This is a genomic window from Streptomyces sp. GESEQ-4 (assembly GCF_017948455.1).
Lineage (GTDB): Bacteria > Actinomycetota > Actinomycetes > Streptomycetales > Streptomycetaceae > Streptomyces.
This window is the reverse complement of the sequence record NZ_JAFFSU010000021.1, coordinates 57,672-115,342: the sequence shown is the minus strand read 5'-3', so window position 1 is coordinate 115,342 and position 57,671 is coordinate 57,672. Positions and strand designations below refer to the sequence as shown.

46 protein-coding genes (2 of these 46 cut by a window edge) are annotated in these 57,671 nt (G+C 69.3%); 11 read left to right on the top strand and 35 right to left on the bottom strand.

The window, feature by feature from the left end; translation table 11 throughout:
- From KCH48_RS31805 to eccB, 13 genes are all read right to left on the bottom strand, one after another.
- Positions 1 to 4 carry the 5' end (the start) of a hypothetical protein gene (locus tag KCH48_RS31805; protein ID WP_210579092.1) on the bottom strand. Its footprint begins 299 nt before the window's first position, so only the first 4 of its 303 coding nucleotides appear in the window; its start codon is at positions 2 to 4; its stop codon lies off the left edge, out of view.
- Positions 5 to 245: 241 nt separating this feature from the next.
- Positions 246 to 629, bottom strand: coding sequence for a hypothetical protein (locus KCH48_RS31800; RefSeq protein WP_210579089.1), 384 nt, complete (start codon positions 627 to 629; stop codon positions 246 to 248).
- A 289-nt stretch (positions 630 to 918) separates the two neighbouring features.
- Positions 919 to 2,325: a hypothetical protein gene (locus tag KCH48_RS31795; RefSeq protein WP_210579075.1), complete on the bottom strand. Its 1,407-nt coding sequence runs from the start codon at positions 2,323 to 2,325 to the stop codon at positions 919 to 921.
- Positions 2,325 to 3,449, bottom strand: coding sequence for a WXG100 family type VII secretion target (locus KCH48_RS31790; protein ID WP_210579073.1), 1,125 nt, complete (start codon positions 3,447 to 3,449; stop codon positions 2,325 to 2,327). The genes KCH48_RS31795 and KCH48_RS31790 overlap by 1 nt, the downstream gene beginning before the upstream one ends.
- The gene (locus KCH48_RS31785; RefSeq protein WP_307841005.1) at positions 3,446 to 3,784 is read right to left on the bottom strand and encodes a hypothetical protein; all 339 of its coding nucleotides are present in this window, start codon (positions 3,782 to 3,784) and stop codon (positions 3,446 to 3,448) included. Before KCH48_RS31785 ends, KCH48_RS31790 begins: the two co-directional genes overlap by 4 nt.
- Before the next feature lie 515 nt (positions 3,785 to 4,299).
- Positions 4,300 to 5,667, bottom strand: a complete 1,368-nt coding sequence (gene mycP / locus KCH48_RS31780; RefSeq protein ID WP_246886179.1) for a type VII secretion-associated serine protease mycosin — start codon at positions 5,665 to 5,667, stop codon at positions 4,300 to 4,302.
- 187 nt (positions 5,668 to 5,854) lie between these two features.
- Positions 5,855 to 7,063 carry a type VII secretion-associated serine protease mycosin gene (gene mycP / locus KCH48_RS31775; RefSeq protein WP_246886178.1) on the bottom strand — a complete coding sequence of 403 codons (1,209 nt, stop codon included), beginning with the start codon at positions 7,061 to 7,063 and terminating at the stop codon, positions 5,855 to 5,857.
- Between the two features lie 203 nt (positions 7,064 to 7,266).
- Entirely contained in the window at positions 7,267 to 8,709 is a 1,443-nt protein-coding gene (locus KCH48_RS31770) for a hypothetical protein (RefSeq protein ID WP_210579069.1), read from the bottom strand.
- Positions 8,710 to 8,745: 36 nt separating this feature from the next.
- The gene (locus tag KCH48_RS31765) at positions 8,746 to 9,096 is read right to left on the bottom strand and encodes a hypothetical protein (protein ID WP_210579059.1); all 351 of its coding nucleotides are present in this window, start codon (positions 9,094 to 9,096) and stop codon (positions 8,746 to 8,748) included.
- A gap of 81 nt (positions 9,097 to 9,177) precedes the next feature.
- Positions 9,178 to 10,446: a type VII secretion-associated serine protease mycosin gene (mycP, locus tag KCH48_RS31760; RefSeq protein WP_210579056.1), complete on the bottom strand. Its 1,269-nt coding sequence runs from the start codon at positions 10,444 to 10,446 to the stop codon at positions 9,178 to 9,180.
- Between the two features lie 324 nt (positions 10,447 to 10,770).
- Complete coding sequence (locus KCH48_RS31755; RefSeq protein WP_210579052.1) at positions 10,771 to 11,061, bottom strand: WXG100 family type VII secretion target; 291 nt, start codon at positions 11,059 to 11,061, stop codon at positions 10,771 to 10,773.
- A 116-nt stretch (positions 11,062 to 11,177) separates the two neighbouring features.
- Positions 11,178 to 11,489 carry a WXG100 family type VII secretion target gene (locus KCH48_RS31750; protein ID WP_210579049.1) on the bottom strand — a complete coding sequence of 104 codons (312 nt, stop codon included), beginning with the start codon at positions 11,487 to 11,489 and terminating at the stop codon, positions 11,178 to 11,180.
- A gap of 240 nt (positions 11,490 to 11,729) precedes the next feature.
- Entirely contained in the window at positions 11,730 to 13,310 is a 1,581-nt protein-coding gene (eccB, locus tag KCH48_RS31745) for a type VII secretion protein EccB (RefSeq protein ID WP_210579047.1), read from the bottom strand.
- Between the two features lie 431 nt (positions 13,311 to 13,741).
- Between eccB and eccE the strand changes: the two genes are divergently transcribed.
- The 3 genes from eccE to KCH48_RS31730 all read left to right on the top strand — a co-directional run bounded on the left by eccE (position 13,742) and on the right by KCH48_RS31730 (position 19,177).
- Complete coding sequence (eccE, locus tag KCH48_RS31740; RefSeq protein ID WP_210579044.1) at positions 13,742 to 15,055, top strand: type VII secretion protein EccE; 1,314 nt, start codon at positions 13,742 to 13,744, stop codon at positions 15,053 to 15,055.
- Positions 15,055 to 15,903, top strand: a complete 849-nt coding sequence (locus KCH48_RS31735) for a hypothetical protein (RefSeq protein WP_210579026.1) — start codon at positions 15,055 to 15,057, stop codon at positions 15,901 to 15,903. The genes eccE and KCH48_RS31735 overlap by 1 nt, the downstream gene beginning before the upstream one ends.
- A gap of 184 nt (positions 15,904 to 16,087) precedes the next feature.
- Positions 16,088 to 19,177, top strand: coding sequence for an SCO5717 family growth-regulating ATPase (locus KCH48_RS31730; RefSeq protein ID WP_307841004.1), 3,090 nt, complete (start codon positions 16,088 to 16,090; stop codon positions 19,175 to 19,177).
- 72 nt (positions 19,178 to 19,249) lie between these two features.
- On the opposite strand, the gene KCH48_RS31725 is transcribed toward KCH48_RS31730, so the two are convergent.
- From KCH48_RS31725 to rimP, 9 genes are all read right to left on the bottom strand, one after another.
- Positions 19,250 to 20,212: a bifunctional riboflavin kinase/FAD synthetase gene (locus KCH48_RS31725; RefSeq protein ID WP_210579019.1), complete on the bottom strand. Its 963-nt coding sequence runs from the start codon at positions 20,210 to 20,212 to the stop codon at positions 19,250 to 19,252.
- Positions 20,213 to 20,343: 131 nt separating this feature from the next.
- The gene (locus tag KCH48_RS31720) at positions 20,344 to 23,823 is read right to left on the bottom strand and encodes a trypsin-like peptidase domain-containing protein (protein WP_210579017.1); all 3,480 of its coding nucleotides are present in this window, start codon (positions 23,821 to 23,823) and stop codon (positions 20,344 to 20,346) included.
- Between the two features lie 269 nt (positions 23,824 to 24,092).
- A complete protein-coding gene (gene truB, locus KCH48_RS31715) occupies positions 24,093 to 24,998 on the bottom strand; it encodes a tRNA pseudouridine(55) synthase TruB (RefSeq protein WP_210579014.1) in 906 nt (301 codons plus the stop codon).
- Entirely contained in the window at positions 24,995 to 25,441 is a 447-nt protein-coding gene (gene rbfA / locus KCH48_RS31710; protein ID WP_210579003.1) for a 30S ribosome-binding factor RbfA, read from the bottom strand. The genes truB and rbfA overlap by 4 nt, the downstream gene beginning before the upstream one ends.
- Positions 25,442 to 25,480: 39 nt before the next feature.
- Positions 25,481 to 25,774 carry a DUF503 domain-containing protein gene (locus tag KCH48_RS31705; protein ID WP_210579001.1) on the bottom strand — a complete coding sequence of 98 codons (294 nt, stop codon included), beginning with the start codon at positions 25,772 to 25,774 and terminating at the stop codon, positions 25,481 to 25,483.
- Positions 25,775 to 26,041: 267 nt separating this feature from the next.
- Entirely contained in the window at positions 26,042 to 29,167 is a 3,126-nt protein-coding gene (infB, locus tag KCH48_RS31700; RefSeq protein WP_210578999.1) for a translation initiation factor IF-2, read from the bottom strand.
- Positions 29,168 to 29,314: 147 nt separating this feature from the next.
- A complete protein-coding gene (locus KCH48_RS31695; protein WP_210578998.1) occupies positions 29,315 to 29,626 on the bottom strand; it encodes a YlxR family protein in 312 nt (103 codons plus the stop codon).
- 101 nt (positions 29,627 to 29,727) lie between these two features.
- Complete coding sequence (gene nusA, locus KCH48_RS31690) at positions 29,728 to 30,726, bottom strand: transcription termination factor NusA (protein WP_210578995.1); 999 nt, start codon at positions 30,724 to 30,726, stop codon at positions 29,728 to 29,730.
- 2 nt (positions 30,727 to 30,728) lie between these two features.
- Positions 30,729 to 31,241 (bottom strand): ribosome maturation factor RimP, encoded by a 513-nt coding sequence (gene rimP / locus KCH48_RS31685; RefSeq protein ID WP_210578992.1) that lies wholly within the window; start codon positions 31,239 to 31,241, stop codon positions 30,729 to 30,731.
- Between the two features lie 196 nt (positions 31,242 to 31,437).
- Here rimP and KCH48_RS31680 point away from each other — a divergent pair, with 196 nt between their 5' ends.
- From KCH48_RS31680 to KCH48_RS31670, 3 genes are read left to right on the top strand one after another with little or no spacing between them, the layout of a single operon-like run.
- Positions 31,438 to 31,947 (top strand): hypothetical protein, encoded by a 510-nt coding sequence (locus KCH48_RS31680; protein WP_210578979.1) that lies wholly within the window; start codon positions 31,438 to 31,440, stop codon positions 31,945 to 31,947.
- Positions 31,944 to 32,405, top strand: a complete 462-nt coding sequence (locus tag KCH48_RS31675; protein ID WP_210578978.1) for a ferritin-like domain-containing protein — start codon at positions 31,944 to 31,946, stop codon at positions 32,403 to 32,405. Before KCH48_RS31680 ends, KCH48_RS31675 begins: the two co-directional genes overlap by 4 nt.
- A 30-nt stretch (positions 32,406 to 32,435) precedes the next feature.
- The gene (locus tag KCH48_RS31670; RefSeq protein WP_210578975.1) at positions 32,436 to 33,326 is read left to right on the top strand and encodes an aminoglycoside phosphotransferase family protein; all 891 of its coding nucleotides are present in this window, start codon (positions 32,436 to 32,438) and stop codon (positions 33,324 to 33,326) included.
- A 148-nt stretch (positions 33,327 to 33,474) separates the two neighbouring features.
- On the opposite strand, the gene KCH48_RS31665 is transcribed toward KCH48_RS31670, so the two are convergent.
- From KCH48_RS31665 to KCH48_RS31650, 4 genes are all read right to left on the bottom strand, one after another.
- Entirely contained in the window at positions 33,475 to 35,178 is a 1,704-nt protein-coding gene (locus KCH48_RS31665) for a proline--tRNA ligase (RefSeq protein WP_210578972.1), read from the bottom strand.
- A gap of 72 nt (positions 35,179 to 35,250) precedes the next feature.
- A complete protein-coding gene (locus tag KCH48_RS31660; RefSeq protein ID WP_210578958.1) occupies positions 35,251 to 35,817 on the bottom strand; it encodes a GNAT family N-acetyltransferase in 567 nt (188 codons plus the stop codon).
- 36 nt (positions 35,818 to 35,853) lie between these two features.
- Positions 35,854 to 36,702: a GNAT family N-acetyltransferase gene (locus KCH48_RS31655; RefSeq protein ID WP_210578956.1), complete on the bottom strand. Its 849-nt coding sequence runs from the start codon at positions 36,700 to 36,702 to the stop codon at positions 35,854 to 35,856.
- A 264-nt stretch (positions 36,703 to 36,966) separates the two neighbouring features.
- The gene (locus KCH48_RS31650) at positions 36,967 to 39,168 is read right to left on the bottom strand and encodes a 2Fe-2S iron-sulfur cluster-binding protein (RefSeq protein ID WP_210578942.1); all 2,202 of its coding nucleotides are present in this window, start codon (positions 39,166 to 39,168) and stop codon (positions 36,967 to 36,969) included.
- A gap of 67 nt (positions 39,169 to 39,235) precedes the next feature.
- Here KCH48_RS31650 and KCH48_RS31645 point away from each other — a divergent pair, with 67 nt between their 5' ends.
- Complete coding sequence (locus KCH48_RS31645) at positions 39,236 to 39,856, top strand: TetR/AcrR family transcriptional regulator (protein ID WP_210578940.1); 621 nt, start codon at positions 39,236 to 39,238, stop codon at positions 39,854 to 39,856.
- 28 nt (positions 39,857 to 39,884) lie between these two features.
- Here the strand turns inward: KCH48_RS31645 and ispG are convergent, their stop codons facing one another.
- The 3 genes from ispG to dxr all read right to left on the bottom strand — a co-directional run bounded on the left by ispG (position 39,885) and on the right by dxr (position 43,768).
- On the bottom strand, positions 39,885 to 41,042 hold the full coding sequence (gene ispG, locus KCH48_RS31640) for a flavodoxin-dependent (E)-4-hydroxy-3-methylbut-2-enyl-diphosphate synthase (RefSeq protein WP_210578937.1): 1,158 nt from the start codon (positions 41,040 to 41,042) through the stop codon (positions 39,885 to 39,887).
- 168 nt (positions 41,043 to 41,210) lie between these two features.
- Entirely contained in the window at positions 41,211 to 42,503 is a 1,293-nt protein-coding gene (locus KCH48_RS31635; protein WP_210579168.1) for an RIP metalloprotease, read from the bottom strand.
- 8 nt (positions 42,504 to 42,511) lie between these two features.
- Entirely contained in the window at positions 42,512 to 43,768 is a 1,257-nt protein-coding gene (gene dxr / locus KCH48_RS31630; RefSeq protein ID WP_210578934.1) for a 1-deoxy-D-xylulose-5-phosphate reductoisomerase, read from the bottom strand.
- A gap of 138 nt (positions 43,769 to 43,906) precedes the next feature.
- On the opposite strand from dxr, the gene KCH48_RS31625 reads away from it, so the two are divergent.
- Positions 43,907 to 44,362 (top strand): lamin tail domain-containing protein, encoded by a 456-nt coding sequence (locus tag KCH48_RS31625; protein WP_210578931.1) that lies wholly within the window; start codon positions 43,907 to 43,909, stop codon positions 44,360 to 44,362.
- A 14-nt stretch (positions 44,363 to 44,376) separates the two neighbouring features.
- On the opposite strand, the gene KCH48_RS31620 is transcribed toward KCH48_RS31625, so the two are convergent.
- The gene (locus KCH48_RS31620; RefSeq protein WP_210578928.1) at positions 44,377 to 46,308 is read right to left on the bottom strand and encodes an acyl-CoA dehydrogenase family protein; all 1,932 of its coding nucleotides are present in this window, start codon (positions 46,306 to 46,308) and stop codon (positions 44,377 to 44,379) included.
- 353 nt (positions 46,309 to 46,661) lie between these two features.
- Between KCH48_RS31620 and KCH48_RS31615 the strand changes: the two genes are divergently transcribed.
- The 3 genes from KCH48_RS31615 to KCH48_RS31605 all read left to right on the top strand — a co-directional run bounded on the left by KCH48_RS31615 (position 46,662) and on the right by KCH48_RS31605 (position 51,121).
- On the top strand, positions 46,662 to 47,675 hold the full coding sequence (locus tag KCH48_RS31615; protein WP_210578920.1) for a LacI family DNA-binding transcriptional regulator: 1,014 nt from the start codon (positions 46,662 to 46,664) through the stop codon (positions 47,673 to 47,675).
- 62 nt (positions 47,676 to 47,737) lie between these two features.
- Positions 47,738 to 49,789: a TIM-barrel domain-containing protein gene (locus KCH48_RS31610; protein WP_210578918.1), complete on the top strand. Its 2,052-nt coding sequence runs from the start codon at positions 47,738 to 47,740 to the stop codon at positions 49,787 to 49,789.
- Positions 49,790 to 49,933: 144 nt separating this feature from the next.
- Positions 49,934 to 51,121, top strand: a complete 1,188-nt coding sequence (locus KCH48_RS31605; RefSeq protein WP_210578916.1) for a sulfotransferase — start codon at positions 49,934 to 49,936, stop codon at positions 51,119 to 51,121.
- A 30-nt stretch (positions 51,122 to 51,151) separates the two neighbouring features.
- Here the strand turns inward: KCH48_RS31605 and KCH48_RS31600 are convergent, their stop codons facing one another.
- The 5 genes from KCH48_RS31600 to KCH48_RS31580 all read right to left on the bottom strand — a co-directional run.
- Positions 51,152 to 51,871, bottom strand: coding sequence for a hypothetical protein (locus KCH48_RS31600; protein WP_210578914.1), 720 nt, complete (start codon positions 51,869 to 51,871; stop codon positions 51,152 to 51,154).
- 69 nt (positions 51,872 to 51,940) lie between these two features.
- Positions 51,941 to 54,220 carry a glycoside hydrolase N-terminal domain-containing protein gene (locus KCH48_RS31595; RefSeq protein ID WP_210578907.1) on the bottom strand — a complete coding sequence of 760 codons (2,280 nt, stop codon included), beginning with the start codon at positions 54,218 to 54,220 and terminating at the stop codon, positions 51,941 to 51,943.
- Positions 54,217 to 56,196: a beta-galactosidase gene (locus tag KCH48_RS31590; protein ID WP_210578898.1), complete on the bottom strand. Its 1,980-nt coding sequence runs from the start codon at positions 56,194 to 56,196 to the stop codon at positions 54,217 to 54,219. Before KCH48_RS31590 ends, KCH48_RS31595 begins: the two co-directional genes overlap by 4 nt.
- Before the next feature lie 128 nt (positions 56,197 to 56,324).
- Positions 56,325 to 57,260, bottom strand: a complete 936-nt coding sequence (locus tag KCH48_RS31585) for a carbohydrate ABC transporter permease (RefSeq protein ID WP_210578895.1) — start codon at positions 57,258 to 57,260, stop codon at positions 56,325 to 56,327.
- Positions 57,257 to 57,671, bottom strand: partial view of a sugar ABC transporter permease gene (locus KCH48_RS31580; protein WP_210578893.1) — the final stretch only. The gene runs 629 nt beyond the window's last position; only the last 415 of its 1,044 coding nucleotides appear in the window; the start codon falls outside the window, past its right edge — the gene reads right to left on this strand; the stop codon is at positions 57,257 to 57,259. The genes KCH48_RS31585 and KCH48_RS31580 overlap by 4 nt, the downstream gene beginning before the upstream one ends.

The window sequence follows — 57,671 nt, the reverse complement described above, 5'->3', positions numbered from 1 at the left end:
TCACCGCGAGGCCCCCCTTTAACTCCGCCTATACTCAGTCGCATTAGCAACCATCCCCGTACGCTATCACCAAGATCGCATTTCAGATGTACGCCCTCACCACCTCTTCACGCCACTTTCGACGTGACAAGGGAGCCTTTCGGCATGGCCATGCTTGAGCGACGGCGTCAGTGTTCGCAACCCACGCGATTCTCTCGCCCGTTGAGCTCGTCGTGGTGCTGGGACTGGACAGAATGAGAACGCGCTTAGTAGGCGTAGGTCATGTTCGGTTCCTTCTCCACGAGCTCGGTGAGCCCGGCCTGTTGCGCCTGCGCGACACGCGAGGGGTCGGCCTGCTCACGATCGCGGGCGAACTTCTCCCAGTCCGATGGCTGCATGAACAGCATGTCGTTGGTGCCAGGGACGATCACGACTCCGCCGAAGGGGAGATCGCCGGCGACCCACGCACCGCCGTCCTCCGCTCCCTTGGGCCAGCGACGGATCGTTGACGCGTTGATCGCGCGCATCAGCGGCGCACCGTGTTGTCCGCGAGTGGAGACCCTGACGGTGAACACGGTCCCGAGCAGCCTCCAATGCTCGCTCTTCTTGTCCACTCGCGTGCGGTATTCGAGGGGGTAGGTGCGCAGCACCCTCTCGCAGACGGTGAGGCGTCGTCCGTGCCGGGTCCGGAGGAGCAGAAATAGCAGGACGAAAATCCCGACAGGGACTGGGAGTACCGTCAAGAAGGAGTCCGGGACCCCCACGACATTCAGCACAAAAGACACTACGATCAAGGCCAGCCCGAGAGCGATTCGCCCTACAACGTGCCTCGCCCATGTGCGTTTGTTGTGCTTCAGCACCTGCTCGACATCAGGTGCCACCGTTGAACTCGTCATAGCCTTCTCCGTCAAGACGCATTCACGCTATCCACGAATACGTCTATGCTGCAACTTGCTTCGGGGGAGCATCCTCGGTCAAATATTCTCCAACGGCCGCGAATACTCCAAGAATACCGATGATTCCCGCCGCCCATCGCCACCCAGTTGCCACATCGAATGTCAACAACGCAGAACAACCGATGACCACCACGCCAGCCTGCAATACCAATGAACTGACAAAGAGAGGCCACTGAGAGCGAAAATCCACCAGCCGGAGCGATCGGTTCTCTCGCAGAGCAGGGCTGAGCTTCTCCACTGAGACACCGCTATCGTTCAACGACCGCGCCTCGTCAACACTCAACATGCCGTGCACCACGAACCCCGTGTCAAACACCAATGCCGCAGGCGTTCTACTCGGAGAGATCCGCGAACCGCGCACTCCTCGATGAGCGTCCCAACACAGCCAAAGATGCTGGCCTTCCACCGGCCCTGGTAGAGCGTGCTTGCCGGCGCCCGCGCGGAAATGCACCCACCCCGCGTCCGTCCGGATCTCCAGGTAGACGTCCTTCCCCTCCGCTCCGTGCCCAGCAGCACCAGGCCCACCAGCACGGGTGTACTGCCCCCGAATGACCTTGTCTTCTGGGCCCAGACGTGAATACCGGCGGAAACCATGCTTGGACGACACATGACTGATAGCGGCAACGCAGCCCAGAATCCATGCGGCGACGAAGAGCCAGCGCATGTACGCGGGCATCGTTTCCCCACGCAATTCCGAGCCGAGGCTACGCTCGTTCCCGGCCACCGCTCCTAGCTGCGGCTGTTCGGGCGCATACAACACCTCCACCGGGTCGCCCGGGCTCAACGGCTTCTTCGTCGTCGGCTTGACCGTCGCCGACACAGCCTCACTGCCAGCCTTGACAGGCAGCTGAACGATCACCGTTGCCGTGTAGGGGTCCTTGCCCCTTGAGGACTTCCGTCGGACATCACTGACCTTTTCCGCCCGCGCGACGCCGAATTCGGCTCCGGCTGAATGGATGCGCTCCACCAGATCCGACCTCTGGGGTGTGCCCACCGTCAGGGCGAAAACCGCCATAAGTACGGTGGAAATTCCGATCACCCAGGCAAGGCTTCGAAACTGCTGACCTCGCCTCGAAGGGAGCGTCTGTGGCACCGAGGCCACCTCCGCAGTCGGGCCATGCGTGTGTTCGGCAACTTGAGTTGCGGCAGCGGCGACCTCATTGAGCGGTCGTCGTCCCCCTGCCGACCGTTGATGCAGTGCGATCACCACAACGCAGATGAGCGCAGAGCCAAGCGAAACCAGAACCATCTGCCGCCGGAGCTCTGGGGCAGTGCCGAACAGCCACAGTCCGAGCACTGACGTCGCTGCTATCCAAACCAGCCCTGCACACCAGGCGCCGATCTTGGAGGACGCCTTGAAAGGCGTACGAATCACTTCCGTGCTCATCATCAACCGAAGTCCTCGCGAATCCGGTCCGTTGCCGTCTTGTGGTCGGCCTCAACGCCCCGCTCAGCGGCCTTCTGGGCGTCTTCCGTGCTCTCGTCTACGCCGTCGAACCCCTCCTTCGCTGTGTTCGCGGAAACGCCGCCCGCTATGGGCGTGGAGGCACCGAATGCAACGTCGACTCCGGTCTGCTGATGCTCCGGGCGCTCCCCGCTGTAGGCGAAGTCGTTCTCGTTTCTCAGACCCCGAGCCATGTCATCGAGCCCTCTGTCGACTGCCCTTGCCCCGCCGCCGAGTCCGCCAGCGGCGCCTCCGGCAATACCGGTGACAGCGCTCTGCCTGATGTCGAAGTCCTCCCCTTTGCGGCGGGAGTCCGCATAGTCCCCCGACATCCCTCCAGCCGCTCCCCCGGCCATCCCGCTAAGGATCTCCTTGCCGCCCGCTGCGGTCACGGCCTTGCTTGCGGCGGTCCCGACAGTCGCGCCCGCCAGGCCTCCGATCATGTTGGTCCCGAATTCCCAGCCCTTGCCGCTGAGTTGGCTGGTAACCATGCCGCCAGCGGTGCCACCAGCCCAGTTCAGCGCCCCTTCGGCAATGAGTCGCCCTGTCTTACCCATGTTGTGCAGGGTCCGGAAGGCGGTGGCGATGGCTCGCAGGATCTGCCCCAGTCGGCCTGCCGCGTCGAGCGCCCTTGTGACCAACATGGTGACTCGCGCCGTGCCGGCTGCCGCCGAGACACCCAGCGTCAGGAATGACATGCCCACAGAGACGCCGATCGAGATACCGATCTCTATGTAGATGTCGTGAATCTCGCTATTGACCTCCTCAATACTCTTGGCCGCGTCTTCAAGACCCTTAGCGGCCTCGTCGAAGTCATCCGTCGCGCTCAGCACGGCAGCGGCGAACTCGTCCCAATGGCTTTGGAAGGCATTGGCCGCGTCACCACGCCAGGTGTGCCCGACAGTGGCTCTGACGTCCTTGTCCAGGTCCTTGACCATGCCTTCGGCTTCAGACTTCAACTGTCGCCACGCCTTAGCCGCAGCTTTCAACTCATCAGGACGACCGCCGGGATTGATGACCTCAATGCCGAGTTCGATGATCTCTTCGGCTACGGACTCGTTCCCGCTCACCGGTCACCGTCCGAATTCTTCCCGAAGAGAACCGCGAGGTCGTCGTCAGTGACTTCGGTGTCCCTGTTCACCTTTCGCAAGGCGTCAGCGATCTTGTCCAAGTGCTGCTGCACGACTTTCATGGCGCTGGCAACGTCTGCGGAGTAAGAAATGTAAGCTGATGTAACCTCCTCCGACTCCGTCAGGACGCCGAAGCCATCGGTGATCGCTTCTTCTCCTGTCTCCTCCTCGAACTTCTTGAGGTACGCCCTCAGGTCGTACGCCTGCATCTCGAACTTCCGGGCCAAGTCTCTTCCCGCCCCGGGTTCGTAATACGAGGTTCCGTCGTCAGCCACTTCACTGTCCTAGTTCTGTTGATGCACGTACTGCGGCACTGAGCAAGCGAGATCATCGCGTGCAGGTCGGACCTCGGATTGCATCAATTCACGTAAGGGATGCAGGCGGCCCCTTTCAGCCCGCTGCTGAATGAGGCCCAACTCCGCTACTGGCCTTGGTACGGGGGCTGTTGGGGGTAAGGGTTGGGATTCTGCGGGGGCTGTGCCGGAGGAGTGGGGTATCCCTGATTGGGGGCTGCGGTGGGGTACGGCTGTTGTGCGGGCGGGTACATCGGCTGCTGAGGCGGGTGGCCCATGTTCGGCGGGTAAGTTCCGTTGGCGGGGCTGCCGTTGCCGGATGGTCGGCGGCTGCGGGTTACGGCGAAGACGATGACTGCGGCGATTACGGCTCCTACACCGATGATGCCGACGACAAGGACGATGGCGCCCATTGACGAAGATCCCTTCTGTTACTCGGACTTGTTCGCTCTGCTGCCCGATCGCCAGGGTTCGTGGAAAACCCCGGGGAGTTACTCCTACCGCTGCCCTTGATGCGGGGGTTGTTGGGCGTACGGGTTGGGGTACTGCGGGGGCTGACCTGGAGCAGGTGGGTACCCCTGGGGAGCTGAGTGGGGATACGACCCGTAGCCCGTTGAGGGCTGGGACGGGTAGCTGGTGCCATAAACCGTGGTGCCGCCGCCGGAGCCCGGGCCGCCGCTACCTCCATTGCGGCGGTTGCGGATCGCCACAAAGGCGATAGCACCGACGATCACAATGGCTGCGATGCCGGCAGCGAGGACGAGGACGCTGCTGGAGGAAGACTTCTTCGTGGCCTGAGTCGAGGCGTTCGCTTCCTCGGATGCCTTGCCGGACGTCGAGTCGGACGATTGGAGCTGGCCGAGAGGGTTCTCCTTGGGGCCAGCGGGAATGTCCATGGTCAGTGCCTGGCGGGGGCGGATAATCCCGTAGCCATACTCCTCGTCGGGTGCCTTTAGTCCCTTGTGGCCGAGGAACGAGGCCGATTTGATGAGGCGATTGATGACTTGGCCGGCCGTGAGGCCAGGGAACTTTGACCGGACCAAGGCGGCAGCAGCGGATACATAGGCTGTTGCACCCGATGTGCCATTTGACAAACTGTATTGCGGCGACAGAGTCGGATCCGCGGCGAGAATCTCGACACCGGGAGCCATTAGGACAAGCCCCTTTCCAGTGTTGGAGCCTTCCCAGCGGTTGGCGTTCTTATCCACAGCACCCACAGAAACAACCCCGGGCAGTGCTGCTGGCTCGTCGACAGCAATGGATCCATCATTACCTGCGCCCGCAACAACAACGACATCGTGGGCTTGCGCATACGCGATAGCTGCACGACCATCACTTAGAGTCTTGCCGCCATCGTTACCGAAAGAAAGATTGATTACCTTCGCGCCATGGTCCACTGCGTATCGAACCGCCGCGGCCCAGGTCTCATCATGATTAGGGTCTTTCTGTGTCTGCAGGACACGAAGGGGCAAAATCTTCGCCTTTGGCGCGAACCCAAACATGCCAGACGCATTTCCGGCGCCATTGCCGTGCGCGGCAATGAGGCTCGCCATGCTCGTCCCATGACCGTCCAAGTCCTCCTGGGGGTTACCTCCGCCAGTGAAGTCTTTACCCTCAAGGACCTGTCCAGCTAGATCCGGGTGACTGCCGTCCACGCCGGAATCTACTACTGCAACAGTCACCCCCTCCCCTTGTGCCTCAGCCCAGGTGTCTTCCATCGCGAATACATCCAATACCCATTGTTGATCCCTGACGTAGTCCGCTGAGGCGCCTGGGGCCGCTGTGAGGAGCACAGCCCCTGTCAATGCCGCGACTCCCGCCGCAGACCAGACTCGCTTGAAACGCACTTTCTGCTCCTCGCTCAACTACGACAGGCTCCGCCAGTCTTCATGCAGACGAGCCACACGGTTACTCCGTGCGGCTCGCGGGTTTGGCTACTCAAAGTTCCGTCACATTCCGCTTGCAACCATCCAAGGCAGCGCTCAACCGGGCCGGGAGTAGGAAGATGACGATTCCCACGCATGAGGCGCCGCTGCCGGATGGCGGCCCCTTCTACTGCCCTTGGTACGGGGGTTGTTGGGCGTAGGGATTGGGGTGCTGGCCAGGGGCATTGGGGTACCCCTGGTTGGGAGCTGCACTGGGGTAGGGCTGAGTCGGGTATCCCGAGCCATGAGCGGGGGTTCCACCGCCCGAGCCTGGGCCACCGTTACCGCCGTTGCGGCGGCTGCGGATTACTGCGAAGACGATCGCACCAATGACCACAACGGCCGCGATACCGCCAGCAAGCACGAGGAGGTTCCTGGAGGAAGAGTCCTTCTTTTTGGCCTGGGTCGAGCTGTCCGTACCATCGGATGCCTTCCCAGAAGTGGAATTGGACGCCTGGAGCTGACCGAGAGGGTTCTTCTTGGGACCGGCCGGGATATCCATCGTGAGTGCCGAGTAGGGCCGAACAATCCCGTAGCCGTATTCCTCGTCGGGCGCCTTGAGCCCCTTATGGTGCGCGAACGTGGCCGACTTGATCAGGCGGTTGATGACCTGGCCTGCGGAGAGGTCAGGGAATTTTGAGCGGACCAAGGCTGCGGCAGCGGATACGTAGGCTGTTGCGTCCGAGGTGCCGCTAGCAATACCGTACCCCTGGGATCGGTTCTTGTTTGCGCCGAGAATTTCGACGCCCGGCGCTGTCAGCGCCACTTGCTCCCCGGTGTTGGAATTCTCCCAAAGATTGGCCTCTTTATCCACGGCACCGACAGCCACCACTCCGGGCAACGCAGCCGGATAACCGACATCTCCACCATTGTTCCCTGTTCCAGCAACAACGACTACATCGTGTGCCTGCGCATACGCAATTGCATCTCGACCATCGATTCCAGTCGTGCTGTACTCATCAGCAAAGGACAGGTTGATGACCTTCGCACCCTCGTCCACCGCATAACGAACCGCAGGAGCCCACGTCTCGTCCAGATTCTTATCATCTCGCGTCTGGAGAGTACGCAGTGGCAGGATCTTAGCCTTAGGCGCGAGGCCGATCATGCCGGAGTCATTTCCTGCACCATGGCCATGCGCAGCAATAAGACTCGCCATACTGGTCCCATGCCCGACCACGTCCTCTTGGGCATCTCCTCCACCGGTGAAGTCCTTGCCCTTAAGAACCTGGCCCGTCAGATCGGGGTGACTGGCGTCGACACCAGTGTCGACAACCGCAACGGTAACGCCTTGCCCCTGGGATTCAGCCCATACATCTTCTACTGCGAATGCGTTCAAGGCCCATTGTTGATCTCTGACGTAATCCGCCGATGCGGTTGGGGCCGTAGTGAGGAGCAAAGCTCCTGTCAGCGTCACGACTCCCGCCGTAGACCAGACTCGCTTGAAACTCACTTCTTTGCTCCTCACTCAAACCACGACTGGTTCCGCCAGTCTTCATGCGAGTGAGCCGCACGTTCTATCCGTGCGGCTCACTCGTGTGCCTACTCGATGGTCCGCGGCACGTTTCGGTTGCGGTCCTCTTCCGAGATCCAGGTCTCTTCGTCCTCGACCAGGTAGTCGGGACGCTCGCCCTGGCTATTCTCGTCGTTGGGCCGTCGGCCGTTGCGACCGCCCATGCCGCCAGCCATGGCACCGGCTCCACGCTGGGTTCCGCCGCGGCTGCCGTGCAGGCCCGCACCGCCACCGGCACCCTTGCCTGTGATGCCCTTGGCCGCTCCGACCACACCGCCACGGGACTTCGCGAGGGCTCCACGTCCACCAGCGCCAGCACCGCCTCGGCCAGCTGCGCCGGCTCCGGCGCCGCCCATGCCGCCCATACCGGTTCGGCCTCCGGCACCGCGGCCTGCTCCCGCGCCAGTGCCAGCCGCGCGACCGCCGCCCGGAACACCGATGCCGCCGCGTCCGGCCGTACCACGTCCGACGCCGGTCCCTCCGCCAGGAGCCACGATGCCCGGGCCTTGCGCTCCTCCCGTCCCAACGCCGCCACCGCCGACGCCGGGGCTCCCGGTGCCAGTGCCGGGACCAGGCCCCGTCAGACCCGGGGAGATGCTGTCCACCTTCGTCTTGCTGGTCGGGAGTTGCGTGCCTCCCGTGATGCCCTGGTCACGGGGCCCCGTTGGGGCCGGCTTCACACTCGTGGTCGGACCGGCGCTCCACGGCTTGTTGCCCGCCCCCGAGGCACCTGGCCTGGAGGCACCCACACCGGGCGAGACGACAGGTGGTGGGTACTCCACCTGACCGTTGGGCTCCTTGATATTGCCCTGACCGTCCTCGACGATTTTGTTGTTCTTCAAGTTCCGCGTGACTCGCATGTATTGAGCCGCGAGGTCCTCCATGACGGCAACACCGTTGAGCTGGGCTTCACGGCTCGCACCGATCTTGCCCTCGTTGATTTCCGCGACTTCCTTGGCAGTGAGCTGGCGGTCCTTGAGGTCGCTGGCTACTGCTTCGCCGTTGTCCCATTTCCAGTCGCTGAGAGCGTCGCCAACCTTGGCCCAGCCGCTGGGCTCCTCGATCGCGTCCAGCTGCGCCTTGAATCTGCGTAGCTGAGAGCCAGCGTCAGCCATTTGGGAGCTGTTGAGGTCAGCGTGCCAAGCCGCATTCCTGATGCTCTGCGCGATCTGGCGAGCCTTCTTCTCAAAACTCGTGGCTGCCTCACCTTCCCAGTGCTCCAAGACGTTGTCGACCGCCTTGTCGAGCAGGCCAGCGATGCCACCTCCTTCGCCACCGGAAAGCAGCTCGTTGACCTTGGTCCAGTTACGGCCTGCCTCCTCGATCGCCCCCGGGTTGGTGAGGTCAAGCATCTGCTTGAGCTCTTTGAGCGAGTACTCGATGAATTGAGTCTTGGTCTGGGGCCGCCCCGGGTCCGCAACGCAGACATCATTCTCAATCACGGGCGCAGGCAGATCCTTGTCACCAGCCACTTGAACTCCTCCCTTAAAAGGTGATTCTCGATCCGACTACCTTGCGAACGCGCCGTTCGCCCCCCCGGGGTCACCACCCATTTGTTGCTTGTTCGCGTACTCCTGCTCGGAGTACTTGTCCTTAACTTTGGATGCGCTCGTGCCAAACCTGTCGATCAACCCGTGCAGGCTCTTGATCGCGTTCTCAAGGTCGGTCTTCATCTCCTTGTGAGCTGAGTGCAGTTCCCCCGCCTCCAAAAAGAGGCAAGAGTTCCCGAACGCGTCCATCGGGATCTCCGTGTTGTACCGCGACGTCTGCCCCGCCTTGTCCATATCGTCCAGCAGCGTCCAGAGCTTCCGGATGACCTCATCCAGCGCGCTCAGATCGACCCGCATCCCGTTACTCATACCCCGTTGTCCTCTCCCCTGTTCCTCAACTTGTCGGCGCACCCACTCGGTGCCCAAGCCATCGCCCAACCTGCACTACTACTACCCACCAGCCCGACCACCCCGCCGAGCCTGCCAGTCCCGTACAGCCACCCCGCCCCCCGCAACCACCAACGCCAGAGCCGCCCCAACGCCCAACACATACATGGCGATACGACGGTCCCGCTCAGCCTCGGTCTCCCCCATGGTCACCGCCATGGGAACGACCCCGCCCCCACCCGCCGCCACCACCGGATCCGGCTTTGGTGAAGTCGCCGGCGTGGAGTCATCCGACAACGCAGCAACCGGGTCGACCACACCCCACCCAATGAACCGATTGGGCCCCCGCCCCGGCCGCTGAGCCGTCTCCTCGAGGCGGGTCGCGATCTGGGACGCTTTCCAATCCGGGTGCTTCTGTTTCAGCAAAGCAGCCACACCCGCGACATACGGCGCCGCAAAGCTGGTGCCGTCCGCGGTGCACTGCCCGCCCTGCGGGACCGTGGAGACCATTCCGACACCCGGCGCTGCGATGTCGACGAAGTCGCCGGACTGGGAGAAGAAGGCGCGTTCGTCGTTGCGGTCGGAGGCTGCTACCGCGAGGACGCCGTCGTAGGAAGCCGGATATGTGTTCGCCGACTTGCCGTCCGCGCCGTCGTTGCCGGCGGCAGCGACGATCAGGGCGCCCTCGCGCACCGCGTTCGCCACGGCCGTCCCCAGGATCAGGTTGTCGGACTTGTCCGCGGTGTCGGAGGAGATGTTGATGATGTCGGCGCCCGCGGTGACCGCGGCGTTGATGGCGGAGGCCATGGTGCCCGAGTTGCCCTCCTTCTCCTCCCCGCCGGTGTAGCGGTAGGAGAGGATCTTGGCTTCCGGTGCGATGCCCACGAAGCCCGTGCCCTGGAGTGGGCGTGCGGCGATGATGCCCGCTACCCGCGTTCCGTGGCCTTCGAGGTCTTCGGTGGCTTTGCCGCCGACGTAGGACTTGCCGCCTCCCACCGCTCCGCGGAGTTGGGGGTTCGAGTCGTCGACGCCGGTGTCGATCACCGCCACCGTGACGCCCTTGCCCGTCCCCTGTTCGCGGAGTTGGTCCAGGAGGACACGTTGGAGTGACCAGGGCGTGGACTTGATGACGTCACCGCCGAAGACGCACTCCGAGCTGGCCGACAGGCCGAAGTCCGGATTGCCCGAGTCGTCGGACGCCAGTGCCGGTGGAGCGGATGCCAGACAGATTCCCATCGCCGCGAGCACGCCAAAGGCCCGCTGCAGTGCGCGGGTTCCACTCTTGCCGCTGCGCGAACGGGCTGTCAGGCCCTCCACGTCCAGGCCCCTCATGTCCAGACTCCCAGGGCTTCCTTGCTCACCTGCATGCTCACTTGTTGGCTGCTTGCCTGCTGGCTTGCTTTGACTGCTACTTCGCTCACTCGATTACTACGTCCGCCGCGCCCGCTTCGTTGACTTCGGTGACCGCAAAGACACGCGAAGGCACTGCAAACGCTTCGACGCTGAAGCATGCTCGTTAACGGCCCGTCCCCGGATGTGAAGATTCGGGGGACGCGGTGTGTGCTGCCCCTCAGAAAGGGGCGGCCCAGCCGACGCCTTCGCGTCTGCTGGGCCGATCCTCCGCATTCACGCTCACCCCTCGGGCCGCCGACGGGCTCAGCCCCAGGTGTTGGCGTTGCTCTTCTCGGTGGCCTGGTAGTTGTCGGCCGCGCTCTGCAGGGCCGTCGAGATCTTCAGCAGGGTCGCGTGCAGGTCGGCGGCGGTGCGGTCCCACTCGCGCTGCTTGCGCTGGTAGCCCTCCTGCGCCTCGCCTTCCCAGGAGTTGGCGACGCGCTTGACCGCGGCCTCGAGGTCGTCGAGCTGCTGCTTGATGCGTCCGGCGGTCGTCTTCACGTCCGTGGAAGCGTTGGTGATGGTTGCGTAATTGACGAGGATCGACATCGTCATTCCCTTTCAGGAAGAGTCCGACTCAGGAAGAGTCTGCGGAAATCGGTGGGATGCAGAGAAGCTGTAGAGATGGGCGGCGCCGCGCCGAAGCGGGCGGCGGCTGCCCTACGGCTCGATCAGCCGAAGTCCGACATGATCTTGCTGATCTCGGAGTTCTGCTGCTCTTCCGACGCGGTGTAGTTGCTCCGCGTGGAGTCCACGGCTTCCTTGATGTCGTTGAGGATGTCGTTCATCCTCTTCGCGTCCGCGTTCCAGCGCTCCTGCAGCTGGCGATACGACTGGGCCGCCTGGCCCTGCCAGCCGCCGGTGATCTGGTCGATCACTCCGTTGAGACGGCGGACCTCGCCCTGCAGCTGACCGTTCACCGTGGTGATGTCACCGGAGAGCTTGGTCAGTTCGTCCTCTGTTACCCGGAACTGGCCGGCCATGTTGAACCTTCCCCCATGTCGTCGTTGATCCGGGAAACCCTTACCAGTCCCGGAGTTGCGTTCCGTTCGTGAACGCTGGAAGCACTCTATCCTCCGCCTGTCTCATACCCACAGGCAAGGTGTTTCAGTTACAGCATTCACACACACGCGCGATGCGCTGGTGGATTGTTGCTGTCAAGTCCCCTCGGCCGCAAGCCCGTTGGGGTGTCACCCTCATCACCCAGCGCACCACTCAGTACGTCACTGGCTCTGCGGCTGCGCCGCGCTGCCCGTGTCCAGAGTGGGGCCCTTCGGGATGAATGTCGCCCAAGTTTGCGGTACGAACGCCGGGTTGGAAACGTCCTCGTAGCCCAGCCGCGTACGCGCCTTCGCCGTCTCGCTCGCGTCGCCGGACTCGCCCTCCGACGAGGACGAGCCCCCGCCGGTTCCCTCCGCCTCCGCCGCCTCGCTGTCGTTGTTCGTCGGCAGCGAGTACCGCAGACCCGTGTCCGTCAGCAGATATGTCGCACCGCCGCCGCCCGTCGCACCGGCGACCTCCTGGAAGAGGAGGCCCGAGCCGGAGGAGACGTAGGCGCTCAGCGATTCGGCGACGACCTGCTTGGGGTACGCCGTTCCGGCCCAGGCGGCGAGCTGTGGCTTGCTGTCCGGGCCGATGGTGCCGTCGTACACGCTGCAGGAGGTGTTGCGGGCCTCGCCGGTCGCGGTGGCCGCGGGGTTGGCCTGGCGCGGAACGGTCTCGGGCCAGCCCTTGTCCGCGTAGAACTTGTCCGCGGGGCCGCCGTTGGCCTCGATGATGTCGCGGGTGTCGACATCGATGGGGTCGACCCCGTCCTTCACCTGGAGCAGCGCGGCGACGAACGGCGTGATGCGGGCGATCTCGTCTTGGAGGACGACGTAGAACTGCGGGCCCTGCGCCTCTTGTGCCTTGAGGACCTGACCCACGGTGCTCACCTCGGCGGGGAGTCCCTGGACCGCGGTCGTCTGGCCGGCGGACGGAACCGTCGGGAAGGTGATGACCCCGCCCTCGTTGAGGGTGCGCAGCCACTCCTGGCTCACCGGCTGGGGCTCGGACGTGGTGCCGATGACCGCGGCGCGCAGCTGCTCCATGGTGGTCTCGTCGAGACCCGAGGGGCCGCCCAGCAGGAAACGGTTGCCCTTGCCGTCGACCAGGAATTCCTGGTCGGTCTTGGGGTCCGTGACGTACAGGGCCTCGCGGGGGTCGACCTTGCCCGCGCCGGCCAGCGACTTCGCGTCGTCGGCGTCGAGGACGAAGACGGCACGGTCGATGGCGTCGTCCGTGCCGGAGCCGGAGGCCGGGCGCTCGCACACCGCCCAGGTCTTCGCCTTCTCCGCGTCGGCCTTGGCGGGCAGCCGGTCGGGGGCGTACGGAATGCCGAGGGTCGCGCCGTGCGGGATGCCGCTCTTGTCGATCTCCTTGCCGGGGACCTCGATGACGCTGCCCTTGCCCTTGTCCAGGAGGAGCTTGGCGGAGGCGTAGTTGAGGACGGGGTGCAGCGTCTTGGTCTTCTTGCCGGTCGACGTCTCGTCGTTGAGGACGACGTAGCGCGTCGTGGAGTCGCTGTCGACGATGATGTACTCGCCGGGAGTGTTCCAGCCCTTGGGCGCGCTGGGCTTGATCACGCCCCAGGCGATGAAGCCGATCACCAGCACGACGCCCACCGCCAGGCTGGGCATCACCGTACGAACCGGACGCGGTGCGCCTTCTTCGGAGCCTCCCGGGGACGGCGCCAGAAACGCCGCGACGGTGCGCTTGCGAGCGAACGTGTAGGCGGCGAGCTCATCCCGACGCTGCTTTGCCATGTCCCCGTGTCTCCCGAATTCTGGTCCCCGATGGTGCTCGACCGCGCCCGGTCGTGTCGCGTCCGGTCGCATCCGGTCGTGCCTGACCGCGACTGGTGCCGTGCCTGACCGCGAATCTTGAGGCCTGACCGTGGTACGCGAGGCCGCCGCTCCGGCCGAGCAGGCACCTACTATGCCCTGCGCCGCGATGCGGCGGTCCATCAGGGTACGGCCGTCTCCGCATCTTCACAGATCATCTTCACAGAGCTTCACGACAGCGCTCCACCATGCGGGGCCGGTCCGTGCGAGGCTGGCCACCCGGGGTCGGTGTCCCCTGCGCCGCTGTGCCGTCCGTGCCCGGCAGCGGGTACCGTGAGCCACTCGTATGGACGATGTGGGCCGATGGACGCCCGCCGAACGGCCACGACTTCGCGAAAGGGATGTCCCGGGGGATGACCAGCGCTACGAGCACTCGGCGCGGACGCCGCGCACAGCAGGAACCGGACGGTCCGGACCGTGGACGTACGTCGACTCCGGCCCCCGCCGCCGCGTCGCCGCGCACCTTGCCCACTCCCGGCGGTATGGGCCCGGTACGGCTGCAGCAGCTGATCCTGGTGGAACTCGCGGCGGCCGTCATGCTCGTCGCTTGGGTCACCGACGTGTCCTGGCTGCTGGCCCCCGCGGGTGCCGTGGCCGCGCTGCTGCTGCTTCTCGCGGTCCTGCGCCGGGGGCGTCGGCCGCTGGCCGAGTGGTATGACACGGCGCGCGCGCTGAGGCGCCGTCAGCGCGAGGCCAAGCTGCCGGTGCCGCCGGGTACGGACGCGTTGCTGGCTCCGGTCGTGGAGTGCGATCCGGCGCTGCGGACGCACGAGTTCCTGTCCCGTGACGACCGTTCGATCGGTCTGATCGGCGACGGGACCTTCCTGACCGCGGTGCTCTTCGTGCAGCCGGCGGACCAGCCGTTGCGTCCCGGGGGCGCCGGGCGGGAGCTGCCGCTGAAGCTGATCCAGGAGGCGCTTGAGGTCGACGGAATCCGGCTCGCCTCCGCCCAGGTGGTCCAGCACACCCAGCCCGCGCCCGCACCGCATCTGCCCGAGCAGTCGATCGCCGCGCGGTCGTACGGCCCCCTGCAGGCGCAGACCGGTTCGCCCGCGCTCCGGCTCACCTGGGTCGCCCTCAAGCTGGACCCGGAGCTGTGCCCGGAGGCGGTTCAGGCCCGCGGCGACGGTGTTCCCGGGGCGCAGCGCGCGCTGCTGCGGGTGGCGGACCAGTTGACCAGCCGACTGGCCGGGGCCGGGTTCAAGGCGACCGTCCTGGACGAGAACGAGCTGGTGCAGGCGCTGGCGACGTCCAGCTGCCTCAACCCGCGCGCCAACGCGCAGCACGGCCAGGACGGCCGGACCCAGCGCCGTTCGGTCGAATCGGTACGGACGTGGCGGGTCGACGACCGGTGGCACACGACGTACTGGGTGTCCCGCTGGCCGCAGTTGGGGAACGGCGGTGTGGCGCTGCCGGCGCTGGTGACGCAGTTCACCTCGCTCCCGGTGCTCGCGACGACGTTCAGCGTGACCCTGAGCAAGGCCGGCAGCCGGGGTGTCTCCCTGGCGGGACACATTCGTGTCACCGCCCGAGGTGACAGCGAACTCAGCCAGGTGGGACGGGAGTTGGAGCGGACGGCGAGCACCGCGAAGGTCGGTCTGGTCCGCCTCGACCGGGAGCAGGTCCCCGGAGCCCTCGCCACTCTGCCGCTCGGAGGTACGTACTGATGTCCCACCCCGCACCGACCATGCCCCCGGGCCAGCCCGGCCAGCCGGGTCAGCCGGGCCGCGCCACCCCCGCACACGTCGCCTCGCCCTCCGACACCGGCATGATCCCGATCATCCGGCAGCCGGAGCCGCGGCAGCAACGGCGCGTCTTCAGCCCGGGGTTCGGGCTGCGCGGACCGCGCCGCAACCGCCACGTCGTCACCGTCGACGAACTTCCCGCGATCAGCATGCCGATCGGCGACGACGGCGTGATCATCGGCACGGACCGGGCGTCACAGCCCGCCGTGCTCGGCCTGTCCCGCCCCACCCCCTTCGACGTCGTGCTCGTGGGCGGCCTCTGGCTGGCCCAGGTGCTGGCGTTGCGGATCGCCGCGACCGGCGCGCGCGTGGGCGTGGAGACCGGTCGGCCGCAGGCGTGGCAGCAGCTGGCCCAGTCGGCGGGTGGCGGCCAGCAGTGCGTGACGGTGTATCCGGTGGGCCGGGTGCCCGCGCAGGGCCCTTCCGTATCCAGCCCGGTCGTCCTGATCCGGGACTGCGGCATCCGTCCGCCGCGCGGCCGGGTGACCGCGTTGCCGTGGCAGGCCGTGGTGACGGTGCTGCCCTTCGTCAGCGAGCACGCGCCGCGCTGGCTGGCCCAGGCCCAACTGGTCGGCATTCAGCGCATTTCGCCCGAGGAGACCGAGATCGTACGGGACACTCTGGGCATCCCGGACGAGCCGTTGCAGTATCTGTCGAACCTTCATGACAGCGTCGCTCTGTGGTGCACTCGCAAGCACCGCACCTTCGTGATGACCGAACCCACGGACGCGGAGACGGGCCTGCTCGGCGTGGCCCGTCGCATGGACTGAGCGCGTCTTCGTTTCCGGGCATGGGGTGCGAACCGGCCGTGCCCGTGGGCGCTTTTCCCTAGCGCGATGCGAGTGATTAGGCTTCTGGTGATGCGGTGACGATCGCAGCCGCGTGGGGTTCGCCACTCGGTCCGCCCGGCCGCGACGACCAACTCAGCAGCAGTGGCTGACCAGGAGGCAAGCAGTGAACAGGGATCGGTCCGACTACAACGGCGGCGGCCCGTCCTCTGACGGGGACGAGCAGGAGACCGAACTCACCGGTGAGTTCGAAATCGTCTACACGCCTCCCGCCTGGTACGCCCCGAAGCCGCAGAGTGGCTCCGCGAACGACGAACCGAGCAACCCCGGGCCTGCCTCACCGCAGCCTCCGCCGCCGACCGGATCGCCCGCCGTGCCGTCCTCCGGACCACCCGGCGTTCCCGCACGGCAAGCTCCCCCACCGAGCGCTCCCGCGCCGGCCCAGCCCCAGCAGCCGTACACCTATCGCGCCCCCGCACCGCAGCAGCCCACGTCGGACGCGCCCGGCGCGAACCAGCCCGGCACGGGCGGCACCGACGGCTACGGGTATCCGCAGCCGGCCCAGCCGCAGTCCGGCCAGCCACAACCGGCCCAACCGCAGCCTGCCCCACCGCAGGCCGGCCAGCCGCAGCCCGCCCAGCCGCAAGCGCCCCAGCCTCCGCAGCAGCAGCCGGGCACCGCCGCCCCTGCCGCCGGAGACATCCCGGCGCCCGGCGGATACGGCTACCCCCAGCAGCAGCCGGGCACGTCCGCCCCCGCCGCCGGAGACGCCCCGCCGCCCGGCGGATACGGCTACCCCCAGCAGGCGTCGGCGAGCGTGCCCCAGCAGCGCCAGGACACCTCGGGCGGTCACGTACCGGCGCAGCAGCAGCCGTCGACCCCGCCTCCCGCGGCGCCCGGTTTCCCGGTGCTGCGTCCGGTCGACGAGGACTCCCAGGGCGGCCCGTCCCAGGCCACCGCCCCCGCGGCGAGCGCCCCCGACGAGCCCGCCCCCGGTGAGCCGCTGCCCGACCTCAACCACGCCGCCGCCGACGCCGAGGCCGCGCGGCTGTTCGGTGAGGCCTCCGACGACGAGGAGCCGGAAGCGGAGCGCGGCGCCGAGGCCGAGGCGGACGGCTCCGCCGGGTCGGCGCCCGAGGCGGACGGTTCGGGCGAAACGGACGGTACGGACGGGCACGGTACGGACGGGCAGGGGACCGCGGTCGCCCAGTCCGACGCCGGCTCCCCCGCGCAGCCGGACACCGACGCGGCGTCAGCCACGGCGGAAGCAGGACCGGAAGCCGAGGCGCAGCCCTCCGCTCCCGAAGCCCCGCCGGCGGCCCCTCAGGGGCAGCAGCCGCAGGCCGGCCCCGCCATGCCGGCCCCCGCGCCCCAGGCCGGCCAGGCGATCCCGCCGCTGCCGCCGGGCTACGTGCCCGCGCAGCCTGCCCAGGGAGTACCGCAGCAGGCAGGGCAGGGCGTACCGCAGCAGCAGGCACCCCAGCCCGCCGGTTACGGCTACCCCCAGAACCCCGCCCAGTCCCCGCAGCAGCCGCCCCACCAGGCCCCGCCGCAGGGCGCGTTCGGCCCGCCGACAGCAGCCCCGGCCCAGCAGCCCGGCTATCCGGCACAGGGTGGACACCCGGCACCGGTCGACCCACGACAGGCCGCCCAGCCGCCTCACGCCCCGCAGCCACAACCGCAACCGGGACACCCGCAGGCCCCCGGCTACGGCTATCCCCAGCAGCCGGGCCAGCCCGGACAGCCCCAGCCCGACGGATACGGCTACCCCCAGAACCCGGCCCAGCCTCCCCAAGGACAGCCGCAGCCCCAACCCCAGCCCGGCTACGGCTACCCGCAGGCACCCCAGCCGCCGCAGCAGCCCTCGCCCTACCAGCAGCCGCAGCAGCCGCCCGCCCCGAACCAACAGCCCCCGGCCCAGCCGCAGCCCCAGCAGCAGACGCCCCCGCAGGCGCCCCAGCAGCAGCACCCCACAACCCCCTCCGCCCCTTACGGCAACCACCCCAACCCGGGCAACCAGGGCTGGACCGCCCCACCCGGCCCTCAGTCCGGCCCCGGCGCCCCCCAGCAGCAGCAAGCCGCCCCCGGCACCCCGCTCGGCTACAACGCCGCCGTCGAGCTGTCCTCGGACCGCCTCCTGCGCAACCAGCCCAAGGCCCGTAAGAACAACCAGGGCCCGTCCCGCTTCAAGCTCGGCGCAAAGAAGGAGGCGGCGGAGCGGGAGCGGAAGCTGGGGCTGATCCGTACGCCGGTGATGTCCTGCTACCGGATCGCGGTGATCAGCCTCAAGGGCGGTGTCGGCAAGACCACGACGACCATGTCGCTGGGCGCCACGCTCGCCACCGAGCGGCAGGACAAGATCCTGGCGATCGACGCCAACCCGGACGCCGGCACGCTCGGCCGACGGGTCCGGCGCGAGACCGGCGCGACCATCCGCGACCTGGTGCAGGCGATCCCGCAGCTGAACAGCTACATGGACATCCGCCGCTTCACCTCGCAGGCGCCGTCCGGCCTCGAGATCATCGCCAACGACGTGGACCCGGCGGTCTCCACCACCTTCAACGACCAGGACTACCGCAGCGCGCTCGACGTGCTGGGCCGCCAGTACCCGATCATCCTCACGGACTCGGGCACCGGTCTGCTCTACAGCGCGATGCGCGGAGTGCTGGACCTCGCCGACCAGTTGATCATCATCTCCACGCCGTCGGTGGACGGTGCGAGCAGCGCCTCGACGACGCTGGACTGGCTGTCGGCGAACGGCTTCGCCGACCTCGTGCAGCGGTCGGTCACCGTGATCTCCGGTGTCCGCGAGACGGGCAAGATGATCAAGGTGGAGGACATCGTCGCGCACTTCGAGACCCGCTGCCGCGGTGTCGTCGTGATCCCCTTCGACGAGCACCTCGCGGCGGGCGCCGAGGTCGACCTCGACATGATGCGGCCGAAGACCCGCGAGGCCTACTTCGACCTCGCCGCCCTCATCGCCGAGGACATCGCGCGGACCCAGCAGGGCTTCGGCAACCCGCACATGCAGTACCAGCAGCCCCAGCAGGGGTACCCGCCCCAGCAACAGCCCCAGCCGCACTACCCGCAGCCGGGCGGCGCTCCCCAGCCGGGCCAGGAGTGGCAGCAGCCTCCGCAGCAGCCCGGCCAGCCCGGACCGGACCAGGGATGGCAGCAGCAGCAGCAACAGCAGCCCGCGCCGCCGCCCCAGGCTCCGCAGCAGGGCGGCGTACCGCCGGGCTGGACCCAGCAGTAGAAGGCAGCAACGCCTGAGGGCCGACACCACAAGGGTGCCGGCCCTCAGGCGTTCACGCAGTTCCCGCCAGGATCAGACGGCAGGACCACCCTCCGCAGCCCCGATCAGATCGCGGCAGCGCTTCACATCCCCCGCCATGGCCTCCAGCAGGGCCTCCAGCGAGTCGAACTTCCGCTGCCCGCGCACATAGGCGAGGAAGTCCACGGCCACATGCAGCCCGTACAGATCCAGCCCCACCCGGTCGATGGCGTACGCCTCCACCGTGCGCTCGGTGCCGTCGAACTGCGGGTTGGTTCCGACGGAGATCGCGGCCGGCATGGCCTCGCCCTGTGCGTGCAGCCAGCCCGCGTAGACGCCGTCGGCCGGGATGGCGGTGTGCGGGAGGGTCTCGACGTTCGCCGTGGGGAAGCCGAGTTCGCGGCCGCGCTGGGCGCCGCGGACGACCACGCCCTCGACGCGGTGCGGGCGGCCGAGGATCTCGGCGGCGCCCTCGACGTCCCCTTCGGCGACCAGTCGGCGGGTCAGGGTCGACGAGAACGGCTGGCCGCCGCCCGCCTCACCGGACACGTACAGGTCGATCACCTCGACCTCGAAGTCGTAGACCTTGCCCTGCTCGGCGAGGAACTCCACGTTGCCCGCGGCCTTGTGGCCGAAGCGGAAGTTGGGGCCCTCGACGACCGCCTTGGCGTGCAGCTTGTCGACCAGGACCTTGACGACGAAGTCGGCGGGCGACAGCTTCGAGAACTCGGTCGTGAAGGGGAGGATCAGCACCGCGTCCACGCCCAGCTCGCCCATCAGGTCGGCGCGGCGATGGTGCGGGGCGAGCAGCGGCGGGTGGCTGCCGGGGCGGACGACCTCGCTGGGGTGCGGGTCGAAGGTGACGACCACGGAGGGGACGCCCAGTTCGCGGGCGCGCTCCACGGCATGCCGGATGATCAGCTGGTGTCCGCGGTGAACTCCGTCGTAGGACCCGATGGTGACGACGCTGCGCCCCCAGTCCTGGGGGATGTCCTCCAAGCCACGCCAGCGCTGCACTGTGTCTGCTCCTTGTTCGCACACTCGTCGAACCCGTGTCCGTGTCTGTGCCTGTTCCTACGCAGGTCTAAGGGTGCCATGCCACGTCCACCCGGCCCGCATCGGCATCTGGGCTGTGACAGGGCGCACGCTCACACCGGGACGCGGACACCTGCCAGGTTCTCGATCATGCGGCGGGCGCTGGGGCCGACGACGGCCGCCCATTCCGCGGGCGCGTCGGTGAGCCAGCCCGCGACCAGCGCGGCGAAGCCCGGGACATGGCGGCCCAGGTCGACCAGGCCGCGGTCGAAGCGGGCCGCGCCGTCCGGGGTGCGGACGAGGAGGAGGCCAATGTGGCGGACCAGGTCCCGGATGTCGGGCCCGCCGTGCCGGGAGGCGGCGTGCAGGAGGGCATCGAGGACGGCCGGCGAGTGCTCGTGGGCCAGCAGGAAGTCGAGGAGTTCGCGGCGCAGGGGGCGGGAGGCGGGGGTACCGCGAGCGGCCAGTACGGCGGCCAGCGCGGCCCGCACCTGATCGGGCCCGCCGTCCAGCAGACCGGTGACCAGCGGGAACAGTACGGAACGGGCGACCGGCCCCTGGTCGAGCCGCCGGTCGACATACGCCGCCACGTCCACCGCCGTCTCCGGGCGCCGCTGCACCGCCTCCCGTACGAGGCCCGCGACGCGGCGCGCCAAGGTCGGTGTCGTGACGTCGGCGAGCGTACGCAGTGCTTCCCCGCCGCCCGGCAGCCGCAGCCGCTCCCGGAAGGCGTCCAGCACCGGATCCGGGTGGGTCGCGAGGGCACCGACCAGCGCGCTGGGCGGGACGTGCGGGTCTCCGGACGCGAAGTGCCGTAGCGCCAGCGGGAGATGACGGGCCCGGGCGCGCGGATCCCGGACGAGGAGAGCCAGCGCGCCTCCGCGCAGGGTGCGGTCGGCGGGGTGGGCGAGCAGGGCGAGGGCGGCGTAGCGGAGCAGTTCTCGGTCGGCCTCCGTACGTACATGGGGCGCGGCCCGCAGCCCGTACACCGCCGCCGCGGCCCTCCGCGTCGGCCGCGCGTCGTGCGCCCATCGGTCGACGGCCCGGCACACCGCCGACGGCTCGTCCTCCGCCAGCACGTCCAACAGCTCCTCGGCGCGGCGGTGCGCACAGTCCACGAGCACCTCCATCAGGTCGTCCAGGGCCCGGTGCCGATGCGTGTGCAGCAGCGCCTGCGCCGCCTTCGCGACGGTCGCGTGCGGGGTGGCGGGCAGCGGGCGCTCGTCGTCAAACCAGCGGGTGAGATGCGGTTGTACGGCGGTGGGGGCGGCGGCGAGCAGGTGTGCGGCGGCGTCGAGGTAGCGGGGGCCGTCGGTGTCGTCCGGGGCGGGGTCGGCGAGGAGGAGGCGGCGCAGGAGGTCGAAGCGGGTGACCTCCGGCAGGGCGAGGGCGGTCCAGAAGGCGGGGCCGAAGTCGCCCGGAACGGTGGGGTGTTGCCGGCGCCACGCGACGACTCGGTCGGCGAGCAGCCGTAGGACACCTGTGTACGGCGTCGCGTCGGGTACCCGGGGCAGGACCTCGGTGAGGAGGCGGGCGGGCCACCAGGCGTGCGGGTCGGTGTCGAGGGCGTCGACCAACTCCTGGAGGCGGGCGGCGAGTTCGGGGGCGCCCTGGTGGCGGGCGAGGTGGAGCAGGGACTGGACGACCGGGCCGATGCGGTGGTGCGGGTCCTGCGGGTGTCTGGTCAGGGTGTGCAGGGCTTCGTCCAGGTCGAGGTGCATGCCCTGGATCCAGTCGGCGAGTTCCTCGTGGGCGAAGCGGTAGCCCGGGCCGGTGGGGATGAGGAGGCCCTCGGTGAGGATGGCGGGGCCCCAGCCGGAGCCGTGAGGGAACAGGGCCTCGAACGTCTCCCTGTCCAGTTCGCCCCCGCCCGGGCCGAGGCTGTGGCGGGCGGCTTCGTGGATACGGCCGGCGACCTTTGCGGCGAGTCTGCGGATGGCTGTGCCGTGCAGGTTGGCCTCGGTGGCGAGGCGGGTGGCGATGCGGAGGCTCATCAGGTCTAGGTAGGCCGTGAAGACGTCGTTGCGGTCGAGGGGGTTGGTGGTGTGGATATTGGCGTCGAGGAGGGCTGACTGGACCTCGGAGAGGAGGCGGAGGGTGAGCGGGTGGTGGGTGTCGGGGGTGGTGAGGGTGTCTTCGGGGATGGCGTAGCGGGAGCGGGCTTGGGCTGCCTCGGCGTCGGTGAAGTCGCCCAGGTGGATGCAGGGGGGCAGGTGCGGGTGGGGTTGTGGTGGCCGTCCGGGTTTCTCGCCCCCGCCGCCCCTACCCTTCCCATCCTGAAGGGGCTCCGCCCCTTCGACCCCGCCAGGGGGCTCCGCCCCCTGGACCCCCGATCGGCCTTCGGCCTCGTCCTCAAACGCCGGACGGGCTGAGTTGTGCAACACGCCTCTTGGGAAGCAGGCCCCCGCCCACTCCCAGTACTCCTCCCTGCACGCCAACACCAACTGCGCCCCCGTCTCCCGCAGCCACCTCACCGTTCCCTCCGTCCAGTCGGGGAGTCGGTCGGCCAGGGGCGACGGCATGTGCTCCGGGTCGTCCAAGAGGAGGAGCAGGGGGCGGTCCGCCTCGCGGGCTACCTGGGCGAGGTGGTCCGGGGTGGCTGTTCGGGGCGCTTGTTGGAGGGTGCGGTGGGCTGCGTCTGCGAGCGACGTGTCTTCGGGGTGGAGGTCGGCGCCTCGGAGCCAGAGGGTGGGGGCCAGGTGGCGGCGGGTGGCCAGGGAGGCGAGTTCTGTCGTGCGGCCGGTGCCCGGTGGGCCGACGAGGGCGAGGACGGAGGCCGATGACTGGGTGAAGGCGGCGAACTCCCTTGCTGTCGCCGTCCGTTCGACCGGTTCGACCGGGCTCGGCGGGGTGGTCTGCCTGCGCGAGGTGGCCGTGAGGTGCAGGGCTCCGGCCAGGTTGAGGTCGGGGCCGTAGGCGGGGACCGTCGCCGCGTTGCGGGCCAGCAGGTCGGCCAGTGGGCCTTCGGTGGTGCGGCGCAGGGGGACTGCGAAACCCACGTCGCGGTGGCCGGACTGGAGGGCCGTGCCGAGGACGCCGAGGACGGCGCCGGTCGTGGCGTCGAGGACCGGTCCCCCGGCCGCGCCGCCGCCGAGGCGGAGTGCGTCGCGGCCGGCGGTGCCGATCGCCAACTCCAGGGCGCCGTCGAGGAGATGGAAGCGGTCGGTGGCCGTGTACGTCACGGCGGTGACGTCGAGGACGCGGGCCTCGCGCCAGCATCCGGCGAGGAGGCGGACGTATCGACCGGTCTCGATCGTGTCCCGGACCGAGACGGGGAGCGGGTCGACGCCGAGGCCCTCGGTGTGGACGAGGGCCAGGTTCAAGGCGGGCAGCGGGGTCACCGATTCGGCGGTCAGCAGGCAGGTGCGGTCGTCGGGGGCGTGCACCACGATCCGGGTCAGGCCGTCCACGACTTCGTGGCTGGTGACGACCGTGCCCTGGTGGTCGGCGACGAATCCGGTGCCGCGCGGGCGTCCCGCCAAGTCGTGGATGCGGACGAGGACTTCGTCGTGCACGCGCTCCACGCCCGCCTCGTCGCCCGCGCCGCTCGGCGTCCGGCGTCCCCCTCCGGTCCGCGGGCCCCGTCCCGCCATGGTCGAACCTCCCCGCGTCCACCCGTGCTCGTATTCGACCGTAGGCACAAGATGATCAGCGGGACAGATCGCGCCGCGAACGCGCCCCCTTCCGCTCCCTCGGTTCACTCCGAGCGCCTGCCCGGACGGGTGAATAGAAGGGGGCCGGTGGATACACCCTAGGGGTGGGGGAACCGAGGGGGACCGTGGAGCGGCGTGCAGAGTACGACCCCGTGCCCGCCGCTCCACGGGGCAGCCAAGGGAAAAGGGCTGCTCAGCGAAGGGGCCGCTCAGCCGAAGACGGCCAGGCTCTTCGCCTTGCCCTTCTGCTCCTCGACAAGCGCGAGGAATTGGCCGTCGGGGTCGAACACGGCCACGGCGCCCCTGCCCGCGTACTCGTCGGGCATCTCCAGCCGTACGCCGTTCATCAGCAGCCGGGCCCGCCTGGCGTCCACGTCCCAGCGCGGGAACGCCGCCGCGGCGGCCTCGGCGATCGGCATCACGGTCAGCTCCTCCTGGAGCTGGTCCAGGGTCCGGGCCAAGTCCAGTTTGTACGGTCCGACGCGCGTCCGGCGCAGCGCGGTGAGGTGTCCGCCGACGCCCAGGTCGGCGCCCAGGTCACGGGCGAGCGCCCGGATGTAGGTGCCGGACGAGCAGACCACGGAGACGACCAGGTCGAGCACGGGGGTGCCGTCCTCGGCGACGGCGTCCCGGATGTCGTACACGGCGAAGGACGAGACGGTGACCGGCCTGGCCGGGATCTCGAAGTCCTCGCCGTCGCGGGCCCGCTTGTAGGACCGCACGCCGTCGATCTTGATGGCGCTGACCTTGGACGGCACCTGCATGATCTCGCCGCTGAGCTTGGCGATCCCGGCGTCGACGGCGTCGCGGGTGACCTTCGAGGCGTCGACCGACTCCGTGATCTCGCCCTCGGCGTCGTCGGTGAGGGTCGTCTGCCCGAGGCGGATCGTGCCGAGGTACTCCTTCTCGGTCAGCGCGAGGTGGCCGAGGAGCTTGGTGGCCTTCTCGACGCCGAGGACGAGCACGCCCGTCGCCATGGGGTCGAGGGTGCCGGCGTGACCGACACGTCGTGTCCTCGCGATGCCGCGCATCTTGGCGACGACGTCGTGCGAGGTGAAGCCCGACGGCTTGTCGACGATGACAAGGCCGTCGGGCGTCCGGTTCTTCTGCGTCATTCGGCGGCGTCGTCCTCGTCGTCACCCGGCTTCTTGTACGGATCCGCGTCACCGGCGTACGCGGCACCCGCGGACACCTCGCGCACCTTCTCGTCGGAGGCACGCGCCTTGTCGAGGAGGTCCTCGATGTTCTTGGCGGTGTCGGGAAGAGCGTCCGCGACGAAGGCGAGGGTCGGCGTGAACTTCACGCCCGCCGCCGCACCCACCGCGGAGCGCAGGACGCCCTTGGCGCTCTCCAGGCCGGCCGCGGCGGCGGCCCGCTCCTCGTCGTCGCCGTACACGGTGTAGAAGACGGTCGCCTCCCGCAGGTCGCCCGTCACCCGGGTGTCCGTGATGGTGACGTGCGAGCCGAGCCGCGGGTCCTTGATCCCACGCTGCAGCTTCTGGGCCACCACCTCTCGGATGAGGTCCGCCAGCCTCTTGGCGCGCGCGTTGTCGGCCACTGGTCCGTCTCCCGTTCTTTCCTGTCTTGGTTCTCTAGGTCAGTCGTCGTCGCCGCGGATCCGCCGTCTCACCGACAGCAGTTCCACTTCGGGGCGTCCGGCGACCAGCCGCTCGCACCGGTCCAGTACGTCGGTCAGATGCCCCGCGTCGCCGGACACCATCGCGAGGCCGATGAGGGCCCTGCGATGCAGGTCCATGTGATCCACCTCCGCCGCGCTCACGGCGTACTTCCGCTGCAGCTCTGCGACGATCGGGCGGACTACGGAGCGCTTCTCCTTCAGCGACCGTATGTCGCCGAGGAGCAGGTCGAAGGACAGCGTCCCCACGTACATGTTTTTGACCGGTTCACCCGCCGGTACGGGATCGGTGCCCCGCGGCTTTGATGGGCGGGGCTTCAAGAACGGTACCGTGCCCGTGCCGGGGGCTCGAAACGGTTTTGCCGGGGCTGCGCCCCGGCTCCCGCGTTGTCGCCGTGCGGATTGCCTTGTCGTGCGAGTGCGGGTGATCTGTGGCTTGTCGCGCAGTTCCCCGCGCCCCTTGGGCAAACTGCGGTGGCCGACGGGCTACAAGTCCCGTCGGCCACCGTCAGCCACTGGCCACTACACCCGCGGCTTCTCCCGCATCTCGTACGTCGCGATGACGTCGTCGACCTTGATGTCGTTGAAGTTGCCGAGGTTGATACCGCCCTCGAACCCTTCGCGGATCTCGGTGACGTCGTCCTTGAAGCGACGCAGACCCTCGATGTTGAGGCTCTCCGCGATGACCTTGCCGTCGCGGACGAGGCGTGCCTTGGTGTTGCGCTTGACCTCGCCGGAGCGGATGAGCACACCGGCGATGTTGCCCAGCTTGGACGACTTGAAGACCTCGCGGATCTCCGCCGTACCGAGCTCGACCTCTTCGTACTCCGGCTTGAGCATGCCCTTGAGGGCCGCCTCGATCTCCTCGATCGCCTGGTAGATGACCGAGTAGTACCGGACGTCCACGCCCTCGCGCTCGGCCATCTGCGCGGCACGACCGGCCGCACGGACGTTGAAGCCGATCACGATGGCGTCCGAGCCCATCGCCAGGTCGATGTCCGACTCCGTGACCGCACCGACGCCGCGGTGCAGGACGCGGATGTCGACCTCTTCGCCGACGTCCAGCTGGAGCAGGGAGGACTCGAGAGCCTCGACGGAACCAGAAGCGTCACCCTTGATGATGAGGTTGAGCTGCTGGACCTCGCCGGCCTTGAGCACCTTGTCCAGGTCCTCGAGCGAGACGCGGCGCGTGCGCTTGGCGAAGGCCGCGTTGCGCTCGCGGGCGGCACGCTTCTCGGCGATCTGCCGGGCCGTGCGGTCCTCCTCGACGACGAGGAAGTTGTCGCCCGCGCCCGGGACGTTGGTCAGGCCCAGGACCTGGACCGGCGTCGACGGACCCGCCTCGGCGACGTTGTTGCCGTTGTCGTCGTGCATCGCCCGGACTCGGCCGTACGCGTCGCCGACCACCATGGTGTCGCCGACCCGCAGCGTGCCGCGCTGGACGAGGACCGTGGAGACGGCACCGCGGCCGCGGTCGAGACGGGACTCGATCGCGATGCCCTGCGCGTCCTGGTTCGGGTTGGCCCGCAGGTCGAGCGAGGCGTCGGCCGTGAGGACCACGGCCTCCAGCAGGGAGTCGATGTTCAGACCCTGCTTGGCGGAGATGTCGACGAACATCGTCTCGCCGCCGTACTCCTCGGCCACCAGCCCGTACTCGGTCAGCTGACCGCGGACCTTGGTCGGGTCGGCGCCCTCGACGTCGATCTTGTTGACCGCGACGACGATCGGGACCTCGGCCGCCTTGGCGTGGTTGAGCGCCTCGATGGTCTGCGGCATGACACCGTCGTTGGCCGCGACGACCAGGATGGCGATGTCGGTCGACCGGGCACCACGGGCACGCATGGCGGTGAACGCCTCGTGACCCGGGGTGTCGATGAAGGTGATCTTGCGCTCTTCGTCGTTGACCTCGGTCGCGACCTGGTAGGCACCGATGTGCTGGGTGATGCCGCCGGCCTCGCCCGCGATGACGTTCGTCTTGCGGATGGCGTCGAGGAGCCGGGTCTTACCGTGGTCGACGTGACCCATGACGGTCACCACCGGCGGACGGATGACGAGGTCTTCCTCGCCGCCCTCGTCCTCGCCGAACTCGATGTCGAAGGACTCGAGCAGCTCGCGGTCCTCCTCCTCGGGGCTGACGATCTGAACCGTGTAGTTCATCTCGCCGGCGAGGAGCTCCAGCGTCTCGTCGGAGACGGACTGGGTGGCCGTGACCATTTCGCCGAGGTTCATCATGACCGCGACGAGGGACGCCGGGTTGGCGTTGATCTTCTCCGCGAAGTCGGTGAGGGAGGCACCGCGCGACAGGCGAACGGTCTCGCCGTTGCCGCGAGGCAGCATCACGCCGCCGACCGACGGGGCCTGCATGGCCTCGTACTCCTGGCGCCTCTGCCGCTTCGACTTGCGACCGCGACGCGCGGGACCGCCGGGACGGCCGAAGGCGCCCTGCGTGCCACCACGGCCACCGGGACCGCCGGGACGGCCACCGAAGCCGGGACGGCCACCGCCGCCACCACCGGGACCGCCGGGACGACCGGCGAAGCCGCCGCCGCCACCGCCGGGACCTGCGGGACGACCGGCGAAGCCGCCACCGCCACCGCCGCCGGGACGACCGGCGAAGCCGCCGCCGCCACCGGGACGACCGCCGCCACCGCCACCGGGACGACCGCCGCCGCCACCGGGACCGCGGCCGCCGGGGCCACCGCCACCGGGACGCGGGCCCGCGGCGGGACGCTGCGGCATCATGCCGGGGTTCGGACGGTTGCCGCCCGGACCGCCGGGGCCGCCGCCGGGACGGGGACCGCCCTGCGGACGGGGCATGCCCGACGGGCTCGGACGGTTACCGCCCGGAGCCTGCGGACGGGGACCGCCGCCGGCCGCGCCCTGGGGACGCGGACCGCCCTGGCCGGCACCCTGCGGACGCGGGGCACCCGGGCCGCCGGGACCACCGGGGCGCGGAGCGCCGCCCGGACGGGGCGCCTGCGGGCGCGCCATGCCGGTGGAGCCGCCGGAGGTGAAGGGGTTGTTGCCCGGACGGGGACCGGCCGGACGAGCGCCCGGACGCGGAGCCTGTCCACCCGGACGAGGAGCCTGGCCGCCGGGACGCTGGCCACCGGGACGGTCGCCACGGTCACCGCGGTCACCGCGGCGCTCACCGGGGCCGGTCGGACGGGCAGCGGGCTTCGGCGCACCGGGACGCGGCGCGGACGAAGGGGCGGGAGCCGACGGCGGAGCGGTGAACTCCGGGGTCGTGGGCGCTGCCGGGGCCGGACGCGGCGCGGGCTTCGGGCCCGGCGTCGCCGGGCGCGGACCCGGGGCGGCGGCCGGCGCGGGCGCCGACGGAGTCTCGGCAGCGGGCTGCTCGGCCGCTGCGGGCTTGGGAGCCGGCGGCTTGGGAGCAGCCGGACGTGCCGCCTGCGCCGGAGAGGGCGCGGCGGGCCTGGGGGCAGCCTTCCTGGGGGCACCGGGCTTGGCGGCGGACTTGCCATTGCCACCGGCCTGGAACGCGTCAGTCAGTTTGCGTACTACGGGCGCCTCGATCGTCGAGGACGCAGATCGGACAAATTCACCGAGTTCTTGGAGCTTGGCCATGACGACCTTGCTCTCCACCCCGAACTCCTTGGCGAGTTCGTATACCCGGACCTTAGCCACTTCGCTCCTTTTAGGTCCGGGTTGCGGCCGGACCGTCGCTACTTCATGGGCGTACTCATCGCGTGCTCATCGAGTGCTCATCGCAATCTCGACCTACTTCCAACTCGCGGGGTACCAGGGCCGCGCGGGGGTTCCGCACGACGCTTCTTACGGTGTCGCCTGCTCAGCAAGGTGCTGCTGGCAACCTTCTGTCTGCTCGACGTAGTGGCGCAACGCCTTTGTGTCGAGCGCTCCCGGGGCGCGCAGCGCCCGCGTGAACGCCCGGCGGCGTACCGCCAGGTCGAGACAGACCAGGGCGGGGTGAACGTAGGCACCCCGGCCGGGCAGCGTACCGCGTGGATCAGGGACGCATGCATCCTTGATCGCCACGATGCGCAGCAGATCAGTCTTGGCCGCTCGCTTCCGGCACCCCACACAGGTGCGTTCAGGGCATGCGCGGGCTCGCGTCCGGCCAGACACTCTTAAGTCTACCTCCCCGTGCCGACCTCACCCCATTGGGGCAAGAATCGAACGGTTCTTCACATGGATCTGTCGTGATCTAAGCGACGGGCGGCTTGGATCTATTCCCGGCCCTGCTCGGACGGCTGCTCGGTGTCCGGACGGATGTCGATCCGCCAGCCGGTGAGGCGGGCCGCGAGGCGGGCGTTCTGCCCTTCCTTGCCGATCGCCAGGGACAGCTGGTAGTCGGGCACGGTCACCCGGGCGGAGCGGGCGGCGAGGTCGACGACCTCCACCTTGGAGACCCGGGCCGGCGAGAGCGCGTTCGCCACCATCTCGGCCGGGTCGTCCGACCAGTCGACGATGTCGATCTTCTCGCCGTTCAGCTCACCCATCACGGCGCGCACCCGGCCGCCCATCGGGCCGATACAGGCGCCCTTGGGGTTCAGGCCGCTGCGGGTGGACCGTACGGCGATTTTCGTACGGTGGCCGGCCTCGCGGGCGATGGCGGCGATCTCCACCGACCCGTCGGCGATCTCGGGCACCTCCATGGCGAAGAGCTTCTTCACCAGGTTGGGGTGCGTGCGGGAAAGAGTCACGGAGGGGCCGCGGACGCCCTTGGCCACGCGTACGACGTACGACCGCAGCCGCATCCCGTGCGGATACGTCTCGCCGGGGACCTGCTCCTGCACCGGCAGGATGGCCTCCAGCCTGCCGATGTCGACGAGGACGTTCTTCGGGTCGCGGCCCTGCTGGACCACGCCGGTGACGATGTCGCCCTCGCGGCCCGCGTACTCGCCGAGCGTGGCGTCGTCCTCGGCGTCGCGCAGCCGCTGCAGGATGACCTGCTTGGCGGTGGTGGCGGCGATACGGCCGAAGCCGGACGGGGTGTCGTCGAACTCCCGGGGCTCCTGGCCCTCTTCGAGGTCCTCCGGGTCCTCCTTCGCCCACACGGTCACATGACCGGTCTCCCGGTCGAGCCGCACGCGCGCGTGGCGGCGGCTTCCCTCGGTGCGGTGGTAGGCGATGAGGAGGGCGGACTCGATCGCCTCGACCAGCAGGTCGAAGGAGATCTCCTTCTCCCGCACCAAGCCCCGCAGGGCACTCATGTCGATGTCCACGGCTACGCCTCCTCCTCTTCTTCCTTCATGTCCTTGTTGTCCTTGCGGTTGAACTCCACCTGCACCCGGGCCTTGACGATGTCGGCGAAGGCGAGCCTGCGCGCGGTGGCCTTGCGGCCCTTCACACCGGGTACTTCGACGTCCACGCCCTCGTCGTCCACGGTCAGGAGTCTGGCGACCAGCTCTCCGTCCTCGGCGAGCTGGAACTTCACGAGGCGGCCTGTGGCACGCAGATAGTGGCGGTGTTCCGTGAGCTCGCGCTCGGCACCGGGGGTTCCGACCTCGAGGGTGTACTCCCCCTGGCCCATCGCGTCCGTCTCGTCGAGCTTCGCCGAGAGCACACGGCTCACATCGGCGACGGCGTCCAGATCGGCGCCTTCGTCGGAGTCGACGACCACGCGCAGCACCCGCTTGCGACCGACCGAGTCCACTGCGATCTCTTCGAGATCCAGGCCCTGGGAGGTGACGAGCGGTTCGAGCAGTTCTCGCAGCCTCTCGCTCTGGGTGGTGCTCATCCGGGTGACTCCTCGGCCGCGTGTGCTGTTGTGGTTAGGTCGCGTGTCTGGTCAAAGGGTATCCGGTCACACGGGGTGTTGCCGTCCACCGGAACTCGGGCGGGTGCCGGTGAGTGGTATCGGACGTATGCGCGGGTACCGTGATCACGGGCGTGCTGCCCTCCCCTTCGTACGAGCCCCCCCGAGGACGTCTGCCGTGCCGTACCCCCCGCTGCCGCGCACCCCATCCGGGCCGCGAAGAAGGAGCCTGCTCATCTCGGTCGCAGGGAGCGCCCTGCTCGTGGGCTGCTCGGCCGAGTCCGACGCCGGCGGCACCGGCGGCAGCCCGTCGGCCGCCGACCGGGCACGCGCGCGTGCGGCCCGTGACAGCGAGGGGCTGGTGGCGCGGTACGACGCCGTGACCACCGCACATCCGGCGCTGACGGAGCGGCTGCGACCGCTGCGGGCGGAGACGCTGCGGCATGCGGAGGCGTTCGGGGCGACGGGAGCCACGTCCCCTTCGCCGACGCCCTCGGCGTCCGCGCCGGCCGCCGTCCCCACCGAGGAGAAGGCCGCCCTCGCCGAACTCGCCGCCGCCGAGCGGACCCTCGCGGACCAGCGGGCCCGGACGCTGCTGGACATGCCGGGCGAACTGGCGCGGCTGCTGGCGTCCGTGGCGGCGGCCGGGGCGGCGCACGCGTATCTGCTGACGGAGGGCGAGAAGTGAGCGAGGCCAAGGACGCGAACCTGAAGGCGCTCCAGGCAGCACTGGCGGCCGAGCATGCCGCCGTGTACGGCTACGGCGTCGTCGGCGGGCGCATCGACGAAGGACGTCGTACGGAGGCCAGGGCGGCGTACGACGCCCACCGGGCCCGGCGGGACGCGCTGGCGCGCGCGGTGCGGGACCTGGGCGGGACGCCGGTGGCCGCGGCCGCGGGCTACGCACTGCCCTTCGCGGTGCCGGACTCCCCGGCGGCCGTCCGGCTCGCCGCGGAGCTGGAGGACCGGGTGGCCGGGGTCTACTCCGACCTGGTGCGCGCCACCGACGGCGCGCGGCGGCGTACGGCCGCGGAGGCCCTGCGGGAAGCGGCGGTGCGGGCGGTGCGCTGGCGCGGCGAGAGCGTAGCCTTCCCTGGGCTCGCCGAGCGGACCACCGCGACGGCGTCGGCGACGCCCACGGCATGACGCCGGATGAGGAAAGGGGACGGCTCGCGTATGGCTTTCGAACCGCCGCGGCGTCTGGTCAGGGCGTTCGGAGAGACGGCACCGGAAGGTGACGACTGGCTGGAGAAGCTGCCCGAGGCGGCTCAACAGGCCGTCGAGCTACGCGAGTTGACCGTGGAGCGGGTCCAGGTGCCCGGTGGGCGCAGCAGCCTGGTCGTGCTGGTGCGGCTGCCGGACGGTACGCCCGCGGTGCTGAAGCTCGCCCCGCGCCGGGCACGGCCGGAGAGCGAGCGGGCCGCACTCGCCCACTGGGGCGGCCTGGGCGCCGTACAACTGCTGGAACCGTTCACCGCCGAGGGCGCGCTCCTGCTGGAGCGGCTGCATCCGGATGTGTCGGTGCGGTCGTTGCCGGAGGCGAAGGCGTTGCTGGAGGCGGCGGGGACGTTGCGGCGGCTGTGGGTGGAGCCGCCGGGTGAGCGTTCCTTCGAGACCGTGGCCGAGCGGACGGGGCGGCAGGCCGTGGCGATGCGGGGTGCGCCCGCGGAGTTTTCGGCCCTGGTGAGCGCGGCTCTCGACGCGCGGGAGTCGCTGCTGGCCGCGCCGCCCGAGGAGCGGTTGCTGCATGGGACGTTCCGGCAGAGCAAGGTGCTGGCCGGGGAGCGGATGCCGTGGTTGGCGGTGGGGCCGGATCCGGTGGTCGGGGAGTGTGCGTTCGATCTGGCGCGGTTGGTGCGGGATCGGGTGGAGGACGTTATTGCCTCGCCGTCGGGGGCGGCGACGATCCGTCGGCGGGTCAAGCGGCTTGCGGAGTCGCTTGAGGTGGATCAGGAGCGGCTTCGGGGGTGGACGTTGTTCCGGGCGGTGGAGTCGGGGGTGCGGGCGCTGAGGGTTGGGCGGCCGAAGGATGCGGAGTTGTTGCTGGAATTTGCCGGGTGGCTTTGAGGGGTTGTGTTCTGGCTGCGGGTGCGTGGGGGCTGGTCGCGCAGTTCCCCGCGCCCCTTTGGGGCGCGTCACCTGGTCGTTAGTTCAAAGCCGCAACGCAGCGGGCCGTTCCCCTCCCTATGGTCGGGGAACGGCCTGTTGCGTTGCTCTACGCGGACAGCCGGGCGATCGCCTCGTCGGCCGTCAGTTCCTCGCGTTCGCCGGTCCTGCGGTCCTTCAGTTCGAGGACGCCCTCGGCTGAGCGGCGGCCGGCTACCAGGATCTGGGGTACGCCGATCAGCTCGGAGTCCGTGAACTTCACGCCCGGGGAGACGCCCGCCCGGTCGTCGACGAGGACGCGCAGGCCGGCCGCGGCGAGCTTCGTCGAGACGTCGAGGGCCAGCTCGGTCTGGAGGGCCTTGCCTGCGGCGACCACGTGCACGTCGGCCGGGGCGACCTCCTTCGGCCAGCACAGGCCCTTGTCGTCGGCGGACTGCTCGGCGAGGGCGGCGACCGCGCGGGAGACGCCGATGCCGTAGGAGCCCATGGTCACGCGGACCGGCTTGCCGTTCTGGCCGAGGACGTCGAGCTTCAGCGCGTCCGCGTACTTGCGGCCCAGCTGGAAGATGTGACCGATCTCGATGGCGCGGTCGAGCTTGAGGCCGGTGCCGCACTTCGGGCAGGGGTCGCCCTCCTGGACGACCACGACGTCGACGTACGTGTCGACCTCGAAGTCACGGCCCGCGACGACGTTCTTCGCGTGCGTGCCCTCCTTGTTGGCGCCGGTGATCCAGGACGTGCCGGGGGCCACGCGCGGGTCGGCGAGGTAGGTGACCTTCTCGCCCAGGCCCTGCGGGCCGACGTACCCGCGGACCAGGTCGGGACGGCCCGCGAAGTCCGCCTCGGTGACCATCTCGACGACGGCCGGGGCGAAGTGCGCCTCGACCTTGCCCATGTCGACCTCACGGTCACCCGGGACACCGACGGCGACGATCTCGCCGCCGACCTTCACGAGCAGGTTCTTCAGGGTGGCGGAGGCCGGGACGCCGAGGTGCGCGGCGAGGGTCTCGATGGTCGGGGTGTCCGGGGTGGGGATCTCTTCGAGGGCGGGCACACCGTCGGCGTCCACCGGCTTCAGCTCGTACGTGATCGCCTCGGTGTTGGCCGCGAAGTCGCAGTTCGGGCAGTCCGCGAAGGTGTCCTCGCCGGCCTCGGCGGGGGCGAGGAACTCCTCCGACTTCGAGCCGCCCATCGCGCCGGCGGTGGCGGCGCAGATGCGGTAGTCGAGGCCGAGACGCTCGAACACCCTCTGATACGCCTGGCGGTGCAGGGCGTACGACTGGGCGAGGCCCTCGTCGTCCGTGTCGAAGGAGTACGAGTCCTTCATCAGGAACTCACGGCCCCGCAGGATGCCGGCGCGGGGGCGGGCCTCGTCACGGTACTTGTGCTGGATCTGGTAGAGGATCACCGGCAGGTCCTTGTAGGAGGACGCCTGGTCCTTCACCAGCAGGGTGAAGATCTCCTCGTGGGTGGGGCCGAGGAGGTAGTCGCCGCCCTTGCGGTCCTGGAGGCGGAACAGCTCGGGGCCGTACTCGTCCCAGCGGCCCGTCGCGTCGTACGGCTCACGCGGCAGCAGGGCGGGGAGCAGTACCTCCTGGGCGCCGATCGCGTCCATCTCCTCGCGGACGATGCGCTCGATGTTGGCGAGGACCTTCTTGCCGAGGGGCAGCCAGGACCAGATGCCGGCGGCGGTACGGCGGACATAGCCGGCGCGGACGAGCAGTTTGTGGCTGAGGACCTCGGCGTCTGCCGGGTCGTCGCGCAGCGTCTTCGCCATCAACTGGGACATGCGCTGGACCGGTGCGTTCGCCATGTGTCTCGTACTCCTGCTGCGTAAGGGTGATGGCAGGAGGTTAGCCGGGCGGTGCGGGGCGGTGGAAATCGGTTAACGGCGGCGGAGGGGGAGCTGGGCGCCCATCACGGCGTACGGCTTCGGGGCGCTGGGGAAGAGGACCTGGCGGGCCAGGTCCTGGTAGCCGAGGGAGTGGTAGAGGCCGCGGGCCGGGCTGTCGGTGTCGATCGCGGAGAGGATCGAGCGGGGTTCGTCGGCGGTGTCCGTGATCGTGGTGATCAGGGAGCGGCCGATGCCGCGGTTCTGGTAGCGCGGGTGGACATGCAGCTCGGTGATCACGAAGGAGTCGTCGAGCCAGTCGGCGTGGCCCTGGGCGCGGAGGTACGGCTCGACGACCGTGGACCACCAGTGGGAGCGGTCGTTGGGCATGCCGTAGACGAACCCGACGAGACGATCCGCCGCGGTGGCGCCGAACGCCCTTGCCCCTGGGTAGGTCATGTGCCGCAGGACGATCTGGCGGCGTACGGCGACCTCGTCGGAACCGAGTCCGAACGCCACTGCTTGGACTGCGAGCGCCTCGTCGATCCGGGCGGGGAGATCCAGGGGTCCGATCACGATGTCTTCGGGGTGGCGGTGGCCGTGACCGGGAAAACGCAGCATGTCGGGGAGACTACAGGGGGGTTCGGGGGGTCGGTTTCAGAAGAGCACGCTCATGAACGCCCCGACTTCCCGGAAGCCCACGCGCTTGTACGTCCTTCTCGCCGCCGTGTTGAAGTCGTTGACGTAGAGGCTGGCGACCGGGGCCACGTCCGCCAGGGCGTAGCGCAGTACCGCCGCCATGCCCGGGGCCGCGATGCCCCTCCCCCGGTACTCGGGGGCCACCCATACGCCCTGGATCTGGCAGGCGCGGTCCGTCGCGGCGCCGATCTCCGCCTTGAAGACGACCTTGCCGTCGGGGCCGAGGCGGGCGAAGGAGCGGCCGGCGCCGACGAGTTCGGCGACCCGGGCCTGGTAGAGGAGACCGCCGTCGCCGGCCATGGGCGAGATGCCGACCTCCTCGGTGAACATCGCCACGCACGCCGGCATGATCGTGTCCATCTCGTCCTTGCGGATGCGGCGGACGTACGGATCCGGGGGGATGTCGGCGGGGAGGTGGTCGGTGACCATGAGGGGCTGGTGGGAGCGGACCTCGCGGGCCGGACCCCAGCTCGGTTCGAGCAGGCGCCACAGCTGGGCGGTGGCCTCGGCGGGGCCGACGATGGAGGAGCAGCGGCGGCCGGCCCTGCGCGCCCGGTCCGCGAAGGCCCGTACGGCCCTCGGTGTCGCGCAGATCGGGACGAGGTTGGCGCCCGCGTAGCAGAGGGACGTCAGCATGCCGTCCTCGTACCAGCCCCACATCTCGCCGCCGAGCCGCCACGGGTCCAGGCCCGCGATATGCACCCGGGATGCCACGAAGGCGTTCGCGACCGGCTCGCGGTCGAGAACGGCGAGCGCGGCGTCCAGGTCACTCGGTTCGAGAACCCGGGAGGTGGTCTGGGTCAACACGTGCGGGGCCCTCACCCTGAAGTCTGCAGATCTCCGCACTGTACCTGCGGAAGCTGAGCGGCGCCGCCCCCGTGAAGGGGGCCGCCCGCTTCCCTCCGACCGTACGTTGAGGTGACCGCTCCTGGGGGCTGCCGTCCCCAGACCCCCGCTTCGGCCTGGCGGCCTCGTCCTCAAACGCCGGACGGGCTGGATAATGCCGACCGGCGTCGAGAGGTCCGGCCCCAGCGGGTGGGGCCAGGGACTCTGCCGACGATCGCCCGGCGATCACTCGTCCGGGATGTCGAGGGTGACCTTGGACAGGGGGCAGCCCACGCACGTCAGGACGTAGCCATCGGCCTTCTGCCGTGGCGTGAGGCAGTTCGGCTCGTTCTGTGTGACCTCTCCGCTGCGGAGCCGCACCATGCAGTCGCCGCAGTTTCCGACCGTGCAGGAGTACGGCATCGGCAGCCCCGCGGCGAGTCCCGCGTCGAGGAGCGTCTGGCCGGGCTCGACCACGACCGCGCCGATCGGGTGCCCCTCCTGCTCGACCGTCATCTCCTGCGGCACGGTCGTCGCGGTCCCGGTGTCCGCACTGCTGGTGTAGCGCTCGTGGTGCACCATCTCCTCCGGGACCCCGAGCCCGGCCAGAACGCCCTGGACGGTGTCCATCAGCGGTTCGGGACCACAGACGTAGTAGTGGGCGTCCCGGGACAGCGACCGGCCGGTGACCCAACGACGCACGCCGTCCGCGTCGAGCCGCCCGTCCCTGCGGGTCAGGACGTGGGTGACCGAGAGCCGGTCGGGATGATCCTTCGCCAGCCGGGCCAGCTCCTCGGCGAAGATGATCTCCTCCGCGCTGCGGCTGCTGTAGAGCAGCGCGATCCGGTCCCGGCCCGGCCGGACGGCGAGCCGCGTGCGGATCATGCTCATCATCGGCGTCACGCCGCTGCCCGCCCCGACGAGCACGATCTCGTCCGGGGGCTGCGGCCCGGCATGGAAGGACCCCGACGGGCCACGCACCGCGAGGCGGTCCCCGGCGCCCAGATTCCGGTGCACGTGGCTGGAGAACCGGCCGCCCTCGACGTGCTTGACGGTGACCTCCAACCGGGACGACCCGGGCGCCGACGAGGCCGAGTAGGCCCGTCGCACCGGGCGGCCGTCGATGTCGGCGACGAGCGTGAAGAACTGGCCGGGCCGGAAGTCGAACGGTCCCGGGTTCTCGGCGGCGTCCTCCAGCACGAGGGTGACCGCGCTCGGTGTCTCCCCGCGCACCTCGACGACGCGCACCTCCCGAAGGAGGTGCTCCGTCCCACCGTCGTCGGCGGAACGCCGGCGCGGGAAGCCACGGCGCCGGCCGCCCGCGCCGGGCTCGATGTCCTCGTAGCCCTCTTTCCGCAGCCCGGAACGGTAGAGACGGTTCCCCACCAGCCGCAGCAGCCAGTTCACTCCCGGGATCGCCCCGACGACCTTGAGCAGGAACGCGGGTGGACCACCGTCGGCGTCGGCCGCGTTGGCGGTGAGGTGTTCTCCTGCCAGCGCCATCAGGTCCGGCATCGCGGCGCGGTCGGGGTGCGCGCCGGGGGTCCACAGCCGCGAGCGCGCCACGGCGTCGTTGCCGGTCACCTCGGCGTGCTCGACGTCGATGAGCAGCGCCAGGTGCGGGGGCATCCCGCGCAGCGCCATCGTCTCCAGCAGCGCGGGATCGTCGGTGATCGCGCCGCGGCCGCGGACATGCAGCACACCACTGCGCCCCGGAACGAGCGCGGCGAACGAGAGCCTGTCGTCCTGCAGCAGGTTGTGGAGCGTGTCGGCGCGTTTGTTGCCCTTGCGGTCCGGGATGACCAGCGTGCGGCTGTCCAGGATCCGCGCCACCGCCTGCCGGTCCCCGCGCGGACTTGTGTCGCTCCCACCGGAGGAGTCCCACGTGGACAGTGCGAGAAACGGTGCCGCGGCCAGGAACTCGGCGACGCCCGGTCCACGCAGGGGCCCTTCACCCGCGAGTTCGGCGGCCGGCTCGGCAGGGGTGGGCGGCTGCCACAGACGGGACCGGAGGACGGCCTGTGCGCAGTGCACGTACGCCTCCTCGATGTCGACGGTCGTCTCCGCGCCCTTGCGTGCGGCCACCGAGCCGTTGACACGCAGGATCTCGCCGACGCCCGGCAGGAGGAAGAACAACGAAACCGGACCGTGCGGGTCGCCGGACCCGGGCAGGGAGAACGAGATCCGCGTGGGCGAGTGGACGCGTGCGAACCCCGGAGTGCCGCCGATGAAGGTCGTCCTGCTGGTGCCGTCGGCATCCCGGTAGCCGAAGGCCGCGATCGGACACCGGGCGAGGACGGTCCGGCAGCCCTCGTCGAGGGCACCGATCTGCTTGAGCATGACCACCGACGCCGGACGGCCGACGGTCGTCTCGACCTCGTCGACCGTCGTCACCCGGCGCAGGCTGCTCGACCGGCTTGCTTGCTGCGCCTTGTTTTCCCAGCTCATGGCACTATTGTGAGCAATAGCTCAGCTCTCTGGCTACTCGCTTTTCATGCCTTGAGGAGGCCTCCGGATGCCGTCGGCCGACCGCCGCCTTCAGCCACGTCGCAAGCCCCGCCAAGTGCGCGCCGAGCTCACCCGCGAGCGCATCCTCACCGCCGCTGCTCACGTTTTCGGCGAGTTCGGCTACGCCGCCGGCACCACCAACCGCATCGCCGAACGCGCCCGCATCTCCATCGGCTCGCTGTACCAGTACTTCCCGAACAAGGACGCCATCCTTGCCGAGCTGATGGTGCGGCACCTCGACCGAGGCACGTGGACCGAGGCCGAGCAGCTCGATCTGTCTGCCGGAACCCTGGGGGCAACGGTGCGGGCACTGGTCCGCGACGCGATCGACAACCACCGCGACGATCCGCAGCTGCTGCGGATCATGCTCGAGGAGGCGCCGCTCTCGCAGGATGTGCTCCATACCATCGACCGGCACGGTAAGAAGCGCGTCGGTCAGGTGCGCGACATCCTCGCCCGGCACCCGGATGTCCGCGTGCGGGACCTCGACACCGCGGCCGAGCTCATCGTGTTCACCGTGGAGACGAACACGCACAAGCTCATGGCCGACCCTCGGAGCATCCCGGTCGAGACGCTCGAGAACGAACTGGTGGACATGGTCACCCGCTATCTTCGCGGCGATCAGTAGCCGCTCACCAGCAACCCCGGAACCTCCGTCAGCCCGCCACCGACACCGACGGCTCGCCCGACTCGGTTCCGTCCGCCTCCATCTGTTCGGCCAGCTTCATGGCCTCTTCGATGAGGGTTTCCACGATCTTGGACTCCGGGACGGTCTTGATGACCTCGCCCTTGACGAAGATCTGGCCCTTGCCGTTGCCGGAGGCGACGCCGAGGTCGGCTTCGCGGGCCTCGCCGGGGCCGTTGACGACGCATCCCATCACGGCTACTCGGAGGGGGACGTCCATGCCGGTCAGGCCCGCGGTGACTTCCTCGGCGAGCTTGTAGACGTCGACCTGGGCGCGGCCGCAGGACGGGCAGGAGACGATCTCGAGGCCGCGCTGCTTGAGGTTCAGGGACTCCAGGATCTGGTTGCCGACCTTGACCTCCTCCACCGGAGGCGCGGACAGCGAGACGCGGATCGTGTCGCCGATGCCCTGGGAGAGGAGGGCGCCGAAGGCCACCGCCGACTTGATCGTGCCCTGGAAGGCCGGGCCCGCCTCCGTCACACCGAGGTGAAGGGGGTAGTCGCACTGGGCGGCGAGCTGGCGGTACGCCTCGACCATGATCACCGGGTCGTTGTGCTTGACCGAGATCTTGATGTCCCGGAAGTCGTGCTCCTCGAAGAGGGACGCCTCCCAGAGGGCGGACTCCGCGAGCGCCTCGGGGGTCGCCTTGCCGTACTTCTGGAGCAGGCGGCGGTCCAGCGAGCCCGCGTTGACGCCGATGCGGATCGGCGTGCCGTGGTCCTTGGCGGCCCGCGCGATCTCCTTGACCTTGTCGTCGAACTGCTTGATGTTGCCGGGGTTGACGCGGACCGCGGCGCAGCCCGCCTCGATGGCGGCGAAGACGTACTTCGGCTGGAAGTGGATGTCCGCGATCACCGGGATCTGCGACTTGCGGGCGATGGTGGCAAGGGCGTCCGCGTCGTCCTGCGTGGGACAGGCGACGCGCACGATCTGGCAGCCGGACGCCGTGAGCTCGGCGATCTGCTGGAGCGTGGCGCCGATGTCCGACGTACGGGTCGTGGTCATCGACTGCACCGACACGGGAGCGTCTCCGCCGACCGCCACGGATCCGACCTGGATCTGCCGGCTCTTCCGGCGCTCTGCGAGCTTGGTCGGAACGGACGGCATGCCGAGAGAAATCGCAGTCATCTGCTGTGCAACCCCAAGTCGTGGATCAAGTCCGGGTCCCGTCGAGGGCGGGCTCCAGGCTTCGAGATTACGGCACCTGCCTGGGCCCGGGCACATCGCGCTCGTAAACCCACTCGATGGAGAGCGGCCCGGCACAGATCGTGTCGGACCGCCACAAACTCCGTATGACTAGGAGATTCTCACCGGGTTAACGACGTCCGCCACGAGCACGAGCAGGGTGAAGCAGATGAAGATCCCAGCCACCACATAGGCCACCGGCATCAGCTTCGCCACATCGAACGGGCCCGGGTCGGGGCGGCGCAGCACCCTCGCCAGGTTGCGGCGCAGGGACTCCCACAGGGCGCCCGCGATATGGCCGCCGTCCAGGGGCAGCAGCGGGAGCATGTTGAAGAGGAACAGGGAGAGGTTGAAGCCGGCGACCAGCATCAGCGCCATGGCGAGTTGTTGCGTCGGCGGGATGTCGAGGGTGAAGATCTCGCCGCCGACGCGGGCCGCGCCCACCACGCCCATCGGGGAGTCCGCCTCGCGCTCGCCGTCGCCGAAGGCGGCGTCCCAGAGGGCGGGGACCTTGCTGGGGATGGCGGCGAGGGAGTCGACGGCGTCGCCGACCCGCTCTCCCATCCAGGTCACGGAGGACCCGAAGTCCTGTTTGACGATGCCGGTGGCGGCGCTGAAGCCGAGGAAGCCCGCCGAGACGAACTCGCCCTGGACGATCTGGCCGCTGGAGTCCTTCTTGGCGACCTGGTTGGCGACGATCTTCGCCTGGAGGGTGACCTCCTCGCCGTCGCGGTCGACGACGATCGGGACGTCCTTGCCGGGGTTGGCGCGGATGAGGTCGGAGAGCTGGTTCCAGTCGTCGGTGCGTACGCCGTCGAAGGAGACGATCTTGTCGCCCGCCTTCAGGCCCGCGGCCGCGGCCGGGGAGGGGGCGTCGGACTTCGCGCAGGTGTCGCGGTTCTCGGTCTGTGCGATGACACACTGGGAGACCGAGCTCACGGTGGTGGTCTGCTGGGAGATGCCGAAGCCCATCAGGACGGTGAGGAACAGCGCCGCCGCCAGGATCAGGTTCATGAAGGGGCCCGCGAACATCACGATGACCTTCTTCCACGGCTTGCGCGTGTAGAAGAGGCGGGTCTCGTCGCCGGGCTGCAGTTCCTCGAAGGACTGCGCGCGGGCGTCCTCGATCATGCCGCGCCACGGTGAGGTGGAGCGGGCTTCGAGGCGGCCGTCGGGGCCGGGCGGGAACATGCCGATCATGCGGATGTAGCCGCCGAACGGGATGGCCTTGATGCCGTACTCGGTGTCGCCCTTCTTGCGCGAGAAGATCGTGGGGCCGAAGCCGACCATGTACTGCGGCACGCGGATGCCGAAGAGCTTGGCGAAGGACAAGTGCCCCAGCTCGTGCCATGCGATCGAGGCCAGGAGGCCGAACGCGAAGATCACTATGCCGAGGATGAACATCAAGGTCGTCATGCACGGGCCTCCGCCGTCTGTGCCGCCAGTTCGCTCGCCCGGGTCCGCGCCCAGGTCTCCGCCTCGAGGACGTCCGCGACGGTGAGTGAAGTTCCCGTACGCGGTGTGCCGTGTTCCTCGACCACGCGCGTCACAGTCTCCATGATCCCGTTGAACGGCAGTGCGCCGGCCCGGAAGGCCTCCACGCACTCCTCGTTGGCGGCATTGAACACCGCCGGGGCCGTGCCCGCGAGCTGCCCCACATGCCGGGCGAGCCCGACCGACGGAAACGCGTCGGTGTCGAGGGGGAAGAACTCCCAGGTGGACGCCTTGCTCCAGTCGAACGTGGGCGCGGCGTCGGGGACGCGTTCCGGCCAGCCGAGGCCGATGGCGATGGGCCCGCGCATGTCGGGGGGCGTCGCCTGGGCGATCGTGGATCCGTCGGTGAACTCAACCATCGAGTGGACATACGACTGGGGATGCACGACCACCTCAATGCGGTCGAAGGGAATGTCGTAGAGGAGGTGTGCCTCGATGACTTCCAGCCCCTTGTTGACCAGGGTCGCGGAGTTGATCGTGATCACCGGGCCCATCGCCCAGGTGGGGTGGGCGAGGGCGTCCGCGACGGTCACCCGGTCCAGGTCCGCCTTCGTACGGCCGCGGAAAGGGCCGCCGGACGCCGTGACGACCAGCTTCCGTACGTCGGCCCGCGAACCGGACGCCAGCGCCTGGAACAGCGCCGCGTGCTCGGAGTCGACCGGGATGATCTGGCCGGGCTTGGCGACCGCCTTGACCAGCGGACCGCCCACGATGAGCGACTCCTTGTTGGCGAGCGCGAGGGTGCGGCCTGCCTCCAGGGCGGCGAGGGTCGGGGCGAGGCCGATCGAGCCGGTGATGCCGTTCAGCACGGTGTGGCAGTCGGCGGCGGCGAGCTGGGTGGCCGCGTCCGGTCCGGCGAGGATCTCGGGGAGCGGCTCCCCCGCGCCGTACTGGGCGGCAAGGGCCTCGCGCAGCGCCGGTACGACGTCCTCGCGGGCGACCGCGACGGTGCGGACGCGCAGCCGGTGCGCCTGCTCGGCGAGGAGGGCGACCCGTCCGCCGGCGGCGGAGAGTCCGGTGACCCGGAACCGGTCCGGGTTGCGCAGGACGAGGTCGATGGCCTGCGTGCCGATCGACCCGGTGGAGCCGAGGACGACCACGTCCTTCGGACCGTCGCCCGACACCGGGTCATAGACGAGGTGCGGATCGGCGAGGGGGGCTGGGCTGTCGCTCATTCCTCCATTGTGGCCGCATCCACTGTCATCGAGGACAACTTCCCCCCTTGTGAAGCTCTCGTGAAGGTCATGTGATAACTCTTCTGTTCCGGCTGGCAGACGACCGGCCATCGGAAGACATCCAGGGGGGATCTCTCCATGCGCATACGCGCCGCTTTCGCCGTGCCCGCACTCGCGGGTGCTCTCGCCCTCACCGGCACCGTGCTCAGCACTCCGGCCCAGGCCGCCGGGGGCGTGGTCATCCGCCACGTCTGGTTCGACAGCCCGGGCTCGGACAACGGCTCCAACCTCAGCCTCAACGGCGAGTGGGTGGAGATCAAGAACACCAGTGGTGCGGCGATCTCGCTGAAGGGCTGGGTCCTCAAGGACAAGGCCAATCACCGGTACGTCTTCCCCGACGTGAAGATAGCGAAGGGCAAGACGATGAAGGTGAAGACCGGCATCGGCAGGGACACCACGGTGAACAAGTACCAGGACCGCGGCTGGTACGTCTGGAACAACACCAGCGACACGGCGACCCTGACCAAGGCGAACGGCACCAAGGTCGACGCCTGTTCCTGGACGACGGCCAACCCCAGCGACAAGTGGTGCTGAGAACCGGCTGACGCCTACCTGATCGGTCGGTGCACGTTCTCCCTCTGTGAGGGGCCGGGGGTCGCGTCCGCGATCCACGGGCCCTCGCCCGAGGGGTCGACGATGCCTTCCTCGAGCCAGGTGTAGGCGCCGCCGAGGACTCCCTTGACGACCTTGCGGTCCAGGTCGTCGGTGTTGGTCCACAGGCGGCCGAAGAGTTCGTCGATGCGGATGCGGGCCTGGCGGCAGAAGACGTCGGCGAGTTGGTAGGCCTCGCGGCCGTGATCGCCCTGGCCGCGCAGGAGTTCGGCCCGGACGCAGGCCGCGCTCATCGCGAACAGTTCCGCGCCGATGTCGACAATCCGGCCCAGGAAACCCTGCTTGGTCTCCATCCGGCCCTGCCAGCGGGACATGGCGTAGAAGGTGGAGCGGGCGAGCTTGCGCGAGGTCCGTTCGATGTACCGAAGGTGCGGCGAGAGGTCGACGCCGCGGTTGAACTCGGCGTACGCGCGCGGGTTCTGGCCCGGTCCCGCGACCAGCTTCGGCAGCCACTTGGCGTAGAAGACACCGGCGTTCCCGGCCGCCTTCGCCTTGTCCTGGAGGGACTTGTCGGGGTCGATCAGATCGCCGGCGACGGACAGATGGGCGTCGACCGCCTCGCGGGCGATCAGCAGGTGCATGATCTCGGTCGAGCCCTCGAAGATCCGGTTGATGCGCAGATCACGCAGGACCTGTTCGGCGGGGACCGCGCGTTCGCCGCGGGCGGCGAGAGACGCGGCCGTCTCGAAGCCCCGGCCGCCGCGGATCTGGACCAGTTCGTCGGCGACGAGCCAGGCCTGCTCGGAGGCGAAGAGCTTGGCCAGCGCGCCCTCGATACGGATGTCGTTGCGGTCCTCGTCGGCCATCTGCGACGACAGGTCGAGCACCGCCTCCATGGCGAAGGTCGTCGCCGCGATGAAGCTGATCTTCGACCCGACCGCCTCGTGGTGCGCGATCGGCTTGCCCCACTGCTCACGCGCGGCCGACCACTCGCGGGCGATCTTCAGGCACCACTTGCCGGCCGCGACGCAGGACGCGGGGAGCGAGAGGCGGCCGGTGTTCAGCGTCGTGAGCGCGATCTTCAGGCCCGCGCCCTCGGGGCCGATGCGGTGGGCGGCGGGGACCCGGACCTGGTGGAAGCGGGTGACGCCGTTCTCGATGCCCCGCAGGCCCATGAAGGCGTTGCGGTTCTCGACCGTGACGCCGGGCGAGTTGGTCTCCACGACGAAGGCGGTGATGCCGCCCTTGTGGCCCTCGCTCTTCGGCACCCGGGCCATCACCACGAGCAGGTCGGCGACGACGCCGTTGGTGGTCCACAGCTTGACGCCGTCGAGGACGTACTCGTCCCCGTCGGGGATCGCGCTGGTCGCGAGTCGTGCCGGGTCGGAGCCGACGTCCGGCTCGGTGAGGAGGAACGCGCTGATGTCCGTGCGGGCGCAGCGCGGCAGGAACCGCTCCTTCTGCTCCTGGGTGCCGAACAGTTTCAGCGGCTGCGGTACGCCGATCGACTGATGCGCCGACAGCAGCACCCCGATCGCCGGGGAGGCCGAGCCCGCCAGGGCCAGCGCCTTGTTGTAGTACACCTGGGTGAGGCCGAGCCCGCCGTACTTGGTGTCGATCTTCATGCCGAGGGCGCCGAGTTCCTTGAGGCCGTCGATGACCTCGTCGGGGATCTTGGCCTCGCGCTCGATCAGGGCCGCGTCCACCTTGGTCTCGCAGAAGTCGCGCAGCTTGGCCAGGAACTCCTCGCCACGCTGCACGTCCTCGGCCGGCGGGGTGGGGTGCGGGTGGACCAGGTCGAGCCGGAAGCGGCCCAGGAACAGTTCCTTGGCGAAGCTGGGCTTGCGCCAGTCCTGTTCCCGGGCGGCCTCGGCCACCTGGCGTGCCTCGCGCTCAGTGACTGAGGGCTTGGTGGGTGCTGCGGACATGAGGCTCACCTCGCCGCGAATAGGGATCTTGGGGCCGCACGTTACTGACTGGTGCTACTGGATCGTTAGTACCCGATACGGGACGACCCCACCACCCCTCGCGCGTCGTCGGCGAGGAGTTGCGCCCCCGTTCCACGCCCCCACGGCCGGTCATGGTAAGCAGGAAGCCGCACCTCGGGAAGGCCGTTCCGGGACGAACCGGCCCAGCCGCGGCCCCGTCTCGCAAGGCCGCGTCGAAGCGCTTCGACAACCTATGGACACCCACCCCCGGTAGGGCTACTGTCGAACCACCCCCACCCGCCCATATTCACACTGCGCACTGTCGAAGCGCTTCACACCACTGGGAGAGCTGGATGGTCACCCTCGCCGAGGTCGCTCAGCACGCCGGAGTCTCGGCGAGCACGGTGAGCTATGTCCTCAGTGGCAAGCGGTCCATCTCCACGACCACCCGGCAGCGGGTCGAGCAGAGCATCCGCGATCTCGGCTACCACCCGAACGCGGGCGCCCGCGCCCTGGCCAGCAGCAGGTCGAACATCATCGCGCTGATGGTCCCGCTGCGCACGGACATGTACGTACCGGTGATGATGGAGATCGCCATCGCGGTCGCCACCACGGCCCGGACGCACGGATACGACGTCCTGCTGCTCACCGGCGAGGAGGGCCCGGACGCCGTCCGCCGGGTCACCGGCAGCGGGCTCGCCGACGGGATGATCCTGATGGACGTCGAACTCGACGACGAGCGGCTGCCGTTGCTGCGCGGCACGGACCAGCCGTCCGTGCTGATCGGACTGCCCGCCGACACCACCGGACTGACCTGCGTCGACCTGGACTTCAGGGCGACGGGCGCCCTGTGCCTGGAACATCTGGCGATGCTGGGGCACCGCGACATCGCTGTCATCGGCGAGGCCCCCGCGGTCTACGAACGGCACACCGGCTTCGCCGAGCGCACCCTCGACGGACTCCGCGGCCGCTCCCAGGAGTTGGGCGTACGACTGCTGCACCGCCCCTGCGACGGCGGATACGACGCGATGGCCGTGACCCTCGCCCGCATCCTCGACGAACGCCCCGGCACCACGGGGTTCGTCGTACAGAACGAGTCGGCGGTCGAACCGCTCCTCGGTCTGCTGCGCCAGCAGGGCCGCGCCATCCCCGAGGACGTGTCGGTGGTCGCGATCTGCCCCGACCAGGTCGCCACCCAGGCCTCGGTGCGGCTCACCTCGGTCGCCATCCCCGCCCAGGAGATGGGCCGGCACGCGGTGGAGCACCTCGTCGCGAAGTTCGAAGGCCGCGGCACCGACGAAGTCCTGCTGATCGCACCCGAGTTGACGGTCCGGGCGAGCACGGGTCCGGCTCCGGCCGCGTCCTGACCACCACCCCTTCCACGTGTCGGCCCCCACCGGGGCTCCCCATGTCCTGAGGAGTACGCCTCGTGAACCAGCCTGCCGAAAGCCAGACCCCGACCGGCGCGGTCAGCCTCGCCCAGTCCTCCCCCACCGTCGGCACGTTCCGTGAGCGGGGCGGGGCGCTGGAGTGGAGCGGTCGTCAGGAGACCGTACGCATCGAGCCGTGGGGTCCGGACGCGGTGCGGGTGCGGGCCCGGCTCGGCGGGCCCGTGCTGGAGGGGCTGCCCGGCGCGCTCCTGGACGAGGCTCCGGCGACCGAGTCCATGGTCAAGGTGGGGGACGGGGAGGGCCGGCTGACGGTCGGCGCGCTGACCGTCGAGGTCAACGCCGAGGGGATGATCCGGTTCCTGCGGACGGACGACCTCTCCGAGATCCTCGCCGAGGAGCGCGCCCACTTCTGGTGGCCGGGCCCCCGTCTCTACACGGCCGTCGGCAACGGCCACCAGCGCCTGGAGCAGCGTTTCGCCGCCTACGACGACGAGAAGCTGTTCGGTCTCGGCCAGCACCAGCACGGGCGCCTGGACCAGAAGGGCCTGGTCGTGGACCTGGTCCAGCGCAACGCCGAGGTCGGCATCCCGGTCCTCACCTCCAGCCGCGGCTACACCCTGCTGTGGAACAACCCGGCGATCGGCCGGGTCGAGCTGGCGGGCAACGGCACCCGCTGGGTCGCCGACTCGGCCCGCCAGATCGACTACTGGATCACCGCGGGCGCCCCGGCCGAAGCCCAGCGCCGCTACAGCGCGGTGACCGGCCGCACCCCGATGCTGCCGGAGTGGGCGGCGGGCTTCTGGCAGTGCAAGCTGCGCTATCGCACGCAGGACGAACTCATGGCCGTGGCCCGGGAGTACAAGCGCCGGGGCCTGCCCATCTCCGCCATCGTCTGCGACTTCTTCCACTGGACCCATCTGGGCGAGTGGAAGTTCGACCCGAAGGAGTGGCCGGACCCGGCGGCGATGGTGCGGGAGCTGGCGGAACTCGGCATCAAGCTCGTCGTGTCGGTCTGGCCGTCGGTGTCCCCGCTGAGCGAGAACCACCCGGTCATGGAGCAGCGCGGCTACTTCATCGGCACCCAGTACGGCCCCATGGCCCACGCCGACTGGCCCGACAAGGAGGTCGCCTCCACCGTCCAGGTCGCCTTCTACGACGCCACGAACCCCGAGGCGCGGGACTTCATGTGGTCGAAGGTGAAGGCGAACTACCTGGACCCGTACGGCATCACCGCCTTCTGGCTAGACGCCTGCGAGCCGGAGCTGAAGCCGGGCTTCCAGGAGAACCTGCGCTACTGGGCGGGCCCGGGCCTGGAGGTCGGGAACATGTACCCGGCCGAGAACTCCCGCGCCTTCCACGAAGGGCTGGTCGCGGAGGGCGAGTCCGAGATCGTCACCCTCAACCGCTCGGCCTGGGCGGGCAGTCAGCGCTACGGCGCCGCCCTGTGGTCCGGCGACATCGGCACCGACTTCCCGACCCTGCGCCGCCAGATCGCGGCGGGCCTCAACACCGCCCTGTCCGGCATCCCCTGGTGGAACACCGACATCGGCGGCTTCCACGGCGGCGACCCGAGCGACCCCGCGTACCAGGAAGTCATGGTCCGCTGGTTCCAGTTCGGCACGCTGTCCCCGCTGATGCGTCTGCACGGCTTCCGCGACCCGGGCATGCCACTGGGCCCTGCGATGACCGGCGGCCCGAACGAGGTCTGGTCCTACGGTGAGCAGGCCGGCGCGATCCTGGAGCGGTACCTGCGCCTGCGCGAGCGCCTGAAGCCGTACGTCCTCCAGGTTATGCGCGAGGCCCACGAGGAGGGCCTGCCGGTCATGCGCCCGCTGTTCCTGGAGTTCCCCGAGGACCAGGCGACGTGGTCGGTCGACGACTCCTACCTCTTCGGCCGGGATCTGCTGGTCGCCCCGGTCCTCACGGCGGGCGCCACGGCCCGCACCGCGTATCTCCCGGCGGGTGCGACCTGGACGGACGCGTGGACGGGGACGACGTACGAGGGCGGTACGACCGTGACGGTCGACGCCCCGCTGGACCGCATCCCGCTGTTTCTGCGGGACGGGGTCCGGCTACCGATAGGGGAGTAGCCGGGCGGGAGATGGCCGGAGCCTGACGGTTCCGGCCATCTCTGTTTCACCGGGGCTGTCGTCTCAACGCCGCTGTGTGGCAGGAGAGTTGGACTGGGTAGGGTCCCTCCGTTCCGCACCGTCCCGTCTGTCGAAGGGTGCCCTGTGTCCTCGTCCCCCCTCCCCCTCACCCTGGCCAATCTGCTGCTCCGGCCGGCGTTCCGCTCCCGTCACCGGCCGGACCGGGTCTTCGACCGGATCCTCGCCGGGACCGGACAGGCGGAGGGCGACCGGGAGTTCGTCGACGGCTTCCGGCAGTTGCTGGGATGGTGGGCCGAGGCGGAGAACCTCACCCCGGTCGGCTGGGCGGCCGCGCAGGCGCATGTGCGCCGGCATCTGCTCAACCGGGCCACGATCCGGCAGCTGATCGCCGAGCATCCCGCGATCGAGCAGGAGCCCCTCGACAGACCGGTGTTCGTGGTGGGCCTGCCGCGCACCGCCACCACGCTCACCCACGGCGTGCTGTCCCTCTCCGCCGAGCACCGATGTCCCCGGCTGTGGGAACTGCTCAGGCCGGGCCTGGAGATACCCGCGGAACGACGACGTAAGGCGATGGCACCGGCACGGTGGCTGGTCACGGGCACGAACCTCTTCTCCCCGCGCTTCCGTGACATCCACCCCATGGTCGCCGACGGCCCCGAGGAGTGCACCTTCGTCCTGCCGCACGCCCAGGCACCGCTCACCCAGGCCCGCATCCCCGCGTACCAGGCCTGGCACTACGCGCACGACTTCGTCCCCGACTACCGCTACCTCAGGCAGGTCCTCCAGGTCCTGCAGTACGGCCGCCCGCGCCGCCGCTGGATCCTGAAGTCGCCGATGCACCTGGAGAACCTGGACGCGCTGCGCACGGCCTTCCCCGACGCGACGATCGTCTGGACCCACCGTGACCCGGCCACCGCCGTGGCGTCCTTCTGCAGTCTGGTGGAGCACGGCATGGCCGTCAGCAACCGCCCCCTCGACCTGCACGGCATCGGCGCGACCTGGCTGGAACTGCTGAGCCGCTCCGCCGCGCGCGGTGTCGCCGCCCGGGCCGCCATCCCCCGCGACGCCCTGGTCGACGTGCCGTACTCCTGGCTCGGCACCGACCCGGCCGCCGGCGCCCCCAAGCTCTTCGCGGCCATCGGCGCCCGCTGGACCGAAGCCGACGCCGCCCGGCTCCCCGGCGTCACCGCCCGCCCCAAGGGCACCCGCCGCCACACCTACGACCTGTCCCGCTACGGCCTGACCCACGCCGACGTCGAGGCCGCCTTCACCGGCTACAACGCACTGCGGGCCGAGGTCGACCGCGCCTGACGGCACGGACCGGCCCCGGCCCGGCGTCGGTCAACTACTGCTGACCGTCAGGTTGTTGGTGCGGAAGTCGAGCCCGCCGGACGACGAGGTGATCTCGTAGCCGAACTGGACGTCGCCGATGGTCTCGTTGCTGGACATCCAGCCCTTGGTGCCCGAGATCCAGCTGAGGATCGGCTTGATGTTCACGCTGCCGGAGCTGGAGTCGGAGGTCCGCAGGAACGAGAACACCTCGTTGACGCCGTTGCTGCCCTTGTAGACGTTCCACGTGTGGCCGCCGAGGGTCACGCTGCCCTGCGAGGTGCCCAGCGGGCCGACGGCTCCGTTGTAGTTGACCCAGAGCATGATCTCGTAGTCGTAGTCCGTGTCCCAGATGTCGTACGACGTGTTGTACGCGCCGGACGACGGGACCGTGACGTTGTAGTTGCTGGTGAGCGAGCCGATCGAGGCGATCGTCTTGTTGATCACCTTCTTGGAGTTGGGGTACGACTTGATGCCGCCGGTGTTGGGGTGGTTCGCCCAGACGCCCCAGTTGGTGCCGGAGTTGGCCCAGACGCACTGGCCGCCGGCGCCGGAGCCCCAGATGTTGTTGTAGAGCGTGTAGCCGTTCAGGTTCGTGTTGCCCCACTGGTCGCAGGAGTTCCAGACCGCGGCCTGGGCGGGGGCGGAGGCGAGGCCGACGGTGGCGCCGAGCGCGAGGGCCGGGGCCAGCAGGGCCTTGGTGATTCTGCCGAGCGTGCGGGTTGTTGCCATGGTGTCCCTTCCATGGATGGGGGGATGAGCACGGGTCTAGCAGGGGACTAGCAAGGGACTAGCGGTGATTCACCACGTCTCCAGGGTGAGGACGTGGTCTTCTCCGGCGACGAGGTCGAGCGGCCGTGCACCGGAGGAAGTCCGGAGTTCGACGCGGTGGGTGCGCGTGGGGCGTACGACCGCGGTGGCTTGCTGTGGGCTCCAGCTGAGGTCGACCTCCGCGCCGAACCTCGTGCGGATGCCGGTGAGTTCGCCCTTCGGGTACGCCGCCGGAAGCGCGGGCAGCAGCACCAGCCGGTCCGGGGTCGACTGCACGAGCATCTCGATCACGACGGCGGGCAGGGTGTGGGCGGCGTCCGCGTTGTAGACGTCGAGGTTCGGGTAGTGCGAACTCATCAGCGATGCGTGGAAGAAGTCGCCCTTGAGGACCTGGCCGAGGGCATGCGCCACCCGGTCGCCGTCACGCAGCCGGGCCGCGACGAGGGCGTGGTGGAGGTGGCCGTGCGCGGAGTCGTTCTCGGCGCCGCGGAGTTCGAGGGCGCGGTGTGCGGCGGTGGCGAGGTCCGGGGTGTCGTAGGGGTTGATCTCGTCGAGCGGCCAGACGCCGTAGAGGTGGCTGAGGTGCCGGTGGTCGTAGGTGTCGTCGAGGCCGGGCCAGGCCCACTCCGCGAGCGCGCCGTCGTCATTGATCCGGTGCGGCGGAAGCCGGTCGGCGAGGGCACGCCACGCCCCCGCCTTCTCCGGGTGGTACTCGGCGGCCGTGCGCAGGGCGTGCCGGGCCGCGGAGAGGTCCATCGCCGCGTTGATCGCGCCCCAGCTCGCGTTCGCGGGCCGGTTCTCGGGTGAGTAGGAGGGGACGACGATGACGCGTCCCTCGTCGTCGCTGCGGGTGAGGAAGTCCTCGTAGAACTGGGCGACTTCGGCGAGCGTGTCGCCGGTGCGCGGGTCGCGTTCGCCGCGGGTCTCGTCGTGGTCGACGAGCGGCTTGAGCAGCCAGTCGGCGCCGGCGGTCCACAGGTGCAGCGGGTATTCGCGGTTGAAGTGGTACGTCAGCCCGGACTCGCCGTCGCTGTGGGCCGGAGCGACGGCGCCCCGGGCGCCGAAGACCGCGCGCGCGTTCTCACGCCAGTCCGGAAGCTGGCGGCCGATGAGGCCGGCGAGGGCGTCGGTGACCTCGGGGAGTGCGGCGGCCGCGGCCGACGCGGTCTGGAGGTTGACGTTGGCGTCGTTGGTGAACGCCCCCGACCAAGCCGTGTTCCAGTCACCGGTCCACAGGCCGGTGAGACGGGGCGGGAGCAGGCCGGCGGCGGAGAGCAGGTGGTAGCGGCCGGCGGCGAAGAGGCGTTCCAGGAAGGCCGGGCTCTCTGCCTGCTCAAGCAACTCCGAGCCTGGCAGGGCGCGTTCGGTGGGGTCAGCGTCCAGGTCGAGCGTCACACGCGTGTAGGCGGTGCGGTGGAGGGCGGTGTGGCGGTCGAGGAGGTGGGTGTAGGAGTCGGTCGGTTGGTGCTCGTCTGCGGGCTCGTTGTGGCTTGTCGCGCCCCGCGGCGGAGCCGCATTTCGATACAGCCCCGCGCCCTTTCGGGGCACTAGGTCTTGCAGGTCACGGGACACGGCGGGTACGTCGATCTCGCCGGTGTGACGCAGGACGCGGGTCAGCAGCAGGGCCGAGGTGGCGCCGGTGAGCTGGAGACCGAGGGGCGTGAGCGCTGTACGGCCGCCGGTGACGATGACCAGCGTGATGCCCGTGTACGCGCGGTCGCTGCCGGGGTAGCGGGCGCGCAGGTTGAGCAGGGCGCCGTCGGAGGTGAGGACGGCGCCGTGGCCGACGGCGAGGTCGTGCGGGGCGCCGGGGAGGCGGTGGTCGAGGGCGATCGTGAGATCGGCGCCGGTGACCCGCTGGACGATGACGTCGTCGGCGCGGGAGACGAAGACGCGGCTGTCCCAGCCGTCGCCTTCGGCATGAACGACGCCGGTCGTGAAGTCGACCGAGCGACGGTAGTACCTGCCCGCGCCGGGCGCCCGCCGCAGCCGTATCTGAAAGGCCGGGTGGAAGGGCTGCACCCACTGGAGGTCTCGCCCGTCCGTGAAGTCCTCCGCCGCCCGCACGTCTCCGGCGAGCAACCGGTCCTGGAGTTGCGGGAGTTGGGAGGCCAGCTCGGGCGGGCGGGCACGCTCGCCGCCGTTGGGACGGACCAGGGTGTGGTGGGTGACGACGACCCGCTCGTCGTTCGGGTCGCCGAACACAAGGGCGCCGTGGTGGCCGTTGCCGCTGAGGTAGCCGTCCTCCCAGCGGGTGGCGGGGGTGGGCTCCCAGGTGCCGTGGACGGGGCCTGCGGCGTGGGTCGTCATGGGCGCAGCACCGCCACTCCGTAGCGGCCGAGGGTGAGCTGGTTCGTGCACGACTCTCCCGTGAGCAGGTCTTGGTGGGTGCCGGGAACGTCGATGGTCACCGGCTCGCGTCCGTGGTTGAGGACGAACAGTAGATCACCTCGCCGGACGGCCTCCACGATCGGAGGCAGTCCGTCGAGCACGGGCCGGACGCCCGCGTCGGTGGCGATCCGGGAGAGCAGGTCGCGCAGCGCGGCCGGCTCGGGGAGGGTGGAGACGTACCAGGCGCGATCCTTGTGGAGCACGGCGGGCAGGCCGCCGAGTTCGCCGCCCTTGTACGAGACGGTCGTCGCGCCGCCTCCGGCCTCGATCTCCTCCGACCACAGCGTCCCGCGGAACCCGTCGCACTCGACGGTCTCCCCCGCGTCCAGTGGCCACCACTCGTGCAGGGTGCGGATGCCGAACAGCTCGCGCAGCCGGGCGTCCATGCCGCCGGGGCGTACCCGGTCGTCCTCGTCGGCGATGCCGGTGAGGAAGCCGCAGACGAGGGTGCCGCCGCCGTGGACGTACGCGAGGAGGTTCTCGATCGCCGTGTCCGTGAGGAGGTAGAGGTGCGGGACGACGACGAGCTTGTACCGGGTGAGGTCGTGCTCGGGGTGGGCGAAGTCGGTGGTGAGGTGGGCTTCCCAGAGGGCGCGATGCCAGGCGCGGAGGATGTCGGGGTGGTCGACGTGGGTGGAGAGGCGGCCGTCGTGGGCGCCGGCCCACCAGGAGTGCCAGTCGTGGAGGATGGCGATGTCGGACGCGATACGACCGCCGGTCACCTCACCACCGATCTGGTGCAGCTCGGCCCCCAGCTGCTTGACCTCCTGATAGGTACGGCCCTCCTCCCCCGCGTGGCTGACCATCCCGGAGTGGAACTTCTCCGCGCCCTGCCGGGACTGCCGCCACTGGAAGTAGCAGACGGCGTCGGCACCGCGGGCCACCGCCTGGAGCGACCAGAGGCGATTCATTCCGCGCGGCTTGGGGTGGTTGACGCCCCGCCAGTTGACCGGCCCGGCCGCCTGCTCCATCAGCATCCAGGGGCCGCGGGCCTGCGAACGGGTCATGTCCTGGACGAGGGCGCCGCTCTGGGCACCGTACGGATCACGCGGATCGGGATAGATGTCGACGGAGACGACATTCTCCTCGTCCGCCCAGCGCCAGGCGTCCTGCCCCACCCACAGCGGCATGAAGTTACTGGTCACCGGGATATGCGGGGTGTGCCGCCGGACGATGTCCCGCTCGGCGACGTAGCACTCCAGGAGCATGTCGGAGGTGAAGCGTTTGAAGTCCAGTACCTGGGTGGGGTTCTTGAGGTAATGCGCGTGGCGCGGCGGGAGCACCTCGTCCCACTCGCCGTAGCCCTGACTCCAGAAGGCGGTGCCCCAGGCGGTGTTGAGGGCCTCGAGGGTGCCGTACTTCCCCTGAAGCCACCGCCGGAAGCGAACGGCGGCCTCATCGCCCCAGTCGAACGTGCAGTACTCGTTGTTGATGTGCCACAGGGTGAGGGCGGGGTGGCTGCCGTAGCGCGCGGCGAGATCCTCGGTGATGGCAGCGGCGTACCGTCGATACGCCTCACTGGAGTGCGAGAAGTGCTGCCGCCCACCCCACCATTCGACGCGCCCGTCCTCGTCGCGGGGCAGCGTCTCGGGGTGCAGCCGGCCGAGCCACGGCGGCGGCGAGGCGGTGGGCGTGGAAAGGACCACGCCGATGCCATGGTCGTGCATCAGATCCATGAGCCGATCGAGCCACCCGAACTCCCGTACCCCCGGCCGGGGTTCGAGCTTCGCCCAGGAAAAGACCCCGAGGGTGACGGAGTTGACGCGTGCCTCTTTCATCAGCCGCACATCATCAAGCCACACCTCCTCCGGCCACTGCTCGGGGTTGTAGTCACCGCCGTAGACGATGCGATCGCGCGTGACATCACTGAGGGCCGGCAGATGGGACGTGCGCATGACATACCTCAGTTCTATGAAAGAGGGGGACTAGGAGCGCCCCAAAGGGGCGCGGGGAACTGCGCGACAAGCCACAACGAGCCCGCAGCCGCCAGACGATCGAAAGCACCCCTTGAATAGGCGCCCCGTCACCCCTTAACCGCCCCCGTCAACATCCCCTTCTTGAAATGCCGCTGCACAAACGGCGAAAGCACAGCCACCGGCAACAAAGCCATCACCATCACAGCCATCTGCACAGCAAGCCCGGACAACTGCCCCGTCTTGATCGCCTGCCCCAACCCCACCGGCGCCTCCTGCTTCTGCACCAGCTGAATCATCACGTTCTGCAACGGCATCATGTCCTGCTCGTTCAGATACAGCGACGCATTGAACCAAGCACTCCAGTACCCCACCGCATAGAACAACGTGATCACCGCGATGACGGCCCGCGACAACGGCATGACGATCTGCCAGAGAATCCGGAAATCCCCCGCCCCGTCGATCCGCGCACTGTCGGTCAGCTCCTGCGAGATCCCCATGAAGAATCCCCGCAGCACCAGGATGTTGAAGACACTGATCGCGCTCGGCAGGATCAACGCGAGATACGTGTCGGTCAGCCCGAGCGTCTGCACCAGCAGATACGTGGGAATGAGCCCGGCACTGAAGAACATCGTCGCCAGCAGCGTCATCAGAATCCACCGGTGCGCCAGCGACCCGGTCCGGGACAACCCGTACGCGCACAGCACGGACACGGTCATCGAGAAGACCGTACCGACCAGCGTGACCAGCACGCTGATGATCGCGGCCCGCGTGACCTGACCGCCGCTGAGCAGTTCCGTATAGGCGATGAAGGTGATGTCCTTGGGGATCATCACCAGCCCGCCGGCCTCGTCGATGGTCTTGCGCGTGGACAGACTGGTGACCACCACGATCCACAGCGGAAAGAGGATCGCGAAGCAGGCAAGCCCCAGGACCAGCCCCTTGCCGGCCAGCCCCACCTTCGTGGGCTCCTCCTCCCACACGGGACGAGGAGGCGCGGCCAGGCGCCCGGGCGTTCGCGCGGGTTTGTCGATGACGGCGGTCACTTCTTGTACACCCCCTGCTCGCCCATGAGATGGGCCACCTTGTTCGCGGCGAGGACCAGTCCGATGCTGACGACGCCCTTGACGAGTCCGGCGGCGGCCGCGTAGCCGAAGTCCTGGTTGCGGACGCCGTTCCACCACACGAAGGTGTCGAGCACTTCCGCGGCGCCCGGTCCCACCGCGTCGCGTTGCAGCAGGATCTGCTCGAAGCCGACGGTGAGGGCGTCACCGACGCGCAGCACCAGCAGCAGCGCGATCACCGGCCGCAGCGCGGGCAGGGTGACATGCCACATGCGGCGCCAGCGGTTCGCGCCGTCCATCGCGGCGGCCTCGTACAGATCGGGACTGACGGCGGCCAGCGCGGCGAGGAAGACGATGATCCCCCAGCCGGCGTCCTTCCACACGGTCTGCGCG

Coding starts and splice junctions, on each gene's coding strand:
- KCH48_RS31795 (WP_210579075.1), bottom strand. CDS start 2,325: ATGATGAGCACGGAAGTGATTCGTACGCCTTTCAAGGCGTCCTCCAAG.
- KCH48_RS31765 (WP_210579059.1), bottom strand. CDS start 9,096: ATGAGTAACGGGATGCGGGTCGATCTGAGCGCGCTGGATGAGGTCATC.
- mycP (WP_210579056.1), bottom strand. CDS start 10,446: ATGAGGGGCCTGGACGTGGAGGGCCTGACAGCCCGTTCGCGCAGCGGC.
- KCH48_RS31755 (WP_210579052.1), bottom strand. CDS start 11,061: ATGACGATGTCGATCCTCGTCAATTACGCAACCATCACCAACGCTTCC.
- KCH48_RS31750 (WP_210579049.1), bottom strand. CDS start 11,489: ATGGCCGGCCAGTTCCGGGTAACAGAGGACGAACTGACCAAGCTCTCC.
- eccB (WP_210579047.1), bottom strand. CDS start 13,310: ATGGCAAAGCAGCGTCGGGATGAGCTCGCCGCCTACACGTTCGCTCGC.
- eccE (WP_210579044.1), top strand. CDS start 13,742: ATGACCAGCGCTACGAGCACTCGGCGCGGACGCCGCGCACAGCAGGAA.
- KCH48_RS31735 (WP_210579026.1), top strand. CDS start 15,055: ATGTCCCACCCCGCACCGACCATGCCCCCGGGCCAGCCCGGCCAGCCG.
- KCH48_RS31720 (WP_210579017.1), bottom strand. CDS start 23,823: ATGGCGGGACGGGGCCCGCGGACCGGAGGGGGACGCCGGACGCCGAGC.
- truB (WP_210579014.1), bottom strand. CDS start 24,998: ATGACGCAGAAGAACCGGACGCCCGACGGCCTTGTCATCGTCGACAAG.
- KCH48_RS31705 (WP_210579001.1), bottom strand. CDS start 25,774: ATGTACGTGGGGACGCTGTCCTTCGACCTGCTCCTCGGCGACATACGG.
- rimP (WP_210578992.1), bottom strand. CDS start 31,241: ATGAGCACCACCCAGAGCGAGAGGCTGCGAGAACTGCTCGAACCGCTC.
- KCH48_RS31670 (WP_210578975.1), top strand. CDS start 32,436: ATGGCTTTCGAACCGCCGCGGCGTCTGGTCAGGGCGTTCGGAGAGACG.
- KCH48_RS31665 (WP_210578972.1), bottom strand. CDS start 35,178: ATGGCGAACGCACCGGTCCAGCGCATGTCCCAGTTGATGGCGAAGACG.
- KCH48_RS31660 (WP_210578958.1), bottom strand. CDS start 35,817: ATGCTGCGTTTTCCCGGTCACGGCCACCGCCACCCCGAAGACATCGTG.
- KCH48_RS31650 (WP_210578942.1), bottom strand. CDS start 39,168: ATGAGCTGGGAAAACAAGGCGCAGCAAGCAAGCCGGTCGAGCAGCCTG.
- KCH48_RS31645 (WP_210578940.1), top strand. CDS start 39,236: ATGCCGTCGGCCGACCGCCGCCTTCAGCCACGTCGCAAGCCCCGCCAA.
- ispG (WP_210578937.1), bottom strand. CDS start 41,042: ATGACTGCGATTTCTCTCGGCATGCCGTCCGTTCCGACCAAGCTCGCA.
- KCH48_RS31635 (WP_210579168.1), bottom strand. CDS start 42,503: ATGTTCATCCTCGGCATAGTGATCTTCGCGTTCGGCCTCCTGGCCTCG.
- dxr (WP_210578934.1), bottom strand. CDS start 43,768: ATGAGCGACAGCCCAGCCCCCCTCGCCGATCCGCACCTCGTCTATGAC.
- KCH48_RS31625 (WP_210578931.1), top strand. CDS start 43,907: ATGCGCATACGCGCCGCTTTCGCCGTGCCCGCACTCGCGGGTGCTCTC.
- KCH48_RS31620 (WP_210578928.1), bottom strand. CDS start 46,308: ATGTCCGCAGCACCCACCAAGCCCTCAGTCACTGAGCGCGAGGCACGC.
- KCH48_RS31615 (WP_210578920.1), top strand. CDS start 46,662: ATGGTCACCCTCGCCGAGGTCGCTCAGCACGCCGGAGTCTCGGCGAGC.
- KCH48_RS31600 (WP_210578914.1), bottom strand. CDS start 51,871: ATGGCAACAACCCGCACGCTCGGCAGAATCACCAAGGCCCTGCTGGCC.
- KCH48_RS31595 (WP_210578907.1), bottom strand. CDS start 54,220: ATGACGACCCACGCCGCAGGCCCCGTCCACGGCACCTGGGAGCCCACC.
- KCH48_RS31590 (WP_210578898.1), bottom strand. CDS start 56,196: ATGCGCACGTCCCATCTGCCGGCCCTCAGTGATGTCACGCGCGATCGC.